Raw genomic sequence first — 55,060 nt, 5'->3', positions numbered from 1 at the left:
ATTTCGCCAGCTTCGGGAAATCATGCCGCGCCAACAGCTCAAGATTATCGAGCAGAATTTCATTGGCTTTATCCAGACGGTCTGTCTCGGCCAGTTGCATCGCCAAACACTCAGATAAAGACCGGGCGAAGACGCCGGTGGGTTCCATCGTTTGCAACTGCGTAATGACAGAACTGATCCGCGCGGCAGACACCCCCAAAGACAAGGCCAAAGCCTCGGTCTCGTCACGCAGGTAGCCCGCATCATCGAGCAAGCCGAGCAGATAATCTGCGACCGGACGATCCGCCGCCGAGAGATTAAGATGCGCAAATTGTTCGCGTAAGTGATCCTGTAACGTCAGTTCGGCGACCGCATTGGCGCCAATATCAAACCCTTCGGACATAGATCCGCCGGAGCTCGCGCCTTTGGAAAAATCAATCGTGCCCCCGACATCCGCCCCTTGGTTGGTCATGGCTTCACCCGGGCTGTGGTCGGTTGTGCAATGTGAGGGCGCGTCAAGGTCGGATTCCGCCGCACCAGGAACATCCATTTGCAGGCTGGCATCCGGTGTTGGTGCGTCGGACACATCTTCGCCGCGACGGTTTTCTTCCCCCGTGCCGCGTTCCAACAGCGGGTTCTTTTCCATTTGCTCTTCGACGAACGCGGCCAATTCAATATTGGACAATTGCAACAGCTTAATCGCTTGTTGCAATTGTGGCGTCATCGCCAGACTTTGCGTTTGCCTTGCGACAATTCTTGGGGCTAGCGCCATTGCTCCACCTTTATTCCACGCACCATGCCAATCTCATCATCGGACCAGCTTGGGACGGTGGAATAGGGGAAAAGCCTTAGGGTCGGCCTAAGGGATAGGGTTAGCAAAGGGTTAGAAGAGGTCCCCATCTCGCAGGGCCCGGTGTGTGCGCTCCAGATCTAGCAGTCGGGCCTTGCGCTCTATCCCGCCGGCGTAGCCGCCAAGACCGCCTCCCGTCGCGATGACACGGTGACAGGGGATAACAATGGCGAGACCGTTCGACCCATTCGCCGAGGCCACAGCCCGGACGGCTTTGTCATTACCGATGGCGGTGGCCAGTTCGGCGTAACTCCATGTTTCACCGTAAGGGATGGTTTGCAGCGCGTCCCAGACACCGTCCTGAAATTCAGTCCCAGTTGTTTCGATCGCAACCGAGAAACTCTGACATGTCCCCGCAAAATAATCGTCCATTTCTTGTCGGATTATCTCTGTGATCGCTGTCGTTCCCGGCACAATGGCACGGCCGTGAATCCGCCGAAGCCGTTCAAATTGGCGCGGGAGTTTCACTCGGTCGACAAATTCAATCAGGTAGAGCGCGCGATCATCGGTCACGACCACCATGCGGCCTTCCGCTGTGTCCAACCAGTCCACAAAGAGCGGGTCCGCTTGGCCTTTCGCGGGCGCCGCCCCAAACGTCTTGGCGTAAGCCGCGCGAAATCCGGATGCGCTTTCAAAGCCTGCGTCCAGCTGCGCATCAATCACGCTGGCTCCGCCTGCCATAGCTTTGGCCGCCAATCCGAGCCGTCTCAGGCGGGCATATTCCGCGACACTCATGCCGAGCCTCTGTTTGAATTTTCGTCGCGCCGTTGACGGATCAATCCCCGCCCGTTTCAGCGCCGCCTCATCGACTCGGCCATCTTCATTATCTTCGACCAGCGCGATCACGGCGAGCATCAAGGCGTGGTCTTCGCCCGACGGATGACAGCGTTTACACGCCCGATAGCCCGCCCGGAGGGCCGCCTCAGGGCTTTCGTAAAATTCGCAATTCTCAAATTTCGGCATGCGCGCCGGACATCCGGGACGACAGAATACTCCCGTGGTTCGGACCCCCATGATGACCCCGGGGAAATCAGTTCGGGTCAGGAAAGCCTGATATATTTCGTGGTCGTTTGGCATTAACATACCCCTCCCTACCATGTCGCCACACGGCCCGCCGCCGAAAATCGGGCATTGTTGTTTAGCATTGTTGTTTTAGCTCTAAGTCTTTAGGTCGCGCCAATGACAAATCATCTCCATAAAAACGACTTGCCCGATGGGCTGGATTTTGGGCGCGCGGTCGCCATTGATACAGAAACGCAAGGCCTGTCCCTCGTGCGCGATAAGCTCTGTCTTGTGCAGCTATCGTCCGGCGACGGCGACGCACATATCGTGCAGATGGACAGGAACGCTTACGATGCACCGAACCTAAAAGCCTTATTGCTCAATCAGGACGTCACCAAGATTTTCCATTTTGGCCGTTTTGACGTCGCCATCATGCAGCGGGATCTGGGCGTCGACACGCATAATATCTTCTGCACTAAAATCGCCTCTGGCCTGGTTCGGACTTATACGGATCGCCACGGCCTAAAAGATATTTGCAAGGAATTGCTCGGCGTTGATCTCTCCAAGCAACAACAGAGCAGCGATTGGGCCGCAGACGAACTTACCGACGCGCAATTGAGCTACGCGGCGTCTGATGTGCTTTATTTGCACCAGTTACGGACTATCCTGACGGCGCGCCTTGTGCGCGAAGGTCGCCTCGACGTGGCGCAAAGTTGCTTTGACTTCCTCAACACCCGCTGCCGCCTTGACCTGCTTGGGTGGAACGATGTTGATATCTTCAGCCACCGCATGCGCCGGCCTGATTAAACGCTATGTTGGCGACTGTGAGCTCTGCTGGCTAAGATCCCGTAGCATTAAGACCGTCCGGTAATTGCGTGCTGTCGCGGGAACGCCCAGTTTCGCCTCGGCCCGGGCCGCGAGTTTTGACCGCCCAATCCCATCCGGCGCGTACAGATAGAACGCTGTTCCGTTCAATTCGAACCGCTCTTTGCTGGTCTTTATAGTATCAAGCGCTGTGATGTCTGGCGCCGTTGGCGCGGCAGACATGAAATAGACATGGACAGTTTTCGGGTCTGCTTCGGCGGCCTCACCATAAGGGTTGGCGGCGATAACAGCGTCCAACCTAGCCTGTGTCAGCGTCAAAATGTGTGGCCGAAAGCCAAAACTTTCCTCTATCGCCCTTGCAATATTCTGCGATATCACATCCGGATCATCCTCTGCAGATCGGAACAGGCAATTTCCGCTTTGGATATAGGTTTGAACGTCCGCGTAGCCCATCCCGCTGAGCAAGTCCCGCAGGCTAGCCATGGGAAGCTTGTTTCGTCCCCCGACATTTATACCCCGGAGCAAACTGATAAAAAGCGTCATGACCCTATGCTAGCTGACGGCTGTCCAAAAGAGAATGCCGTTCCAGTTCACGCAATTCCCGCCTGAAAGGCATGGGTCTCAGCATTGCTACACAGCAGCAGGCGCATAGCGGTTCCGCAGCCGCCAGCGCGGCCTTTGAGTGCCGAACGGCGACATCGCGCGCGGCGTTCCAGCTCATCCAGATAAAGATGACCATGCGTGTCGATCAACGGATCGCCCGGATGGATCTTCGTCACATGGCCGCAGCCGCTACAGATCATTTCAATCCGTTCTGGCGGACTGAGGTCGGACAGTTGCAGGTGTGTCTTCCAGCTCATTGAGCATCCTCCCAAAAATCCTCGGCTTCGGGCACGCGCGTAAAGGCAATTTTACCGCCTGCATTTCCGCCCGGCGGCGGCGACCACGGCCCGACCGTAATCAAGGACCGGTTCGCCGCCAGATTGACCTGATCGATAGTGGCTGTGATCTGTTCCCAGCGTTTGCGGTCTGGGTCATCGCCGATCCAGAAGTCGAGCTGGCGCGAACCTTCCGGCACAAGACCTGAAAAACTGACCATAATATTGGCGATATTCACAGACGGCAGTCTCGCCAAATGCGCGGCCAGCGGCTGCCACATACGGTCCAACGCTTTGAGGCACGTCCGGTCGTCATTGGCGCTATGCAGCGCGATCTTGTCAGCCCAACGTTTCGGCTCTGCCCCCGGGCGGATACGGATTTTCGCACTGACATACAGCGTGTTGGCGTAGAACCCTTCGCGCCGCAGCCGGCGCGCGGCCTTTGTCAGCAACATGCGCGCGCACCCGTAAGGCGCGTCCGTGCCGCGCCATTTCGCGGGCAGCACGCGACTATGACCGATCATACTGCGCGTTGATTTCTGCGTAATAACCTCATGGCCTTGCATCGCGTACCAAAATCGTTCGCCCGCGACATTGCCCCAAATGTGTCGCAATTGCTTGGGTGAGGTCGCGAGCAAACCTGCCATGTCCGTGATTCCGGCCGCGTCCAAACGACGGGTCATGCCCGACCCAATCCCCGGCACCCCGCCGAGCGGAATATGCAGCATCGCGGCGGGTAAATCTTCGGGCCGCCAGATCGTCGCCCCATCCGGTTTATCCTGTTTACACGCGATTTTGGCGAGATGGCCATTCGGTGCAAACCCGATCGACGCGGTGATATGCGGACCAATCCCCGCTGCGAGGGCCCGTTTTATACGGTGCGCCGTGCCCAGTGGATCAGCAATCTGCGCCGGCGATAGCGGACACGACAGCTCATCAATCGACATAACCTTGCCAATCGGCAGCACCGACTTAATCGAGGCCTGCGCCCCGTGGTGCATTTCGCGATAGAAAGCCGGATCTTGGTCGACGAATATAATATCCGGACAGATTTCCCGCGCCTCTTTTTGGCTGGAGACATTGCGCACCCCCGCCCGTTTTGCCTCTCGCGAGGCCGCGATGACAGCGCCAAAACCTGAACTCGCATTCCCCGTCGTCGGCGTAATGCCGATGGGACGCCCGCGTAACGCCGGGTCACGCTGTTGTTCGCAGCTCGCAAAAAAGCTGTCGAAATCCAGATAGAGATGTTCAATCGTGTCAGGCTTGCGCACAGCGCTTCATCCCATTCATAAATCTGCCGCCCCGACACAGCGGCCCCATTTTGGCCCCGTCGAAGCGCCGCCCGTCTGGCCGCTCAAGCACTAGAACATAAAGTGAACATACAAAGAAAGGACTATTTTGGCTATTATATACTTAAGAAAGCAGAATAATGCAGTCGCTAAAGAAAGACGATAAAAACCAAGAGGTTGTTGTTACTCAGGCGATGATTGAGGCGGGAGTTGACGTTTTGACTTACCACTTGCCCGACGCTTTGGACGGGTGGCCAGCTTCCTCGCTGGAGCGCATCGTAAAACTGGTCTATGATGACATGGTCGCGAAGATTTAGCGATCACATCTAACCATAGACCGCCAGCATAGTTCTCAATAGCGATTAAGTCGCCGCGCAAGTCACGCCATATTGAGTCCATAGGGTTCTGGGTGGATCTCTTGACGGCCCTTGGTTGGGAGGTTGCGTCATTAGGGCGTAGACCGCCATTCATTGGGTATACTTGGACGTGGGTGGCAATGTTTCTTTGGACGGCGAGATCATCCATCATCGTGCAGGCCCATAGAATGGACCTTCGGACACTTTGTGTATGTGTCTTAGTGTCCTTAGCTAGGCTTTTAAGAAGGTTACGTTGGGTGGTATCGTTTTGAATTGAGTGCCACATACTTAATGCGGCCTCGTGTTCAACGTCCAGTAAGGCCCAAAAAACGAAAAAGAGTGAGCCTTGAGCGGCGTTCCAGTGGTAGATGACCTCCCCAATCTGGCGTTTATGTTTTTTGATTAATTTTAAGGCGGTCGGATGTATTTCTTGCGTGCGTTTCGTTTTAAACGGAGCGGTTTTTACCAACCCTTTTGCGATTTTACCCATGACCAAACCAACTCAGGAATTTCAAGAAACACTCCGGCGGATGCTCGAAAGCCCGCCTAAGGAAAATAAGACGCTCAAGGAGACCAAAAATGAGAAAAAAGGTTCTCGGAAAAATAGCAAGTCTTCTGCGGCTAACGATTTGGATTGACGAACGCCGTTATGGCGTCCGTCCTGTTTATGAAGCAGACTTGGAAAACTAGAAGCGCTTACTTATCCAGTCGTTCGTCCCCTTGAATGCCATATGATGTTTAGGGCTACTTTCAATTTTTACAACGCAGATTGCGTCGTCATCGTCTTTGAAACCTTTGAAGTGATCTCTGACCACTGAAGTTTCATCTGTAGTTAAGTCTAAGAACCAAAACGAGTTCATTGCCTTATGGGCGTTTAGACGTTTAAGTTCGTCCCATAGTTTCTGGTAGTCTTTTTCTTTGTTAAGCTGGTAGCTGATAGCGTAGTAAGCCATTGGTTTTCTCCTTGATGGCAAGAAGAGAGCGAATTGACTTTTCAGTTTTACAATGCATGTTGCGTTTCCATTCCGAAGTATCCGCGTCGCTCTCAACAAGTTAAGCGGAGACCTTCAAACCGAGGCACAAGACGCGCTAACGTCTTGTGCCTCATTGATTCGTAAGGTCGTCACGGGGACTCTGCACGATTCAAGGTTGTGCGCAATAGCGTCAGTGTGGATAGGATGTTCTACTTACGTTCCCAGCTCGGAACCCAACCCCAGTGATTAGAAAAGCGTCGTCCTTTACGCGGCTTTATTAGTCCGCCGATAAGTTAAACGCTTGCCCTCGATGCCGCGTAAACACGCATCACGGCGCTCATTATCGTTCAAAGCGCGACCATTGTAGCGGAAGTCAAACTCTGTGACGTAGCGCTGTAGGTGGCTTTCACCACAATGCTGATACGTGCCGACCATGCCGCGCTTAAAGATGCTGTAGTAGCCCTCTAGCGTGTTTGTGTAGGCGTCTCCGCGCACATATTCGCCACGTGAGTGATTGACCTTGCTGTGACGATTAAATTCCTCACCTACGATTGTGTAGAGGCGGCTTTCATCCGTCATAAGGTTAGACTTGCGCGAGACGTTGCGAACAAGAATTTCACGGATGTTAGCGCGATCTGCACGGTCCACATGGAAAGAACGGATTGAGCCGCCACGTTCGACAAGCGAAACGACGGTGTATTTGTTGCCGACGCCAGAGAAGCCGCCCTTAGTGCCTTTTGCCGTAGCAGAGCGCTTCATAGCGCGTTTCTTTTTATGGCTCACTTTGTTGCCATAATAGGTCTCATCAGCCTCTACGATCTTATCAGGACCGCCCATAGGGGGCGGCGTCGTGTCAGTCATAGCCTCGCGGATGCGGTGACACATGAACCATGCGGTTTTGTAGGTGACGCCAAGCATACGGTGAATTTGATGCGCGCTCATGCCTTTCTTAGAAGACGTGAGCAGGTGCGTCGCCAACAACCACTTGTTCAAAGGAACCTTAGAGCGCTCAAACACGGTCCCAACGGTGACGGTGAACTGCTTACGGCATTCAGTCTCGTTACACTGGCGAAGGCCAGCGCGGTGAGACTTACCCTTAAGCTCACGGGCGTTGAATGAGCCACAATGCGGGCAGACAGCGCCTTCAGGCCACCGCGTAGCTTCCAAATGAAGGCGAGCGGCTTCTTTGTCGAGAAAGATGGGATTGTAGATATCGGCGGTCATGCCAGTTTAATGACTGTATTTGCCTGCTTTGTCAAGTATATAATAGCCACTATTTTCCTAACACTCTGCATCCTTCTGTAGACGAACGGGGCGCTGCGCCCCTGTTACAAACCCCTCATCCACGAAAACCGGGTCTACCCAAGGCGGCCTCGCGTCTGTATAGCGACGCGCAAGATGGTTGATATGTCGCTAAATCCTGACTTGCCGATACGGTCCCACGCCGCGAGCGATGCGCTGGGCCTATGGGAGCCAAAACGCACGCTCACCTTGGCTGCGGCACGGAAACATACACAGAGGATCGCCTTTCTTCGGCGGATGTTGATTGGGGCCTCGGGGGCCTTGGTCGCCTTGCTGATTTATTACTTTGTCACCCAGAGCAATGAACAGGTGATCGAGGACGATCCGGATACATCCGTGCGTATGATCAACCCGCGCTATAGCGGCCGCACCTCGGATAATTTACCGTTTTACCTGACATCTGACTCTGCCACCCGGCAGTTGGAAAGCCGCACCGAAGTGGCCTTGGTCAAGCCGGTGTTGGAATTCATTCGCGCAGATGGGGCCGAGAGCAGCTTTGTTGAGGCGGATGGCGGCACCTATGATGACGTCAATAAAATCCTTAATCTGCGCACCGATTTAACCAAGCCGGAGAGCGAACGACAGAATGTCGTGCTCGAAACGGATGACGGCTACCGCTGCGTCACCTCCCACGCCCGGATCTTTGCACGCGAAAAACGTATTATTGGTGACGAGCCGATTACCTGCGTCGGGAATTTCGGCACGGTCAATGGTAATGCCTATGAGATCCTTGATAATTACCGCAACTTTATTTTTAAGGACGGTATGGATGGCATCATTAATCGCGACAGCGATAATGCGGCAGGCCTGCGCGGAACGCCTGAACGCGGTGCGGCAATCGCGCGTCCGATTTTTGGCTTTGACGGCGATGGCCCCATTAATGTGAGTGCCAATCAAGCCACCTATGTTGGCGGCACAACCGATCTGGCCGGGAATGTTATTGTCGTGCAGGACGGGTCAACGATTTATTCCAACGATATGACGATCCTTCGCGATCAAGCGGATAGCCCCGCCGCCGCCGCGGGGACAATTCGGCTTGGCGCTGTGCGCGAGATTATCGCAGTCGGTGACTTTCGCTACGTCTCGGAAGACAATGACGTACGCGGCGACAAGGGTGTTTATGAGCGTGACAAATCATTGATGACCGTCACAGGCAAAGTGACTGTCGTGCAGCCGGGCGGCAACACGGTCTCGACCGACCGCCTCGTCTATGACACAGTAACAGAGACAATCCGTTTTTCCGGTCAGTGCCAAGGCCGGGATTGCGGCACGGACGACCGAACCCGGATCGTCATCGAGAATTAGGGTAGATTATGAGAACCGTTCTTCGTCTTATAGCTGGCACCTGTGCCGCGCTCGCTTTTGCGGGCTCAGCCCACGCGCAATTTGCGGGGGCTGCGGGCGGTAATATTGAGCTTTATGCCGATGATGCTGTCTCGTCCAAGGGCGTGACAACGCTCACCGGGCAAGTCGATGCGCGGCAAGACGATGTCCGAATTTTAGCGGATAAGATGGTGATCTATAGCAAACCGAGCAGCACGGGTGGTACGCCCTCTGTCGGAACAGCGGCGGGTGATATTGAACGCATCGTCGCCACAGGCAATTTCTTTTACATCACGCCGACACAAGAAGTGCGCGGCGACAAAGGTGTCTATATGGCGGTGGAAGACACGTTCGAAGTCACCGGCAACGTCATCCTGACCCAAGAAGACAGTGTCGTGCGCGGCACCCGATTGATTTATGAGCTTGGCTCGCAAAAAGCGCGCGTGATTTCAGAGTGTAAAGGTCGCCAGTGTGGACGGCAGAGCCGAGTCGCAATTTTGATCAAAAATACCCCACAAGCCGCGGCGACAAGCAGCTAGTCATGACGGATACGCTCGCGAATCCTGATGGCTCGCCCCATCCGACCGATCAATCCGGCTTGACGTCCGAACCTATAGTCGTGACTCCGCCGGCCTCGGGTCTGGCCGCAAATAATATCGGCAAAGCTTACCGCGGCCGTGTCGTGGTCAAAGACATCACCCTGACCGTGCAACGCGGGGAAGTTGTGGCCCTGATGGGTCCGAACGGCGCGGGAAAAACCACCAGTTTCTACATGATTATGGGCCTGATTGAGGCCGATCGCGGCTCGATCACGCTCGATGGTCAAGATATTACCGGGCTGCCGATGTATCAGCGCGCGCGCCTCGGCGTCGGCTATCTACCGCAGGAACAATCGATCTTTCGCGGGCTATCGGTGGAAGAAAACATCAAAGCCGTCGTGCAGCTGACGGAAAAAGATCGCTCCAAGTGGAACGATAATGTCGATGCGCTGCTGGACGAGCTCAACATTGGGCACATTCGCAAATCGCCAGCGCTCGCCTTGTCAGGCGGGGAACGTCGCCGCGTCGAAATCGCGCGCGCCCTCGCTTCACGCCCGTCTTTCATCCTGCTGGATGAGCCGTTTACCGGAATCGACCCAATTGCGATTGCCGATATTTCTGAGTTGGTGCTTTATCTCAAGAAACGCGGTATAGGCATCCTCATCACCGATCACCGCGTCCGCGAAACTCTCGACATCGTCGACCGCGCGTCTATCCTGTTCCAGGGCGAAGCCTTGTTTGAAGGCACACCCGACGAAATCCGGGCGAATAAAGATGTGCGGCGGGTCTATTTGGGCGAAAAATACGCCTAATTAACGAAAACATCCGCTCCGACCGATAGGGAAAGGCTGTACGCGTGGTATCGTTACGTTCGGACCGAACGAGGGCCTTTAAGGCCCTTTTTCAACCCAGAATTATTGTGCCGAAGCCAACGCCACAGCCTCGCGTTGACGTTTATCCGACTGTAAACTGCGCACTTAATCGGCCATTCGCATCTGTGCTCACCACCACGCGGTCCAATGTCACCGTATACGCGCCGATCAAATCATTGAAAAAGCCATAAAGCGCTTGAGTCTCGGCCTCGTCAATCCAGACAGAAAACGCGCCGTCCCCGTCCGGCTGCACCCGCGTAAGCTTGACATTTTGCGCGCGGGCAACCGTGATGAGGACAGACCGATCAAACGGCGCCCGCGGTCCCGCAGTTCCCTGGTCCGGCGACAGGCGTGATACGAGCGCGAGGTTCGCCTTAGCCCGGAGGAGATCAGATTGCGCCTTAGACGTCGTCGCTTGGAGCGGCAAAACCACGGCAAAAAGGATCAGAAAGACCGCCACCAGAGCGGACAAAACCGCGAGCAAAAGCCGTTCGCGTGGCTCGCGACCGTCCCACCAGCTTGAAAACTGAGCGATCATGACCCGCCCCCTAAGCTCAACGAGGCATCCCCAATGAAACGGCCATTTTGTTCCCGCACGCCGCCAGTCACAAAACTTGCGCCAGATGCGGCAACAGTGCGTTCCAACGCCCCCGCAGCTTCGAACCCCGGATAAATCAGGCGTAACCGGAGGCTATTTTCTCGGAGCTCATAGGAGAGCCGCTCAACCGTTATATCGGGATGAGCGGCCATCGCGGTAAAAAGCGTATCCGACAGCGCGAGGAAAGCCGCCGGATCCGTGTCCGACGGACCCATCTGCCGCGCGGCACGGGCTAAATTATCTGGCGCGGCCTGTCCCGTCACTTGCGTGTAAAGCGTCCGCGCTTTGTCTTGTACGGCGTCAGCCTGCGCCTGTGTCGCCCGCGTATTCGCTACACTCAGACCGAGGCCAAGCAGACCGCAGACGAGCGCGGCCGCCGCGACCCGCGCCCAAGGTCCCGCCTGTATTTGCGTGCGGCGGCGATAGGCCCCGCTGCGCAAATTGAGCGCTACGCCACTGTCGATCCGATCAAACAGCGCCCGAGCCACCGTTTCATCATCATAGACCGCGCCAGATGTCTCAGCCCAGTCGGGGTCAACGGCATCGCCTTGCGGCCCCGGTGTCACGACACGGTCAAGAAGGCGGACCGGCCCCCCTGCCAAGCCCGACAAGGCATCAAAATCGGCATAAATAAAGTGCGGATCAAAACGCTCTAACAGCGCGGCCATGACCCTACGCGCAATCATCACGGTTGGCGCGGGATCGCCCGACCCAATAACAATATGCAAATCATCCAAATCAGTCGCCAGTCGATCTTCATGCGCGAAACGCGCGACGCTTACCCGTTCTGGACCGCGAATTTTCTCCGGTAAGTCCGTCAAAAACGCCCGCACATGTTGGCCCGGAAGAACAATCGCATAGGGCGCGCGCAGCATCGGGGACAGCGTCTCAATATCACCGCGCACAGTTTCAGTTCCGTCGCGTGTGCGCCGAGCGAGCAGTGTCTCACCGTTCGGGTCATCTGGCAGGATTAAAACCATGTCTGTCATGGGGTTTCCCCTCCCTGATCGGCTGTGGGCTCTTGCTGTGCCCAAGTGACAGACGGAAATTCGTCCCATCCCCACGCTCGGTATGAAAGCGCAGGTTGCCCGCTGTCTAGCCCTTCATAGGCCAATAACTGCATCTGTTCGACAGGGCCAAATCGAATGATCGTTTCCGCCACAATCCGGTGGGGAGCAAACACGATATCACTGAGTTGCGCGGCGGGATTATCATAGCCTTGTAATGCGGGGGCCGCGAGCAGTCTGTCCGACGACCCATACCCGTCATCAGGACGCGCCGTGATCAGATCAACCGCAATCTGTTCGGCCTGAGGCCCGCCGCCCAATATTGTAGCTAAAACGGGCGCGTGGCGCGCCTCCGCCGTGTCGATATTAAACCGGGTCTGCGTTCCGGGCGTCCCGATACAGACATGCGGCAACAAGCGACGAAACAAGGCCTCATCCATATCATTGATCGCGCGTAGCTCCGTCACCGATTGCATCGGGACATTCGCTGTTCGGTGCGGTCCGCCGCCCCTCCATGTCTGCGCCGCTTGGCGTGACAAATAAGTCCCGTCTTCCGCCCCGCCCGCCCGCGTCTGGCTATCCGTGTCGACCCAATCGACAGCCGCAGCGGCAATGCTAGACGCGCGACTTTGATCGACGCCAATCGCCCGCATAAGGGATGTAAAGCGTTGCTGCGCCGTGTCGGACCCCAGTCCAGCTCCACTGGATAAGGCGCTCAATCGGAAACAATGCGTCCCGTCGCTAACGGCCAGGGTGATCGACCCATTATCGAACGGCAGCACAATCGGATCTCCGCTGCGGAGCTGTGCATTGAGCGCTGCGCCCTCGACCCCCGCAACAAGATCGATCTGACTCTGGGCGAAATCACGCGCGCCTTGCGCATAGAGATCCGCTTGTGAGCGCGCGTTAAGCGCGGACGTGCGAACGACAGACGTGCGCACCGTCGCGAGCAAGGCCAGCGCAACCGCACTCATCAGGCTCAGCACGAGGAGCGTGCTCAGGAGCACCGTTCCGTCTTCATCGGATCGCGCGCGACTATGCATCCGGCGTCTCAAAAATATGCTGCGTTGTGGTGCCGTCAGCATGGGTCAATGTAATTGAGATCGCGTTCGCGCTAAGCGTTGACCCGGCCGTTTCTCCGCGCCTAACTTGAGATAGAAGCGTCTGAATGCTATCTATCCTCTCCGCAGGCTCCACCACCATCGCATCCACCCCATCGAGCACAATGCGGTCAATTGGCGGTTCGACATAGGCCGGGTTTTCATGCGGCAGGAACGCTCGGATCAACTGGCCATTTTCAACGCGCCACGACACACGGAGCAAGTCGCCGCGCGCAAAAATTCCGTCGGGATTGGGGCGAGCGCGACGGGTCAACGTAAAGCGGTCTGTTTGCACCGCCTCGCGCGAGAGGTCGATGAAACCGCCCAGCCCGTCGCGGTTATGGCGCAGTGTCATTGCCGCGAAATCATCCGCCATAATCTGGCGGGCGGCAGCCAGCTGTTCAATTTGTTCAATCTTCGCCTCGGACCGTTCGCGCGCATCCAAGGTTGCGGTCAGGGCGATCAACGTACCGAGGCTGATAAGCGAGAAAATAAACATAGAGACCAGCACTTCAACCAGCGTGAAACCAGCCTCGCGGTCAGGATTATGAGGCAGTTGCGCCGTCATTCGTCGCCCCCCTCGTCAGAGGTCGTGGAGACGATCTGCGTCTGGGACTCGTATCGAAAGGCGCGACGGTCCGACAGAATGCGGTCTTTGTCGCGTTCAAACACATGCACGGTGATTTCGTAAAATCCGGCTTGCTCGGTATCACTCGTTTCCGTGACGACGTCAAAATCCATTCCGCCGGATACCGCCTCTGTTCGTTCAATGCCCAATTCCAGTGACGCGATGCGCGTCAGAACAACCGTATTATCTGCCACAAACCCCGCATGGGTTCGGAATTGTAACGCCGACGTGCCCGACACAGCCAATGTTGCCGCCCGGTTCAACCCGACAATGGCGAGGCTGAAAATGGCGAGGCTGACCAGCACCTCAACAAGAGTAAAACCCGCATCATTGCCCGCGTCATTGCTCAAGCGTCTCATCGCTCGACCGTCCGGATAACCCGTCCGCGCTCATCCGCACGGAGGATATATTGTCCGTCCCGCGCAGCGAATGTCAGGGTGAAGTCCGGAACCGCGCCATAGGGTTCAAACAGCAACGTCGGCTCAGCAGTCTCTGGCAGCTCTATGCGGTCCCCGTTGCGGTTGAGCGTAACCCGCGCGTCTTCCGGCCACGGTAGGTCCACCGCGCGCGACCAGCTGCGTCCGTCATGTCGAAACAGCACCAGCGCGTCTGCATCCAGGCCCAGCGCGCGTATCTCACCGGCAACGACACCGTCGTCTAAAAACCGCGAGACTTGCGCCGTGATCGCGGCGCTCACGCGGTCCGTCTCGCTGCGGGGTTTCGGTAAGTTCAAGACTACGGCCCCTAGCATAAGCGACAGGATCGCGAGCACAGCGAGCAGTTCGACCAGAGAAAAACCCGCCTCACGATTATTATGCCTGTCAGCCTTATTGCGAATTGGTGATGTCGGCATCCGGGCCTTCCCCACCTTCTTGCCCATCTGCACCATAGCTCAGCAGATCAAACGGGCTCGTTTCACCCGGATTGCGATAGACATAAGGATTGCCCCACGGATCATCGCGGAGTTGTTGCACATAGCCTTCGTCCGGATATTTGGCGGCGTCCACGCTCGACGGGGCTTCGACTAACGCCTGCAATCCATCCTGTTCACTCGGATAGCGGAAATGATCGAGGCGATAGAATTCTAGCGCGGTTTCATAAGACGCGATATCGGCGCGGGCTTTGGTGATCGACGCATCGCCAAGGCGCGGGAGCACCGCCAGCACAACGCCCGTCGCCAGCAGGCCAATGATGGCCATGGTCACAAGGACTTCGGTCAGGGTGAAACCATCATCCATTGATCGACGGGCGGTTTCTATATCGGGTTTTTGCATGGCGGAACTCCTAAAAACTAAGCGTATTCAGTTGCAGGATCGGCAGGAATATCGCGGCCGCAATCAACAGCACAATCCCACCAATCACGATAATAATAAGCGGCTCTAATAAGCTGAGAAAGATTTGCGTGGCCGCTTCGAACTCGCCTTCAAGATAATCCGCAGATTTGGCGAACATCGGCCCGGTCTTGCCGGAGGCCTCGCCGCCGAGCACCATTTGCACAACCAGTGGCGGGAACACATGTGTTTGTTTGAGTGCTGCGCTGATCGCTGTGCCTTCACGAACCCGCAAGGCAGCGTCACCGACGGCCCTGCGCATCACGACGTTACGAAGCGTGTGCCGGGCCGTTTCCATCGCGGTCAAGGCCGGAGTCCCGGCCGAAATTAAGCCTGCAATGGTACGCGAAAATCGGGCCGCTTCGAGATTTCGGATAATCCGCCCGATGAGCGGCAGGCGCAGCTTCGTCCCATCCCATTGACGACGCCCCGCCTCGGATCGTTTCCAAACAGAAAACAGACCGTAAGCCCCGCCGATCACGATCAAGATCACCCACCAATTTGATTGTAAAAACTCAGACGCCGCAATCGTTCCGCGCGTGAGGGGCGGTAGCTCTTCCCCTAATATGGTGAACTGTTCCGCCACTTTAGGCACGACCAGCGTTAGCAAAATCACCGTGACGATCAGCGCAATTGCGAGCAGCAGGATCGGATAGACCGTCGCGCCGAGTATTTTACGCCGGATTGCATCGGCCGCTTCCATGTCGTCGGCCCGGCGTTCCAGCACAGGGCCGAGTTGCCCCGCCGTTTCGCCCGCCGCGACCATCGACGTGAACAACGAATCGAAAACATCCGCATGTCGCGCTAAGGCTTCTGACAGGCGCGCGCCCTCCATCACTTGGCTGCGCGCATCCAGCAGTACGCCCCGTAGGCGGGATTTCTCAAACTGGAGGGCGGTAATACGTAAGGCTTCTTCGACCGGCGTTGAGGCCGAAATCAGGATCGCCAGCTGCCGGGCCGCACGCGTGATATGGGCGCGTTTGATCCGACCGCCTTTTGCGGCCGTTTCGCGTTCGCCGCTATTCGATTTTTGTCGCGACGGCTTGATCTCAACTGGCGTGAGTTGGCGCGCGCGCAATTGATCGCGTGCGGCGCGCGCCGAACCCGCCATAAGCGTTCCCTTCCGGCGCGTGCCAGAGGCGTCAAGCGCGGCATAGTCAAACGCGTCCAAGCTTAGACCTCATCCGAGCGGCAAACGCGCAGCACTTCGTCAGAACTGGTCAGGCCCGCGGCCACCGTTTGCGCGCCGTCGCCCAATAAAGTCTGGCGTGTTTTAAACGCGTGGGCCGCCATCACAGATTCGGTTGCACCCGCATGAATCATACCACGCAGTGTCTCGTCCATCGGCACGATTTCGTAGATCCCAAGCCGCCCTTGGTAGCCGACATTGGCACATTTCGGACAGCCGACAGGCTTATAGAACGTCGGTTTCTTGAGTGTCAGACCCAATTCGGCCAGTTCCGCCGGGGTCGGCGTATAAGGCGTCTTACACTCACCGCAGAGGCGACGAACGAGCCGTTGGGCGACCAGTGCTGTGAGGGTTGAGGCCAGCAAAAACGGCTCCACCCCCATATCGCGGAGACGCGCGACAGAGGCAATGGCGCTATTGGTATGGACGGTCGAAAGAACGAGGTGGCCCGTCAGGGAGGCCTGCACGGCAATGTCCGCCGTTTCAGGATCGCGAATTTCACCGACCATGACCACATCCGGGTCTTGGCGCAGGATCGCGCGCAAACCGGCGGCAAAGCTCATCCCAACGGCATTATTTACTTGGGTTTGACCAATCCCATCCAGCGCATATTCAACCGGGTCTTCGACCGTCAAAATATTGCGCGATCCATCATTCAGGCGCGACAAGGCTGCATAAAGCGACGTTGTTTTGCCCGAACCCGTGGGTCCGGTGACAAGAATTATGCCATTTGGCCGCGCCAGTGAGGCAGCGAAGGTTGCCTGCACGTCCGGGTCCATACCCAGTTCTTCGAGCGCCATGCGTTGATTGTCTTTTTCCAAAATCCGCATCACGACCCGCTCGCCGTGACGCGATGGCAGGGTCGAGACCCGCAAATCAATCGCGCGTTCGCCGAGATTAAGCGAAAAGCGCCCATCCTGCGGGATGCGTTTTTGCGCAATATCCAGACGGCTCATGACCTTCACCCGGCTGGTCAGGGCGGGGGCGAGGCGCGCAGGCAGAGACAGAGCTTCTGAGAGCGTGCCGTCTATGCGAAGCCGCACGGCCAACCGTTCTTCATATGGTTCGATATGGATGTCGGAGGCCCGCGACCGGATGGCTTCTTGCAAGATACCATTGATAAGCCGGATAATCGGCGCGTCATCCGAACTATCGAGCAGGTCCGAGGTCCGTGGCAGGCCGTCGGCCAAAGCCGAGAGGTCTTGCGGTGCGCCGAGGGCGTCCTCGGACGCGCCCGCGAGGTCGGCTTGGGCATATAAGCCGGACAATTGTTGCTCAAACGCTTCGGGTGAGAGAGTTTCGCGCGACACAGAATGCCCCACAACGCGCCGCGCTTCGATCAGCGCATCGCGCGACGTTTGGGCTTTATGCGCCAAAACCACGCCGCCATCTGCGTCCGGCACAGCGATGACGCCGTGTTGCCGCGCAAAGGCATACGATAAAACGGGGCGGGACGTAGTGACGGACATGGGACGACTATAGCGCGCCCACGCGAGAGCGGACATTAAAGTTTTGTGGCGTTTGCAGCGAGGGGCTGATGCGGTTCCGCGTTACTGAAACTTCGTCCAAAATCCAGATAGGGCCTTGGCTTTCGGGCCGAAAATTGCCGCAGTGAAATGGCTCGACGCCGCCCGCTTTACGACTTCTGTCCGTGTCGGATAAGGTGAAATCATGGACGTAATTTGGCTGAGCTTTAATCCTCCGGCCATTGCGAGGCTAATCGTGTTGATGATTTCGCCGGCTTGGGAGCCGACGCAGGACGCGCCGATGATCTTGGATTTACTGTCCAAATAAAGCTTCACCCCGCCGACCAAATCGCGTTCCGCAATCGAGCGGTCATTCTCCGCAAAGTCGAAATGCACCGTCTTGGCGGCGGCTTCATGGCCGGCACCGATCGTGCCCAGTTCTGGCTGCGTATAGATCACGGCGGGCATCCGGTTGGTTGTCGCTTTGGCAAACATCGCACCCAATCCCGGCGGCATGAAGTAGAGGTTCTTAATCAGCGCCCCGGCATGATGACCTGCGGCGTGCGTGAGCCCGCCTTTGCCCGCAGCGATATCGCCCGCCGCATAAACGCGGGGGTTGGATGTGCGCAGCGCTTCGTCGGTATCAATCCCGGCGCGGTCATATTTTACCCCGCCCTTTTCAAGCGCGAGGCTGTCAACATTGGGCGAACGGCCGGCAGCGACAAGTAAATGTGACCCTGTGATCGTTTCGCCATCTTCGAATTCGATTTTAATCGTGCGCGCGGTTTTAGAAATGAGCTTGGTCTTGGCAGGGGCGCGGAAATTGACGCCCTCGGCTTTAAGCGCGTCAATCAACACTTTCGCATGATCCGGGTCGGAGTGTCCAAGCGGTTCCGCAATATCGATAATTGTCACTTTGGAGCCGAGCCGCCGGAAGCTCTGCCCCATTTCCAGCCCAATGGGACCGGAACCGATGATCATCAGATGTTTCGGTAAGGTCGGCACCTGAAAGATCGTCTCATTGGTCAAATAAGGCACATCTTTGAGCCCCGGGATCGGCGGCGCCGAGGCGCGTGATCCGGCGGCGACCACGATACGTTTCGCGCGCACAATATGGCTGTCTGATACAATCGTGTTTTTATCGTCAAACCGCGCGTCTTCGGTCAGCACCGTCACGCCGAAGCCTTCGTAGCGTTCAACACTATCGACGGGGGCGATTTGGTCGATCACCCCTTGGATGTGAGCTTTGACTGCGTTGAAATCGATCTCGGGCTCACTCGGCGCAACGCCAAATTCGGCGCCGTGACGACGCTCATGTGCCACTTTCGCCGCTTTGATCAGGGCTTTGGACGGGACGCAGCCCGTATTCAGGCAATCGCCGCCCATATTTTCGCGCTCAAATAGGACGACGCTGCGCCCCAGATGTGCCGCGCCGTATGCGACGGAGAGACCCGCAGATCCCGCCCCAATGACGCAGAGATCAACGTCGTGAACTGTTTTGCTCATGATTCCGTCACGCCTGCAGGCGCACCTTTGATTTTTTTGTAAACAATTGGGAGGAGCGACAGAGCGATGAGGCCCAAAATGGGACCGATCACTTTGGGCTGCAACATCAATCCGCCCAGATTAGCCTCGCCGCCTTGATCAAAAATCGCCCCAATCCCAGCGCCGACGCTGGCATATACCAGCGCGCCGGGAATGATGCCAAAGAAGGTCGACAGCATATAATTACGGATTTTCACATCAAACAAGGCTGGGACAATATTGACGATAAAGAAGGGAAACGCCGGGATCAGGCGTAGAATGAACAGGTAGGACAGTTCATTTTCTTTCAGACCTTTTTCAAATTTCTTCATATAAGGCCCCGCCTTTTTCGACAATGCGTCGCCAAAAGCGTAGCGCGCCGCGAGAAAAATGCCGGTTGCACCCAATGTGGCCCCGACAACAATCCCAAAGCCGCCAACAAGGGTTCCAAACAGAAACCCGCCAAAGAGGGAGAGAAAGCTCGCGCCAGGGAAACTAATCGCGACGAGGATCGCATAAGTGGCGATGAACCCGAGTAAGGCCAAGACCAAATTATCGGCAACGAGCCCAGTCAAGAACTCGCGATTTTCGCGCAAACTCTCCATCGAGACATAATCAGGTCCACCCACCGCGAAAAAGACCGCGAGAGCAACGCCGATTATACCGAGAGGAAGCAATCGCTTCCATAAAGGCTTGGGCGCCTCTGAGGGCACCGTGTCGATTGTTGAGTTCATGAGAGCAGTCTTCTTTTTGTAAGTCTTAATTAAACGGCGAGGACAATTTATTTTGGTTGGTTCAAATCCCAATTATAGTGGCTACCCTTGAATTTCGCGCCCGTACTGAGCGCTTTGAGACGCGCGCCCGTCGCGCGCTGCGCCAAATGGGCGCGAAGATCATCCTCACTGTCGCCAAAATCGGCAGCGAACCAGTTATAAATCTTGGACACGGCGATCCGGCCATCCTTGCGGATCATCACGCCTCGGTCTGAATTAATAAAGTCACTTGCCGCGACTTTCTGATCTTCGTCGAGACCGTCCGCCGTCCAAAGTTCATTGCGGAGGTTCGGACAGCCGAATGAGGCGCAATTGACCATGTAATGGATATAGGGCGTCGCGTAATCGACGCGCAAAATGTCATGTTCGATATTGTCGAGGCTCAATGTTTCGCCTTCGACCGTGACGACCTCCCGCTTCCACGGGCCGGATGAGAATGAGCCGAGTGAGCGGATGGATTTGATCGGGTAGTCATCCAGCACGACGTCCAGCGTGACGGCATTATAAAGGTTCGCCCAGTAGGCCGTCGCCTCAGGGTCAGTCATCGTGGACGGGGTTAGCGCGACTTGTTCCGCGATAAACGCCTTGATCGTTTCGTGATCGCCATTGGCCTTCGCTTGCGCATAATCGAACAGCGCCACACCCTCCGCGCCCGGGGTGAGACCCCTGCTCAGCACATCAGCATAGGCCGCCGTCGACGTTTTCATCATCGCGTTCGCTTTTTTTGTCATCGCAGGCGTCTCCGTAGAAGAAGGGGATGGATCAGAGGCCGGGTTAGCAAATGCGGGCGCAGCAACGGCAAAAACCGTGCATATCAACAGAGTACGAAACATGAGGGTCAGTCCTTTTTCAATGATTGTCGACTAACCCATTCCGATTAGAATAGCTTTACACGTCATTTCACATAGGCGAGAGCGAATTGTGAGATAAGAAACGACGTGTCCGCCTGAATGCGCGGCTTGACTTCATCTGCCTAGCCTCATAATGGCCGCGTCTGTAATTTCGACAGGTTTACGACCGCGTGAGCCTTCCTTTCTAGAGTAGTCAGATGAAACGTACTTTCCAGCCGTCCAACCTTGTTCGCGCCCGTCGCCACGGCTTTCGTGCCCGTATGGCCACGAAAAATGGCCGTAAGGTTTTGGCCCGTCGTCGTGCAAAGGGCCGTAAGGTTCTGTCCGCATAGACACTTAAGTCAGGGCCTTCGCCCGTGACCCAATCTCAGACATTAAAACTCGGGACGCTGCGAAAGCGTTCCGAGTTTTTATATGTGCGGGAGGGTGATTATGCGGCGCGCGGCGCGGTCGTTATTCAGACCCGCGAAAACCCATCGACGGCCGATACGCCTCATTCTGATGGACCCAACGCAAAAAATTTGGCCATTCGTTTCGGGGTGACGGCCACAAAACGCATCGGTAATGCGGTCATCCGTAATCGCGCCAAACGTCGCTTAAGGCGTGTCGCACACCAGCTTTTGCCCACTTTAGGCCGCCCTGGACAGGATTATGTCTTGATTGCGCGGGACCGCACCCCGACCCGCGACTGGGATCAATTGATTGATGACGCCACGCGAGCCTTGCATTCCCTACCCGGTCCGGGGCAAAGCCCGGCCAAACACTCTGCCGGGCGCCGGACATCGTCCGGTCCTTCATCCCCCTAACGGGGCCAATTGATTTCAGCTTCGAGCCTTTTCCTATGGACGACCAGCGCAGATTTATCCTTGCCATGGGCCTCTCGGTCTTTGTCTTCATGGCCTATTGGTTCTTCTTTGTCATGCCGACACAGCAAGCGGCCAAAGCCGACGCCGAAAGTGAAATGGCCCGCCTCTCCGCTGAACGGGCCACATCCAGCGCGCCGGCTACACCCGAAGTCCAAATCCAAGCGCGCGAAGTCCTTATCGCCACAGGGTCCCGGGTCGAGATTGATGCGCCCGGCATTCGCGGCACGCTACTCACGACCGGCTCACGCCTCGACGATGTGACGCTAAACGCCTATGATAAAACGCTCGATCCAGAAGATGGCCAAGTCGAACTGCTCTCGCCTGCAGGCGGAGAACGCGGCGCATTGGTTGCAGATAACTGGACCTTGCTGGGAATGGTGGGCGATCCGCTTGGCCTGAACACGGCGTGGGACGTTGTCTCTGGCGCGACGCTGACGCCCAGCAGCCCTGTTGTGATGCAGACACAGGTCGGAGGCGTCGATATTACGCGGACACTTACGATTGATGAGCACTTCCTGATCACAACGAGCGATCAGCTAACCAATAATGGCGCGCAACCTGTGACCCTGAACCGTCGCGGCGTCGCCCGTACGATCACCATGCCTGAAGGCCTGACCAACTTCTTCATTATCCAAGAAGGCCCGATTTCCGTCCTTGATGACAGCTACCACGATCAAACCTACAAAAAGACGGTCAAAAGTGACTGGTCCAATGTGGGCGACGCCGGTTGGACCGGGATGACCGATAAATATTGGCTTCACGCCGCGATCGCTCCGCAAGATGGTCGCACAACGGTCAATTTCAGTCACTCACTCATTGATGGGCAAGACGTCTGGGACGCGGTCTATACCGCCGACGCGATGACCCTCACGCCCGGCGCAACTGTTCAATCAACGGGCTATCTCTATGCCGGCGCCAAGGAACGCAATGTCTTGGAAGCTTATGAAGAGGACCTCGGCATTATCGGGATGAGTCGCGCCATTGATTGGGGCGCTATGGGCCTGTTGGTCCGTCCGATCATGTGGGCTCTGTCGAAATTGGGCCAGATGCTCGGCAATTACGGCCTCGGCATTCTCGCGCTGACATTCTTCATCAAGCTGCTCATGTTCCCGCTGTTCAACAAACAGTATCAGAGCCAGGCCAAGATGAAAAAGGTCATGCCGCAAACCAAGAAAATGCAGGAAAAGTACAAAGGCGACCGCGTTAAGCTGCAGCAAGAAATGATGAAGCTGTACAAAAAAGAGGGCGTCAATCCTGCGGCTGGGTGCCTTCCGGTGATCCCGACCATCTTCGTCTTCTTCGCGCTCTATAAGGCCGTGTTTATTGACATTGACCTCCGCCATGAGCCGTTTGTTGCATGGATCACCGATCTATCAGCAGCCGAACCGATCTCGATTTTGAACGGCTTTGGTTTCTTGCCGAACAACCCTCGCCCGGAGAGCTTCCTGTCCTTCATCGCGCTGGGTCCGCTCGCGATCCTCTACGGTATCACGATGAGCCTGATGTATATGCTGACCCCGCCAACGGGTGATCCGACACAAGCAAAAATCTTCAAACTGATGCCGTGGCTGTTCATGTTCATTTTGGCCAGTTTCCCGACCGGGTTGCTCCTCTACTGGTGTTGGAACAACGTCCTGTCCTTCTTGCAGCAATGGTACATTACCAAAAAGAACGACGTCGATACGCCAATTGACGCGTTCATCCGTAAAATAACGGGTAAACCAGACCCGGTCGAGACCGGCGAGTAGGACCCAACGTGGAGCCCATCAACACAGAGATCGAGTACACCCGCGCGCAGAAAGAGGCCGGACGGCTGCTATTTGCACGCGAAGTGACGTTCATGAAGTCTGCGGTTTCGCTCGATACGCTTCCGCCTATGGGCCCGCCGGAGATTTGCTTCGCTGGACGGTCCAACGTGGGCAAATCGACCTTGATCAATGCCTTGACCAATCATCACGGTTTGGCGCGCGCGTCGAATACGCCGGGCCGGACACAGGAATTGAACTATTTTGCCTGTAATACGGCGGATGGTCGTCCGCGCCTCTATGTCGTCGACTTACCCGGTTACGGCTTTGCGAAAGCCCCGAAATATAAAGTTGCGGCTTGGACAAAGCTGACGCGCGAGTTTCTGCGCGGTCGCGCCACCTTGCGGCGCATTTTCCTGCTGGTGGATAGCCGTCACGGCTTGAAAGACGTCGATCTGGAATTGATGGACATGTTGGATGAAACCGCTGTGATTTATCAAGTCGTGCTGACCAAATCCGACAAGATTAAAACAGGTCAGCTTGCGCGTGTGCAGGCGGCGACATTGGCTGCCATCGCCAAACGTCCGGCGGCCTTCCCGGTTGTCGCGGTGACAAGCTCGGAAAAAGGCCTCGGCATGCCGGAGCTTCGGGCTGAGATTGCGACCTTGGCCTTATCGGACCAAGGTCTATAACGCGGTTTATGGACGCCTCACCAGACACGATGAGCGACAGCTCGACGAACCGCCGCAAAAATGAAGGCGGATGGATGTCGGCTGAAACTTTATCGCGCGCGCTACCCTTCATTCAACGTCACGCGGGCGCGACGATTGTTGTCAAATTTGGCGGTCACGCCATGAGTACGCCAGAATTGATGGCGGAATTTGCCAAAGACATTGTCTTGCTCGCCCAAGTCGGGGTTCGTCCGATTGTCGTTCATGGCGGCGGGCCACAAATTGGCTCCATGTTGTCGCGTCTCGATATCAAAACTGAATTTAAAGACGGGCTACGTGTATCTGACATGGAAACGGTCGGCGTCGCGGAAATGGTTCTGTCAGGTGCCGTCAACAAAGCCATCGTTTCGGCGGTTAATTGCGCCGGTGGGCGCGCTGTCGGCATCTCAGGTCGGGATGCCCGTTTAATCACGGCGGCGCCTAAGGCGGAAGGACTCGGCTTTACAGGCGTTCCCGTAGCCACCGACACGCGCGTCCTCACCACCCTCACAGACGCTGGGTTTATTCCTGTCGTGTCGCCCATTTCAGCCGACACGTCGGGCGACGGATATAATATCAATGCCGACACGGTTGCCGGAACTCTAGCCGCAGCGCTCGGCGCGACACGGATGATCCTGATGACTGACGTCGAAGGGGTGATGGATAAGAGCAAACGCCTGTTAACCGATCTGTCCCGGACCGATGTCCAAGGCTTAATCGATGACGGCACCGCCCAAGGCGGGATGATTCCAAAGCTTACGACGGCGATGGACGCTGTGGCGGGCGGTGTTGAAGCCGTCGTTATTCTTGATGGTCGCCGGGCCCACGGTCTCATCGTCGAGCTGTTTACGGATGAAGGTGCGGGGACGCTCATTCATGCGTAGAGGATCCATTACAAAGAGCGCCCTTACGATCCTTGTATCGTTGGGCCTCGCCGGATCCGCCGCCGCGCAAGACGCCGCGACCGTTATTCCCGCAGATCCGACCCTCGTCGGACAGACCACGGAATGGCAAGTCTGTAACGAGACATCCTATGTTCTGCGCACAGCCAGTGCGTTTCTACGCGGCGGCGGGATGGCGGCTAAGGGCTGGAACGAGGTGCTACCCGGAGCCTGCATTATTATCACAACCCCCGTCAGCGGACCGCGCTTTCTATTCGCCGAAAGCATCGCCGCGCACCAAGGCGGGGTGCGTGAATGGAAAGGCACCACGCCGCTCTGCGTCGATGAAACCACCGATTTCACCTCCAGCGCGACGCAAGATTGCCGCCTTTCCAACCGGACGGAACGCAATTTCTTTGCCGTGCGTCCCGGCGAACCCGTGACAAGTTTGGTCGAACCGTCCGAATTTGGTCGCACCAAATCTGTCGTTGCCGCGCAGCAACGCTTATTGCGCGATGCGGGTTACGCGATTACGCGAATTGACGGACTTCCGGGTCGCAAAACATCGCGTCTACTCCGCGCGTTTCGCAAAGATCATGATCTGGACGCGACGGTCTCAGACGAACCGTTGATGCGGGCCCTCATCGCAGCCGCGCAAGACGCACAAGACAGCGTTGGCCTTGAAGTTTGCAACCAAAGTAGCGCGGCGATTTGGACGGCTGTGGCCACGCTCGAAAACGGTAAATGGCGATCGCGCGGATGGTGGCGGGCTGCACCGGAAGAATGCACGCGTCCTTTGGATATTCCCCTGCCGGGCACCGAAGCCCATGTTTTTGCCGTTCAAGAAGGTGAAGATGGTGCGGATAAGCGCTTGCGCACGGTCGCGACCACGCCCGCACAATTTTGTATTGCCGAGTCTAAATTCGACGCGCTCGGCAAGGATATGTGTATTGAACAAGGCTACGCCGTCGCGTCTTTCCGCCCCGTTCCAACCGAGGATAGGGGCGCCCGCATGCGCCTGTCAGATGCGGACTTCTCTGAGCAGACACCCGGCGGGTTGCGCCGCTGATCCGCGCCGAGCGGATCTGCGTAATCACTCTATGGACTTGTCTTCAATCCGCACCTGGATCTTTGATCTTGATAATACGCTCTATCAAGCGGACGTCAGCTTTTTCGCGGATATTGGCGAAAAAATGACGACCTTCATTTCGCGTCACCTTGCCTTACAGCCCGATCATGCACGCGAATTACAAGAAGAATATTTCCATGATTATGGCGCGACTTTATCAGGGTTGATGGATATTCACGGCATGGATCCGGCGGATTTCCTTGATTATGTTCATGATGTTGACCTGAGCGTTCTGACGCCGCAGCCCGCTTTACGCGCGGCGATTGCGCACCTCCCTGGACGCAAATTGATTTTTACCAATGGCTCTCGCGGACACATCCGCAATGTGACCCGACACTTAAACTTAGACGACTTATTTGACGGGGGTTTCGCCATTGAAGACGCGCATTACATCCCCAAACCCAAGCGCAACGCCTATGAGACCTTCAACCAAGTCTTTGACGTTGATCCGACCACCGCCATCTTTTTCGAAGATACGATCCGTAATCTCGAAGTTCCCAAAAAAATGGGCATGGCGACCGTGCTGGTGGGTGAAGAACCGGATTGGAGCCATAAACCCAAAGTCACGCGGGCATCTGGAACGACACGCGAAGCCGACTGGGTCGATGCGGTGACGAATGATTTGGCGGGATGGTTGGACGAATTTGGACCGGGTTAAAGCCCGAAGTCGGTCTTCATCTTTTATCGGGGGGCGGCGGACAATGCCCTTTTCCGGATGACAATTAGAGGCCTGATCTGGTGCGTTCCGCATCGCAAGCGCCTTTCTGGGCGCTCGTCCGTTCCAAACGTAACGAAAACACCTCTACAGCCCCTCCCTTCGGTCGGAGCGGGCGTTTTCGTTATTAAGTCCCAATCCAAACAATTCGTGCGATCCATGCCACCTTCGCGCGCGGAATAATCCGGTCGTCATAATCCGGATTGATCGAAATTAGCTCGATTTGGGTTTCGCTCATCCGGTGCAACTCTTTCGCCATCACTTCGCCTTCCGTCGTTTTGAGCACGACCCGGTCACCGCGGCGCACAGACTCGTTCGGGCTGACAACAACCCGATCGCCCGGTCGCATGACAGGCGACATGCTGTCGCCCGCAATTTGTAAACAATAAGCGCCCGCGTCTTTGACACCCGGAATGCGTACATCATCCCAGCCGCCCCCCACGGGGAACCCGCTATCGTCAAAAAAGCCACTATCGCCCGCTTGGGCATGGCCGATGAGAGGCACGCTTGGGCCGAACGCATGGGATTCGTCGGCGAACCGCGCAAAATCTTCAAACGTCATTTCAACAGTCGCGAGGACCTTTGAGAGGCTTTCAGTCGACGGCCAGCGGTCCTTTCCGGACGGGCTTTGGCGTTTGGACTTATTGAACGTGGTCGGATCAAGCCCAGCTTGTCGGGCCAGGCCTGACGGACTGCTCGACAATCGGTCGGCCAAACGGTCCAATGCGTTCCAAATATCATGGTGAGAGAACATACGGCTGATTGTTAGGAAGATATGCCTATTCGGTCAAGTCGCGCCTGTTCAAAGACTGTGGGGCGAAACCCTAGCCCGGTGAGGCCGCTGAGCCCGCGAGTAGGCCGCCGTCAATCGTCATTTCCGCGCCGGTAATATAGCGCGCTTCGTCCGAAGCGAGCAGAACGCAGAGCGCAGCCACTTCATCGACTGTGCCAAACCGTTGCATCGGCGTGTCCTTGACCAGCGCCGCCATGGTCGCGTCACGCGTCGCGCTGTCCCCTAACATTGGCTCCCACATGGGGGTCAGGATCGCGGCCGGGTGGACAGAGTTACAGCGAATATCGAGCCCTTGCTGCGCGCAGTAGAGCGCAACCGTCTTACTATGGTTGCGGATGGCCGCTTTGGAGGCCGCATAGGCCGCAGCCCCCGGAATGCCGACTAAGCCAGACCGCGATGAAATGTTAATGATAGCGCCGGATGCGGCTTTTCGCATCGCCCGGATCGCGTAGCGACAGCCCAAAAACGTGCCGTCCGTATTCACGGCATGAACCGCGCGCCAATCGGCCAATGAGGCGTGCTCTGGATCATGCGGACCGGGACCGTCTTCGAACCCCGTCACGCCCGCATTATTGACGAGAATATCAATCTGCGGATGGGACATTGCGAGCGCGTCCCAATCGGATTCCAATCGCACATCAAGTTTGACAAATGTCGCGCCGATGTCTTTTGCTAACGCCGCACCCAATTGGGTGTCGACATCGGTCACGATGACGTCTGCGCCTTCGTCAATAAAGACCCGGGCGATACCTTCGCCAATGCCGCGCGCCGCGCCCGTGATGACCGCGCGTTTGTGTTTTAATCTATCCATGCCGCTTATTCGCAAAAATAGCCGCTGTTTGCAAAGGACGCTAACGCGCGCTCACCCGTCGGGGCCAACAAATCTACCGGCGGCTTCTCATAATCAGTCAAAGCCGTAAATTTGTCGACTAATTATACGCACTCTCGCCATGAAGGCTGGTGTCGAGCCCCTCATATTCTTGCTCTTCCGTGACGCGCAGACCAATTGTGACTTTCAACAACAGGAGAATAGCGGTCGTCGCAATCACCGTCCAACCCACCACGATCAGCAAGCTCATCAATTGATCCGTAAAGACGCCTTCGCCCGTTCCGCCCAAAACCGTGGCCGACAGGACCGGCAACAACAAAATTCCCAGAATTCCCCCGACGCCGTGCACCGCGAAAACATCCAAACTATCATCGAATTTTAGCCGCACCCGGACCAAATTGACCGCACCGTAACAAATCAAACCGCCCGCAAATCCCATCAAGATCGCCCCGCCCGGGCCGAGTACGCCCGCTGCTGGTGTCACGGTTGCAAGCCCAGCTATCGTGCCTGTCGCAGCTCCGACCAGTGTGGGTTTGCGCGATTGCATCGCCTCAAGCCCGATCCAGACCAAGGTCGCAGTAGAGGCCGCAACATGAGTCACGAGGATTGCCATCCCGGCGCCGCCATCGGCAGCTAATTGAGAACCGCCATTAAAGCCAAACCAGCCGACCCAGAGCATCGACGCCCCGATCATCACCATACCCGGACGATGCGGAACGGAGAGCTCGTTCGGGAACCCCTTGCGTGGACCCAATAGCGCGACATAAATCAGCGCGGACACGCCCGCCGTTGCGTGAACAACCAGGCCCCCGGCAAAATCGACTGTATTGAATGTTTGTGCCAAATAGCCCCCGCCCCAGATCCAATGGGCCACGGGCGCGTAGACACATAAAATCCAGAGGGCCGTGAAAATCATGACGGGTAGGAATTTCACCCGTTCCACAAACGCGCCCACAATCAAGGCAGGCGTGATAATGGCAAACGTCATCTGAAACGCGAGAAAGACATTTTCTGGGATCGTGCCAGCGACAGAGTCTGTGCCGACATTGGAGAAGGCTTTGGACAAACCACCCCACCAGAGACCCTCGCCGCCAAACGCAATAGAGTAGCCAGCTATGATCCAAACGAGGCTGGCGAGCGCGGCGATCGCAATGATTTTCATCAATACCGACAGATAGTTTTTGGCCCGCACCAACCCGCCATAAAACAGGGCGAGCCCGGGCAAGGTCATAAACAAGACCAGCGCGGTCGCGGTCATCACCCACGCCGTATCCCCAGAACTAATCGTTGGGGCGGTATCTTGTGCCAAAGCGGACGAGGCCGCGAAACAGAGGCTCGCGCAAAGCGCTGCGGTCCGCCCAATACGGGTCGATTTGGATAACATGAGAACATCCCCAGATAGCTCAGGCCTCTTTTGGACCCGCTCGCTAGACGCCCTAACGCTGTGCGCCTAATCTGGGTCGCGCCCGGTCAGCCGACGAACGAATCAACCCTGGGTGCACAAATATTCAACGAAAAAACCCCGCCTCTGCTGAAACGCAGGGCGGGGGAAGGTGTGCGATACCAACGCGGTATCACGAGGGGATAGGGGTGAGCGCGCCTCGATGAAGATCAAGGCGCAGCGAAGTCGATTAGGTCGCGACGAACTCGGGGTAAGCAGAGACACCGACCTCGGCTTGATCAAGCCCGATGATTTCGTCTTCTTCCGATGGACGCAGGCCAATTGTTAGTTTCAGAATAAACCAGATGAGAGCTGAGACGGCGCTCACAAAGACACCTGTTGAAACCACACCGAGCGCTTGGACACCGTAAGTCGCACCGTCATTTGATAGCGGAACAATCAACGTCCCGAAGATGCCCGCGACAAGGTGGACCGGGATTGCCCCGACCACATCGTCGATCTTCAGCTTATCAAGCAATGGCACGGTCAAGCAGGCGAGAATTGAGCCGATGGCGCCTATGATAACCGACAGGCCAACAGATGGCGCGAGCGGTTCCGCCGTAATGGCGACCAATCCAGCCAGCGCGCCATTAATGGCGAGTGTCACATCGATCTTGCCGTAACGTAGCTGCGTGTAGACGATTGCCGCGATAACACCGCCGGCCGCCGCCATATTGGTGTTGACGAAGATGCGCGAGACATCCGCGACATCGCCAATCGTGCCCGCCGCGAGTTGTGAGGCGCCGTTAAAGCCAAACCAACCAAGCCACAGAATGAACATGCCAAGCGTGGCGAGTGGAATATTGGACGCCGGGATCGGAATGACCTTGCCGCCGACATATTTACCCAGACGCGGGCCGATGATGATGGCGCCCATCAGAGCCGCCCAGCCGCCCGTACTGTGAACCAATGTGGACCCCGCAAAATCGGAGAAGCCGCGATCATCGAGGAAGCCTGCGCCCCATTCCCAGCTGGCGACAACCGGATAGATAAAGGCGGTCAGAACTGCCACAAAGATGAAGAACGGCCAGAATTTAATCCGTTCCGCGACAGTGCCGGAGACGATCGAAGCCGTCGTGGCACAGAACACCATTTGGAAGAACCAATCGGAGGCCACGGAATAGCCTGTATCCAGTGATGCGCCTTGGAGCGCGGCGGTTGCCGCATCAGTGGCGCCCACCAAACCAACGGGTTCCATGGGGTAGCCCGGTTCCAACATGGAGGCAAAGTTGATGAAGTCCGACGCGCCAGCATAAAGCACATCATAGCCAAAGGCCCAGAACATCAGGCCCGCGAGTGCGTAGAGCATAATGTTCTTCAAACACTGCATCGAAACATTCTTGGTTCGCACGAACCCGGCTTCGAGCATCGCAAACCCGGCCGCCATCCACATGACGAGGAACCCGCCAATTAAGAAGAGCAGCGTATTAAAGATATAGGCCGTGGAATTGGCCGCATCGATCACGGCCGTGGCGTCTTGCGCCAAAGCGACCGCAGGCAATGCGGCCAACGCCCCGCCGGTTCCTAAGATGAGACCTATTCGGCCTGTAAGCTGTCCACGCATGAGTATCCCTCCAATTTCGTTATCGAATACGAGCGGATAATGGCGGCGGCGGCGAGGATACGACGCGGGACTCCCCGTGATTGCCTGTTCGTGAGTAAGATTTGTGCACGCCCTGTGCGGTCTTGCCCTGACCCTGTGCATCGGCGATGAGGCCCGTATGTCAGAGATCACCCCCACAGCGACGACCGTTTATAAAATTCTGACCCCGGATGAGTGGGACAAGGTCTGCGGAGAGGGCGAGACGCGGGGCAGTCCTCTCGACCGGGCGGACGGGTTTATCCATTTCTCAACGCCAGCGCAGCTCTCGGACACGCTGTCGAAACATTTTACCGGGGCGGGACCACTGGTTTTAGCCGAAATCCCTCTGTCACAACTCAGTGAGCAAGATGTCCGTTGGGAAGCCGCGCGCCAAGGCGATCTATTCCCGCACCTCTACGGTATTTTACGCCGTGACAGTATTTCTCAACATTGGCCGCTTCACGCTGATGACCGGGGCGTCTATGTTCTTCCCGAAACGATGAGCCAGACCTGACCGGGACATAAAATCATGAGCCTTTTTTACCGCGTAGGCACTGAGATGCTCCGCCGCTTACCGGCCGAGACGGCTCACTTGACAACCGTACGCTTGTTAAAAGCCGGACTAGGGCCAAAAACAGGGATTATTGATCGTCCTGAGCTCCACACCACGGTCGGTGGTTTGACCTTGCCCAACCCGGTCGGTCTCGCGGCAGGCTTTGATAAAAATGCCGAAGTGCCGGATGTAATGTTAGGCGCGGGCTTTGGCTTCGTTGAATGCGGGACAGTTACGCCCAAGCCGCAAGAGGGTAATCCCAAACCACGGCTATTTCGGCTGCCGGACTACGCCGCCGTCATTAACCGGATGGGATTTAACAATGAAGGGCTGGATGTTTTTGCTGGACGCCTTCGTGGACGGCACGGGCAAACCGGGCTCGTCGGCGCGAACCTTGGCGCTAATAAAGACAGCAAAGACCGGATCGCTGATTATCTTGAGGGACTGAGCCGCCTCTGGGGTCTCTCGGACTATTTCACGATCAATATCAGCTCGCCCAATACGCCCGGCCTACGTAAATTACAGGGTGCGGACGAGATGGATGAGTTGTTGGAACGGATCGCCATGACCCGCGCCAAGCTGGCCGCGGGCGGCACCAACTATCCTGTCTTTTTGAAAGTCGCACCTGATCTCAGTGAAGCGGACATTCCGCGCGTCGTCGAACAAGTTCGGATGTATGCACTGGACGCGATCATTGTCGCCAACACGACGATTGATCGGCCCGATACGATTGGCGAGCAATGGAAAGACGAAGCCGGCGGATTATCGGGGCAACCTTTGTTTGAAAAATCGACCCGTCTGCTTAGCCATTTTTATGACGCCACAAATGGCAAAATTGACTTGATTGGCGTGGGCGGCATTGGCTCTGGCGCACAGGCTTATGCGAAAATAAAAGCCGGCGCGAAAGCGGTCCAGCTTTACAGCGCGCTTGTGTTCAAAGGCCCGCAATTGGTCGAAGAGATTTGTGATGATCTGTCAGCGCGCCTCAAAGCGGACGGCTTTACCACCATCGCGGAGGCTGTCGGAACGGGTTAAGCGGTTTTGACCTTAAAGGTCGCATTGGCGCGCGCGACAGTGATTCCATTGCTGACCAACCGTGTTTCTAAGAACGCCAGCGAGCCGCCCAATTTGATGACTGTGCTCTGCGTTTCGAGCCAATCTCCGACCTGCGCCTGCCCGACATAGTCCACCGCCAGATTGACCGTCACCATCCCGAGGATTTTGCGTCCGGCTTCCGACAGCGCCAATCCGCAACAAAGACCCATACCATTATCGGCCAAGGTTGCGATGAACCCTCCATGCACCAGACCGCGCGAGTTACAGTGAACCGGGCGCAGCCGCGTGCCGAGACTATAGTGCCCCGCATCGATGCGGGCAAAGAGCGGCTCAAACGGATCGGTAAAAGGCGAGCGCCGCGAATGCGGTTTAAACCCGGCAGGAGGATTTGCGGGCGGGTTAGCGTCCTCGACAGGCTTCTGAACTGACATCCTTAGAACGGCAGCGAGCGTTTACGCGTGTAGCGCGTGTAGCCGACATTCGCGCCCAACCGCAGGCCAACACCCGTGCGAACCGGCGCCAGCGTAATGCCGTTCGTCCGCTGATAATTCACGGCCATCCCGCCGATGAGATAGGCTGATCCATCAACCCCGGGGAAACGACGATAAATATCATCAATATCGTCCAAACCATAGACGAGTGTGAAAACTTTGCCGGCTTCTGCGCCGACGTCGAATCCTATAGTCGGTCCCTGCCAATAGATATATTCGCTTTCCCCTGACTTCATCCAAAGCGTGCCATTACCAAAACGCGCCCCAATCGTCAGCGCGCCGCCGCCTTCTTCCCCTGTAATATAACCAACGGGCTGACCCCGATCTTTGAATAATCTTTCAATGGTTGTGGCGGCGGATTCGCTTGTGACCCCCAAATGGGTCGAAATCGCCGTGACCAATTCGTTTTCACTATAGGTGCCGCCTTGCGACTGTTGCTGCTGTTTCGCTGTGTCGGCGCTCGCGGCGCTGGTCGGGTTATTGCCAGACGTCGCGCACCCCATCAGGCTGAAGGCGGCCAAGACCATGACGCCACTGGCGATATGGCGGAAGAATGAGAATGAGGACATGCGGAAAGCTCCGTAAATTTGACAAGACCCTCGCTTTGTATGGTTAAGAAAGGACGAAATTATGGCCCTTTCAGCTGCATTCCCTGTCTTTGTGCGCATCTCCCGATTGAGCCCACGGCTGACAGACGTGCCCGTTCAAGTAGGTCAGGTTGGAGACTGAAAAAGGATGGACTCTTGCCCTCTATTGACTTGTCTTGCCGCCCGCATCGCCCGATATGCAGGTCATGAATTTGCGGGATCTGGAATATGTGTTGGCGGTGATGGAAACCGAACATTTCGGTCGCGCCGCGCTGGCCTGTCATGTCTCACAGCCGACCTTATCCGGGCAGATCAAGAAGCTTGAAGACGAGCTTGGCGTGACCCTATTTGAACGGGGTCGCGGCGGAGTGCGCGCTACGGATACCGGACGCGCTGTCGTGCATCAGGCGCAAATAGCCTTACGCGCCGCCGCTGAGATACGGGAAATCGCCCAAGCCGCACAGGACCCGTTTGCGGGCGAATTTCGGCTCGGCTTGATCCCCACCGTCGCGCCTTATCTCATCCCGCTGTTTGTCGCCCGCTTGCGCGAGGCCCTGCCCGATCTTTCCGTGATCTACCGCGAGGACATCACCGAACGATTGGTTCGCGATTTGGAGACAGGGGAAATTGACGCCGCAATTTTGGCGACCCCGCCGGAAACGGACGCCTTGCAAGCGATCCCACTCTACACCGAACCGTTCCGCCTGGTTTTTCCGGATGGGCACAAATTGTCGTCATTGGCGCATTTGCGGATGGCGGACGTCGACCGTAAAGATGTGCTCTTGCTCACTGAAGGGCACTGCTTTCGCGATCAGGCGCTAGCGATTTGTGAGACGCCCGCGACCAAAGGCACAAAGAACACGACATCTTTGCGCGCAACATCGCTCGAAACCCTGATCAATTTGGTCGCCCAAGGGCAAGGCGTGACCTTGGTCCCGTCTTTGGCCATGGCGGGCCTGTCCGATGATTTAGGTCTTGTGGACCGTAAGCTGGAAGACATCGGCGCGGCCAGGGACATCAGCTTCACGATCCGGCGCAGCACATCGAGACGCGCACTCGCAGGCCGGATCGCAGATATCATCCGGAGCGGTTTGCCGGACACAGTCAGCGTGTCTCAATAAGATTGACCTCATAACAAAGAGCCGAACCGCAGGACGGCTCGGCTCTTCATGTCATCGGGTTTTTGCTTACGTTGGGGTAGTTTTAAGACTTAACCCTCAATTTTAAACGTCAGCCCGGCATGGTCCTCTAGCCGGTTGATGAGCGCCGATCCCATGGCGAGGGCTGTTGTATAAACGCCGCCGCCTGTTGTGTTTCGGTCAACGTCGCGAGTCAGGCAAAGCGCCGCTTCCGAGATCATTTTAGACGTGGAGCCATAGCCCGGGTCTTTGTCGCCTGTGACGACACAAACCATCATGTCATCACCCTCTGAATTCTTAGTGCCGCCATAAAACGCCGCCTCATAAAAGCCGGCTTCGCGTTCCTCTTTAGTCGGGCCTTCGCCCGGCTTAGGGGGATTGTCGCCGAACGTATCTTGCTTAGCGACATAGGTCGCGGCTGCTTCGCCTTTGTCGCCCGGACCCGTCATGACCATCTCATCATAGGTGAAATCCTCACCATAAATATGGTTCATCAGGGCGTTGGAGCGGTGGACGTTTTTCGTATTGATCGCCGCCATTACGAAAGGGGCGGCCCAACTGTTTAGATCTTCATCAAAGATCGGCTTATGGCCCGTGGGCTGGTTCGGGCCTTTAAAGCCATCTGTCAGCGAAAACGGGTTTTTCAGCCAATCCAGAATTTGTGGCTCTTTTTGCGCCCGTTTCATCGTTTCCGCGAAAGACGCCGCAGTCCCGCCCGAGAATGTCCCTTGCATCTTGCGCACACGACCCCGCACGCGCGCAAAGGGTTTGCCATTTTTGGCTTGGGCTTCGCGCTGCAACATATAGACGCCCATATCGAACGGAATGGAATCAAAGCCGCAAGAATGAACGATGCGTGCACCGGTCTCTTTGGCCTTCGCATCGTACCGCGCGATCATATCCACCATCCACGCGGGCTCGCCTGACAGATCAACATAGTCTGTTCCGGCGTCAACGCAGGCTTTGACCAACGGCTCGCCGTAAAGCTGATACGGGCCTACTGTCGTGATCACAGCTTGGGTCCGTGCACACATGGCCGCAAGGCTATCTGGATCGGAAGAGTCCGCGACAATCAAATCAACACTGTCCGGCAAACCCATTTCAGCGCGGACAGATGTCAGCTTATCCATCGACCGGCCCGCCATCGCCCAGCGGAGGCTATCGCCATATTCACTCTGCAAATATTCTGCAACAAGCCGGCCTGTGTAGCCCGTGCTGCCAAAGACAATCAGTTCATATTCACGTTCGGACATAGGATTTCCTTAATTATGGATAGGGGCGGTAGCCGAGAGTCGGCGACAGCAATGAGGTAATATACAGACGATCGCCCACGACAACGGCACCTGTGGGCGTCAAATAATTGCCGTCCGGATCATGCCACGTCCGGAACACCTGCCCACTCGCGCCAATTTGCAGGATCAAGCCGTAGGATTGCGCTTGCGGACGCAAGGCGGCGGGCAAACGCATAGCAATTTTACGCGCCATGACATTGCCCGAATTTTTATCCAGCCATTCCGAGCGCGGTGAGACGATCCCAATAAAGAATGTACCGTCCGGACCGCGATTAATATTGTCGGGAAAGCCGGGAAGGTTATCGATCAGCACAGTCTGAGCGCCCGTCTCCGGATTGATTTTCAGAACTTGATAACGCCCGGTGACATTCATCAAAATATCGCCGTCCGGCGCAATCGCGATACCATTGGAAAAGACAAAGCCATCCGCCACAACGCGTGTGGCCTTGGTCGCAGGATCATAGGCCAGCAAGCGGCCCGTGCCCTTGGACTCCATCAGTTCCAGCAAGCTTCCCGCCATCGTCGAGCCGCTGGCCTTCGCGCCAAATTTGGTCGACGCGTCGGAGAAGTAAATGATGCCGTCATCGGCAATGTCGAGATCATCAGCATAGAGGATCGGCGTCCCATCCACCGTGTCGGTCAAAACCTCGACAGAGCCGTCCAGCCCGACAGAGACGAGCCCCTTATGCGCATCGGCGACGATCAATCGCCCGCTCGTTGGATCCATTTCCAACCCCAAGGGCACGCCGCCCGTATCGGCCAGCACATTAACCGCGCCCGTTTGCGGGTCCACCGTCAGAATAAAGCCTTCTTGCGTCGCCGTCAGCAGCCGTCCGTCAGGCAGGGCGACAATGTCTTCCGGTCCGTGATGCGTCCCGAGATCAATTTCTGTCAGGTCCGTTAAGTCCCGGTTTGGCGTATACGCCCCAACATAGCCGAAATCGTATGGCGCGTCCCACGCGGCGGGCGCAATCGGAACCGGCCAAAGCAATAAATAGGCCGCGAGCAGCGCGACCAACCCCAATAGGCCCAGTAAAAACGCCTTCATAACCTCTTCCCCGACTTATGTTTGGAATAGGCATAGAGGCTGTCACCCACATTGCAAAGGGAAGACAAGCTAGGGCAAAGGCAGGACAGGCGGGGACAAAGCGAACATCGACGGGGCAAAGCTGGACAAGGCGCAAAACGCCCGCCAAACGCGCTTTATGGTTCGCTCGACACTTTTCAATCTCTTCTTTTACGCGGTAACGGCGCTTTATGCTGTAATCGGCGTCGTCTTCAGCCTTGTTCCAGGCCGAAAATTGTTGATGAGTAGCCTCCGGCATTACACCAAGCTTATGCGCTGGGCGATGCGCGTGATTGCCGGAATCAAAGTCGAGGTCACAGGTCACGCGAACGTCCCGACGGACGGCCCTGTCATTCTTGCGGCCAAACATCAGTCCTATGGTGACGGCCTCATCATGTTTCATCAATTTGATGATCTGTCATTTGTGACAGGCGATCATTTAGAGAAATTCTGGCTGATCAAAGTCATTCTGGCGAAAATGAACGCCATTGTTGTGGAAAGCTGCGGTGGCCCCGCGACCCGCGCCCGCATGGCCGAGGTCAGTAAAACCGTGCGCGAACAAGGGCGGCGCATCTTAATCTATCCCGAAGGGCACCTCTCACAAGTCGGGACCCATCACCCCTATAAGAAGGGGGTCTGGCATATGCAGGAGGATTTCAACTGCCCGGTCGTGCCCGTTGCGACCAATCTGGGCCAACGCTGGAACATGACCGATTGGGTGAAACACCCCGGTCTTGCTAAGCTTGAATTTCTAGCGCCGATCCCGCCCGGACTGGGAAAGGATGAGTTTATGGTAATTTTGCAAGACCGGATCGAAACGCGCTCCATCGAACTGCTTGATCTGGACAACCTTGGCGCGCTGGATCCGGCCAAGATTGGCAAAATGGAACTCAATTCCGTTGCGCAAGATAGGATTAATCGGAAAGTATAATTATCCGCGTTATTCCAATATGTCGGGCAATTGGAATAGAGAATGAACGTCTGTATTCAGGGCGCGGGCCAGCTTAAGCGATAAAACCGTCGAAGGAATAAAAATTGAATTTTCAACAGTATTAATGGTTTTGCGGGTTACACCCACTTTTTCCGCAAGACCTTGTTGCGTTAATCCAGCGTCAACACGAAATTGTCGCAACTTGTTTTCTAAAGACGGCGGGCGTGGTGTGCTCATTTTACGCCGTCACTTGAGCCTTGCAATATCCCAAACGCAAGAAGGGTCGCCGTAACGCCAACAAGTATTAATCCTTGTAAAACCGCCATTACAGGCAGGTCCCAAAACATTGCCACCGCATACATGATTACGGTTGCGGCGATCATAAAGAAAAATCCGTATTGCACGGCTAAACCTTTCGACAGCCTATTCCAGTCGTCTTTGAGGGTCATGGCCGCCTTGGCTCTGTTTACACGTTTGTAAAATAGCAAGAGAAGCAAGGCGGAAAGTGCGTAGGCTATGGCTCCAAATATTTTCGCGAGACTGGCGTATAAAAAGAGGACGCTATCCATCGCAGCGACTTGCGTAACGATATCACTTCCTTGCCATAAGGCGAATGTGCTCGCCATTATGAAGACAATACGGGTGCGATCTTGAACCAGTTTTTCGATATCGGCCATGCAAATCTCCTTTATTGAAAAGTAACCTATACGTTACATATGTAACGTCAAGGTTACTTTTGTATGTTTGATGTAAAATTCCCATTTCACGATCGAACGTGACGATTGTCAGTTAAATTTCGACAATCTGACTTTTTACGGTAAAGATTCTTCAACGAACACAACAATGGATAGGTCTCTCGGGCATAATTTATGGCCGATTTTGACCCAAAAGACCCCCATCCTGAATCAAAGACATTGAAAGCCCCCTTATGAGCCGACATCCAGAGACCGGGCTGACGTTTTCTCGGCGATTTTTGCCACTCTTCACCCTGTTTCAGCTGGGGACCTTCAACGATAATGCGCTAAAAAATGCTCTGATTGCTCTGATTACATTTGGCGGGGTTATTTTCCTCTCCGATCTGCCCAGCGGAGTGCGAGTCCCTGTCGCGGCTCTCATCTTCACCGGACCGTTCACGATTCTTTGCGCCATTGCCGGACAGATTGCTGATAAGGTCGACCGGGGTGTGATCTTCCGCTGGGTCAAACGGGCCGAAGTCGTGATTATGTTGATTGCCGCTCTCGGGTTTTATTTCGAGAACATTCATATTCTCGCACTGGCATTGGGCTTAATGGGCGCACAATCGGCGTTCTTTTCCCCGACAAAAAATGCCGTCCTGCCGCAATGGCTAACCGAAAAAGAACTCATCCGCGGCAATGCGCTGATGAGTGGGTTTCAATTCGCGACTTTATTGATTGCAACCATCGTCGGTCTGTTCGTACTGTCGATGGGGAGCGCGACCTTAAGTCTTATCCTCGTCATTTTCGCCGTTTTTGGCTGGTTTGCCGCTGAATTCACGCCGGCCGCCCCGGCGCCAACGCCGGACCTCAAGATCAATTATGAGCCGATTACAGCCACAATCAGCGTGCTCAAAAAAGCCTTCTCCCATCCCGACGTGTTGCGCCCCTTATTGGGGGTGGCGTGGTTCTACGGCCTGTCGACCGTGTTCGTGACGACCTTGCCGGATTTAGTCGGAGGAACGATGGGCTATAATGAGCAAGCACTACAAATCTTGTTGGCGAGTTCCACCATTGGCATTCTCGTCGGGTCGCTGTTCGTGTTGGTCGTCGGGAATATGAGAATCTGGGGACCCGAAGCCGTGCGCCTGTCGGCCTTTGGAATTATTGGCGTGACACTATTCACGCTCGCCCTCGTCCTCGTGCCGATGCCGCTTTATCAGGGAGAGGCCGAATTTGGCCCGGTTGGTGATTTTATCGCCGACCCACATTCCCCCGTTTTTATCATGATGCTGGTTGGCGCATCCATTTGTAACGGAATCTTCGTCGTGCCGTTGCAAGCCATGGCTCAGCGTCGCAGTGATCCTGCAATCCGCGCCCGGTTGATGAGCGCGGGGTCTGTCTTACTCAACCTATTCGTCAACCTCACCACTTTTGGTCTAATCGGTTTGGGCGCGCTCGCGCTTGGACCGACCGTGCCGTTCTGGCTGATAATACTGGGAAGCCTCTGTGTCGCCAGTTACGCCGTCTACCGCTCCATCAAACCAGTCGAACGACAACAGCCGGGAGTGGCATAATCATGCGCGGTTATTTTGGTATTGGCAGCGAAGGCCTCAGCAAGGCGCATAATCTCGGCGTGATCCTACGTACAGGCCATGCGTTCGGAGCCAGCTTTGCGTTTACGGTGGGGTCTGAGCTCGACGATAAAAGCGTGCGACAGACGGATACCTCCGGGTCGTCTACGCATTTGCCTTATTATCAATGTCCGAGTTTTGACGCTATGGTATTGCCTGAGAACTGCGTTCTGGTCGGGGTAGAACTGACCGAGGATGCGATTGATCTGCCCAGTTTTCGTCATCCGCTCAATGCCGCTTATATTTTGGGGCCTGAAAAAGGCTCTCTTTCCCAACCCGTGCAGGCGGCTTGCGCCCATATTGTCAAAATCCCGACGGCGTTTTGCTTGAATGTCGGGTTGGCCGCCGCAATAACGCTTTATGATCGCTCAATCCTGTTTGGCAGCCACGCGCCGCGGCCCTTGGTTCAAAGGCGTCGAGGCCAACCGGGGATCAAGAAAAGAACGGGACTTGGCCAAAACGGATAACTGTCTCACTGCTGTCCACTGCAGAAATCATGCGGATGTTAAGCGACAATTAAGCCTGTTCGCGCTCTATATGGCCTTATGAAACGCCTCATCCTCTCCGCCCTCATCACTGCGAGCCTGTCTCCCGCGCTTATCCCTGTGTCCGCATTGGCCAATACGCCGAAGCTCGAAGGCCAACATAGTGACTGGACGGTTTATACGCGCGGGGATGGACGGGCCAAAACTTGCTACGCTGTCAGTCGCGCCACAACATTGGCGCCGACCAGTGTTAATCACGGCGATATTTTCTTTTTATTGTCCAACTGGGCCAACGGCGAAGCCACGGAACAACCCTCCCTCATGACCGGGTTTGAGCTGAAACCCGCCCGGTCCCCGAAGGCACGCGTCGGATCGACCGCTGTCACCATGTATGGTGCCGCGAATGAAGCCTTTATTTCCGAAACATCGGATGAACGCCGTTTAGTCAACCAAATGCGGTCCGGCGCCAATATGACGGTCGAAGCCGTCTCTGCGCGTGGGACTGAAGTGTCCTATAATTTCAGTCTTAAAGGTGTGACTGCCGCCTTGCGCCAGTCCAAATCTCTGTGCGGATAGTGAGCCGGCGTTAGTCTGTCTCAAGCGCCCATTTTCGGCGCAGCCCGAAATAGAGCAGCAATCCTGCCGGTCCGGCCATAAAGGTCAGGACGAGGCAGGGAATAAGCGCAAAATGGCTCATGCCGCGTCGCCGCGCATCGCGGGCTTCCCACATGCCCACAAACAAATCGAAAACCAGATAATGCACCCACGCGGTCAATAGACCAAACGGATGCGTGAAGATTGCCGCGATTCCTTCAACCGTGGTGAAATTAACGGGTTCGCTATTCGTCCCAAATTTTATCGCGCAGACCATAAACCCGATATAGGTGAGGCCCAATATCACGGGGTAAAGCCCACTATGTATGAGCCGATCAGTCCAGCGCCATCGCGGCGCGACAATCAACAAGGCCCACGCGGGCATGACCGCAAAGTTTATTGAACTCAAGAGAGTCTGGTGGATGGGGTCAACGATCATACTCGCCCTTTATGTTTATGACGCAAATTTTAGGATCGGCTCATTTTCTCGTCATATATATACGCGTAGGAACCGTTCACAGAATTAGACGTTACATACCTGAACGAGGCTTTGGGGCCTTCCCGCTTATGGGACAATGGAGATTATTATGACAACCCTTATCAAAACTGGTGTTCTTTCGCTTGCTGCTCTGTCAATTGCGGCATGTTCTACTACGGGTAATGTCGAGCGTAACGCGCTCGGTGGTGCGGCCGCAGGTGCCGCAGTTGGCGCTGGTGTAGGCGCTGTATCTGGCGACGTTAAAGTTGGTGAAGGCGCCGCAGCGGGTGCCGTTGTCGGCGGCATTATTGGTGCCATTCACGGCAACAACAAAGACAAAGCCGTTGTTGGTGCGACAGTCCAAGCGCCTATGCTAGACAAAACAACGCGTTATTACGACAATAACTCACAACGCTACTACTATTTTGAAAAAGGGACGAGCCGGACGTTTTATGAGAATGGCGAACGCCGCTCTTAAACCTATCCGACCCTGATTTCAGGCGTAACGCCCGGTCTTCGATCATCCCCGAAGGCCGGGGGTTTGCGTTTTGGACCGGAATAGCTATCATCCTCTGATGAGCCGCTACCCTTATGAACGCGCTACCCGCCTCTATCCGGCAGGCTCACTGCTCGCGATCCGTATTCGCGGCCTGTTTGACCATGTTGGAATTGCCACAGGATATGGCACCGTTATCCATAGTTCCGCCCGATATGGGCGGGTAATGGAAACTGATCTTGCCGATTTTTCCGGCGGGCGGGCTGTCCGCGCCGTCGCCTACGCCTCATCCCTCTCCGGCACAGAAGTCGTCGTTCGGGCGCGTGGCCGTATGGGCCAGCGGTACAATCCGATCGCCCGGAATTGCGAGCATTTTGTCAGTTGGTGCGTGTCAGGTGAGGCCCGGTCTTCGCAACTCGGCCCGTTTGATCTTGGCCGCCATCTTAGGTAAATCACGCGGCGATTTTGTAAAAATGAAAACTCGTCTGGCCGCTGTTGCGTATGAGCTTATGACGACGTCACGTTTGACGGCTAAAATCTGGATCTGACATTTGACCCCTGACCCTACCCCTCTGTTACTTGAGCTTGTCTACAGCAGCGAGACGCCCGTCCCGCTGACAGCGGAAGGCGTCAGGTCTCTGCTCGATCAGGCCCGCCAGAAAAACGCAAAATGGAACGTCACGGGCTTACTGTGTTACGATCATAAACAGTTTCTCCAAATTATTGAGGGAGAGACAGACGTCATTATGGATTTGTTTCACACCATTCAAAACGACCCACGTCACACGAATGTTCGTATTCTCCATGAAGGCGACATTGACGTTCGCGCCTTTAATGATTGGAAAATGGCTTATGAACCGATCCCATCGGGCCTTTTGCCAACCTTAACCCGAGCGATCCACCGGAGCTCTCTGGGGACAGAACTAGACCAAGATATGAGTGCAGGGCGTCGGATATTCACGCTGTTTATGGATGAGTTTTACACGGATGAACCCGAGGCCAAAGAGACCGTTAACGCTTAAGCCTCCGCCAGCATCAAAAAAAGCCCGCTCAATGGCGGGCTTTTTTATATCTGACGCCGGCTAGAACCGTGTTTGCACGGTGATCCGGGCATTTAACGGTTCACCCGTTGAAATATTGGTATTGCTGTGTGCGTCCGGGAAATAGTTTGCATCAAACAGGTTTTCGACATTGAGCTGTAACCGCAACGTGTCCGACACATCATAGTAAGCGGCCGCATCGAAGCGGACATAATCAGGGACTTCAACACTATTGTCTTCATTGACAAAAAAGCTGTCTTGATAGGTTGCGCCGAGACCGAGTTCCAGCTTGTCATTCACGGCGTAAGTGTTCCAAACTGAGAGCGTGTGCTCGGGTGTCTGACGGGGTTTGTTGCCGTTAAGCGACCCAACGCCGATGATACTCCCTGTTGCACTCAGGTCCTCAACTTCTCCATCCAAATAGGAATAACCCGCATTGAGAGCCCATTCATCCGTTAACTGACCGATCAATTGCAACTCAACACCCTTGACCTTGGACCCATCAATCGTGATCAGATTTTGCTGATTATTCGGATCAACCGTTGTGAAGCCTTCGCGATTTAGCGAGAAGATGGCCGCCGTGACACTTAGGTTCGGTTGGACATCCCATTTTATCCCGCCTTCAAGATTTTCTGTGAATTGCGGACGGGTCGATGCTGTATCAAGAGTGAGGCTGAGAAATTGATCTCCAGAGCGCGGCGTAAAGGTTTCGCTATAACTGGTGTAAATTGAAACATTTTCGGCGGGCTTATATATAGCGCCTAGACGCGGTGTAATTTCTTCATCCTTGCGGGTAAATTGCGTGTTTCCGGCAATGTCCGTCGCATCAATATCGAAACTGTCAAACCGGCCGCCAATCACCACTTTAAACTGCTCTGTCAGCGCGATCTGGTTCTGCGCATAGGCTGAGAACACATAGACGTTGGATTTGCGGTTGCGCGCGGGCGAGGTGAAACCAAAGGCCGGAATTGTGAGCGGATCGGTGAACGGGAAAAGGAGTTGGTCATCGTTATTCTGCGCGAACACATTGTCGAAACGGGCATTATCAGAATGCTGAGACGCATATTCAGCCCCCACTAAAATTGTGTGCTCGATAGATCCCGTCTCAAATTCTCCGACCAGGTTGGCTTGAGCGAGAAAGTTATCGCGTTGGGTCGTGTCGCTATAGCCGTCCAATTCGACCTGCGGGATGGTTCCGTTATTGAGGGTTACGCTCTCACTGGCATAGAGGTTCTGGTAGGCTTTATCATAATCTGCATATTGCACAGAGGCATTGCCGCGCAGCTTTTCACTAAAGCGATGATCGACCTTGGCCCGTAAGATATGCGCTTGAAGCGTCGTATTATTTTGGTCCGGTGAGCCAAAGAATGTCGTATCGAAGCCCTCAAGCGGAACATCGGGGCCGTTTGCAACAGCAACTGACGACACACCGCGGTCGACGACGCGGTCATCATCAAGATATTCATAGGATAGGTCGACGGAGGTTTGCGGCGTAATCGCGATGGACAATGTCGGGTTGATCCCGAAACGGGTGCCATCGACAAAATCACGATGGTTATTCAAGCCTTCATAGAACCCATTGATGCGCACACCGACTGTGTCGTTAACGGGCGCATTGATATCAAGCGCCCCATAATAGGCGCCAAACGTGTCAACACTGGCCGTCAAATCCGTAAATTGACCGGCCATATCCGGCGTCTTGGTCACGCGATTAATGATCCCGCCCACGCCCCCGCGCCCAAATAACAATGCATTGGCCCCGCGTAGAACTTCGACCTGCGCGAGGTTATAGAGCGGACGGAAATATTGCACATCATCGCGCAGACCATCTTGGAAGAAATCCGCTGTCGTTTGATTGCCCCGAATGATGATTGCGTCGCGGTGGCCTTCGCCCTGACTAATATTTACCCCGGGCGTATAGCGCGTAATATCAGCCAAGCTGAGAAAGGATTGCGCCGCAATGTCGTCTGCAGTGATGATCGTCAGCGACTGTGGCACGTCAATAATTGGCGTCGGCGTTTTGACCGCATTGACCTTATCGATCGAGAGATATTGTCCCGTGACGATAATTTCATCCCCAAAGGGGCTTTCAGCCTGGGCTGTCCCGATCACGGTGAGGGGAGACAGAATTGTCGTAAGAATGAGAGCCGTTTTACGCATCAGAGAAGTCCGTTGAATGAAGTTGAACGGGCCTTAATGCGAGTTATTTGCAATAACAATAGCGAATGCGAATACTATGCAAAAGCAATACAGTGGCCTTCTGTCACCGCAAGTTCCCTCCCGCGCATTTTCCGCAGACATAAAAAAACCCCGCAAAAGCGGGGTTTTTCAAGTCATATAACGCGGGCTGACTACGCCACAGCGCGGTCTTCCTTGGCGAGGTTCCGCAACACATAGTGCAGGATGCCGCCATTATTATAATATTCCAGTTCGTTTTCCGTATCGATCCGGATCTTGGCTTGGAATGTTTTCTTCGTGCCGTCGCCCATTGTGACGTGGACGTCGATATCATCAAGCGGACGGATTGTGTCGATATCGCCAATCGAGACTGTCTCATCCCCGGTTAAGCCCAGTGCGCCCCAGCTGTTGCCATCTTTAAACTCTAACGGCAGCACGCCCATCCCGATGAGGTTGGAGCGGTGGATACGTTCAAATGATTCCGCGATTACGGCCCGAACTCCGAGCAGGATCGTGCCTTTAGCCGCCCAATCCCGTGAGGAGCCATTGCCGTAAAGCGAGCCCGCGAACACGACGAGGTCGCGCCCTTCGGCCTTATAGTTCTGAGCCGCATCAAACATGCTCATCACTTCGCCGGTAGGGACATATTTGGTCACACCGCCCATTGTGCCGGGGGCCATCAGGTTTTTGATCCGGATATTGGCGAACGTGCCGCGCATCATCACTTCGTGATTGCCGCGACGCGAGCCATAGCTGTTAAACTCATTCCGAGGCACTTGGCGTTCTTGCAGATAACGACCGGCCGGGCCTTCATAGGCAATCGAACCCGCAGGGCTGATATGATCGGTCGTGATCGAATCGCCGAGCAACGCTAAGATATTCGCGTTTTTAACGTCGAGAATCGGCGCAGGCTCGATGCCCATGCCTTCGAAATAGGGCGGGTTACGGACATAGGTCGAGGCCGGGTTCCAGTTATAAACCTTGCCGCCTTCGACTTTAATATCGGCCCAACGCGCATCGCCTTCAAAGACATTGGCATATTCCGACACGAACAGATCCCGCGTGACAGACCCGCGGACGGCTTCGGCGATTTCATGGCTGGTCGGCCAAATATCGCGAAGATAGACGTCTTTGCCCTCTTTATCCTGACCCAGCGGATCATTGTCGAAATCATGATGCATCGTCCCGGCGAGCGCATAGGCGACGACGAGCGGCGGTGAGGCCAGGAAGTTCGCCTTGATATCCGGACCGATCCGGCCTTCGAAGTTGCGGTTACCCGACAGGACAGAGCAAGAGACCAGATCGCCATCGGCAATCGCTTTAACAAAGCTCGGTGCGAGCGGGCCAGAGTTCCCGATACAGGTTGTGCAACCATAGCCAACAACGTCAAAGCCGATCTTGTCGAGCTCATCTTGCAAGCCGGAGCGTTCGAGATATTGACCGACGACCTGTGAACCGGGTGCGGTTGAAGTCTTCACCCAAGGCTTGGACATTAGGCCTGCCGCGTTCGCTTTCTTGGCGACGAGGCCCGCCGCCATCATGACGGATGGGTTGGATGTATTGGTACATGACGTAATCGCCGCGATCATGACGTGGCCATGATCAATCGTGTAAGCTTGACCCTCGACAGCGGTCGGTTTGCTCGCATCACCGGCTTTATCGAAATCCTTGGTCATGATCTTTTTAAAGGTGTTCGCAGAGCCTTTGAGATCGAACCGATCTTGTGGGCGCTTTGGCCCGGACAAGGACGGATTAACGGATTTCATGTCGAGATGCATCGAATCTGTGAAGGACGGCACATCGTCTGTCAGGAACAGACCTTGTGCTTTCGTATAGGCTTCGACCAAGGCGACGCGGTCTTCATCGCGGCCTGTCGCCGTCAAGTAACGCAGCGTATCTTTGGCGACAGGGAAGAAGCCGCAGGTCGCGCCATATTCCGGCGCCATGTTGGCCAGCGTGGCGCAATCTTCGAGCGCCAAATTATTGAGGCCTTCGCCGAAAAATTCAACAAATTTGCCGACGACGCCTTTTTCGCGCAACATTTCAACGACGCGCAGCACGAGATCAGTCGCCGTCGCACCTTCGGGCAATTTGCCCGTCAGCTCAAACCCGACAACTTCGGGGATCAACATGGAGACTGGCTGTCCGAGCATCGCGGCTTCGGCTTCGATTCCGCCAACGCCCCAACCCAATACGCCAAGACCATTGATCATGGTTGTGTGGGAGTCTGTCCCAACCAGCGTATCCGGATAGGCGTAAGTCTTACCGTTTTCGTCTTTTGTCCAAACGGTCTGCGCCAGGTTTTCAAGGTTCACTTGGTGACAAATGCCCGTACCCGGAGGCACAACCGCAAAATTATCAAACGCCGTTTGACCCCATTTCAGAAAATCATACCGTTCGCCGTTACGCTCATATTCGCGTTCAACGTTTTTCTCATAGCTGTCTTCCGTGCCGAAGAAATCGACCATAACGGAGTGATCGATGACGAGGTCAACGGGCACAAGCGGGTTAATCTTTTCTGGATTGGCACCAAAGGCCTGCATCGCATCGCGCATCGCGGCGAGATCGACCACGGCGGGGACGCCGGTGAAATCCTGCATCAGCACACGCGCCGGACGATAGGCAATTTCATGTGACGAGCGACGTTCACTCAGCCAACCGGCCATCGCTTCGATATCGGCCTTTTTGACTGTTTTGCCATCTTCGTGACGCAGCAGGTTTTCTAACAGTACCTTGAGCGAGCGCGGTAATTTTGAAATCCCGGCCAAGCCATTCGCTTCCGCGACGGCCAGATCGAAATAGCTATAAGTTTTTGAGCCAACGGTAAGCTCGCGTTCGCAGCCGAAACTGTCCAAAGACGCCATGTGAAATCCTTAAAATAAAAGGTCAAAACTGTTGCGCCAGCTTATAGCAAGCACGGTCACGTTTTCAATGGCTTAAGCCGGACTTTATCTGGGACTTAACCGCGCTTTTTCACCGCGGCCGACTTTAACGGGGGACTAAGGGGCTGATGTTTCGGATCGCTGAGCATGAAAGCCCCCCATACTTCACGGCAAAGCAACCGCCCCGCCCGGACCGACGTCAGCCAGTCGTTCAATTCCTGCGCCTCATCGCTAAAGGGGGCAAATAGACCATATTGTTGCGCCGCGCCCAATTGATACAAATATGTCGCGTCCTCAGAGCTCGCCCGCGGGTAATCCTTGTCCGGGTCTAGGCGCGCAATTGCCCGCGCAACGCGCAGAAACTTGATCTGCATGACAATAGACTTTCCGCCCGCCCAGGCCTGTTGAAGGCTCCCCGAAGTGATTCGATCAGCTCTTTCGTTCCAGGGGCTGGTATCAAGCCAATGCTTCGGGTCCAGCCGTGCCCACTTACAGGGTTAACAAGCCATTAGTCTTAACTGTCCGACGGTTTTTCTAGCCCGGCCAAGCCGCCGTGACGGTTGATCAAGGGAATTTGCGATAAGGTGAAAAGGATCGTGAGCGGCAAGAAACCAAACACTTTAAAATTCACCCAAAAATCGTCTGTTTGCCCGTCACCCGTCGTCGTCCGCCAGACAACTTCGTTCACAATCGCCAAGGCAAAGAAAAACAAACCCCACCGAATGGCTAAGATATTCCACACTTTTTCCGGCAGCGTAAACGCGTCGCCAATCATCAATTTGATCACATTTCGTTTGACAATCACCCCGCCGATAACCGCGACACCAAACAACCCGTTCATGATGGTTGGCTTCATGTAAAATATGGTTTTGTTGCCAGAAAACAGCGCCAGCGCGGCAAACCCGACAATGACGACTGTCGAAAAAATTAACATGCCGGACAATCGTTTGTGTCGGAGCCAGCCGATCGCCAAAGCGATCACGGCGGCGACAGCAAAGATTCCGGCCGCCCATAACATCGCGTCATCAGGATTTTTGCGCTTCAACCATTGGAACGCCACAAAGAAGACCAGTAAGGGACCAAAATCGAGCCAAAAATTATTCGGCCTGACAGCGTTTGGGGGCGGCGCAGGGTTCGCGGCGTCCACGGCAGTGACAACCTTGTCTAAATCATCGCTCACGTTATTTTCCATCCTGTGTGAAAGGCCGTGACGCCCGCGCTGTAATCCGTCCAGCCGACCTTTGCGAAGCCCGCCTCTTCGATCAAGGCGACGAATTGGGCTTGTTTCGGAAATTTTCGAATGCTCTCGACGAGATATTGATAGCTATCTCGGTCGCCTGCAATCGCTTGGCCCAAGCGCGGAATAACGGCGAACGAATAGGCATCGTAGAATTTTCGGATCAACGGCTCTGGCGGCGTCGAAAACTCCAGCACACCCAGACGGCCACCCGGTTTCAGCACGCGGTGAAATTCGCGTAGCGCCGCAAGACGGTCGGTGACGTTACGTATGCCGTAAGCGATCGTCACCACATCGAATTGCGCGTCCTCAAACGGTAGAATCTGCGCATTGGCACACACGCGCGAGAGGGAGAGTCCGGCATCTTTTTTCGGATCGATTCCCGCCAATAGCATTTCATCATTAATGTCGAGGATGACCGCGCTGGCTGTCTCTCCACCGCGACGATCCCGGACCGTATCCGCCGCTTTTATAAAGCGCCGGGCAATGTCGCCCGTGCCGCCCGCCACATCGAGCAGGCGCTCGCCCGGTTGCGGGTTGAGAGTTGTGATCGCCATGTCTTTCCAAACACGGTGCAGACCGACGCTCATCGCGTCGTTCATCCGGTCATAGTCCCGCGCAACAGAGTCAAAGACCTGCTTTACGCGGCCTTGCTTATCCTCAGTCCGAACAGTTTCGAACCCGAAATCAATGGTCTCTTTTGGTGTTTTGGGTGATGCGCTCATATCGGGGCGGCTATAAGCGGCGCGCGCGAGCAAGCCAAGGCGGCATTACGGCACGCGGTCGGGTTGCGATCTAACGGACGCGACCTATTCTGCCGCGACCGTGAGGTGGCTATGTGCACGCTCTTCCCGACAGGCGGAGGGCGGCGCAATATCGAACCGACCGGGAGAAAAGACGCTTTCTCCGCCCCCATCGAAAAAGGCACTATCCTGACGAAAGGCTTCGACGAGATAGTCAAATACGGCGCGAATACGGGCTGAGCGTTTCAAATCTTGGTGGGCCACCAGGTAAAGGTCTTCCTTATGTTCCATTTCCGACATGATGCGGCTCAGATGGAGACCTCGACTATCGGCCCCACAGAGCGGCAACATGCCAATTCCGTAGCCTTGCTCTAGCCCTTCATAGAAAGCCCAAATAGAATTGGACTTAAATGTGATACGTCCCGGGAGATGAATAGGCTCATCCGTGTCCGGGTCTGTCAGCCAGAGAATTTTCCCATCCATGATCGCTGCGACAACGCCGTCATGCTTTGATAGATCCTCCAACGTGGTCGGAACGCCCGCCAACGCCAAATATTCCGGACTGGCGAACATGCCAAAGCCAACACTGGCGACCTTGCGACCAATGAGTGAGTTCTGCTCGCCCGGATTATTCCATCGCAGGGCAATATCTGCTTCGCGCTGGGCGAGATTATGGCTTTCAAACGAAATCCCAATATCGACGAGGACATCCGGATGTTCAGAGCGGAAACGTTGCATCACACCGGGCAGCCACGCCGTTCCGATCCCTTCCGTCGCCGAAAGGCGCACGACACCCGATAGCGAGTCTTCCAATGTCGCAGACGAACGGTCAATTGCGGCGGCTTCATCCTGCATCCGGCTGATATGATCGAGCATGCTTTGCCCAAATGTGGTTGGGATCAATTGCCCATCTTGGCGTTTAAGCAGATTAGTGTTGAAGTGATCTTCGAGCGCGCGAATGCGACGGCCCACCGTCGGCTGGCTCATGCCAAGTTTTTTGCCTGCGGCTGTGAGCGACCCGGCTTGCGCCACAGCCAGAAAAACAGGGTAATCAGACCAATTTGTGTTCATGCAAAACCTATAAACACGCATGAAAATTGGTCAAGTCATTCATGTATGGTGGGGTAAAAACCTGTAGGAAAGAATTGTCGACGATTGCCGCACAGATTAGGGCGCTCTTGTGAGTCTCCACATCTATATCGACGCTGACGCCTGCCCCGTACGGGATGAAACCTATAAAATTGCGCGCAGGCACAGGGTTCCCGTCACCGTTGTGGCCAATAGCTATATTCGGACCCCCAGAGAGACCGACATTGATTTTCAAATGGTGACAGACAGTTTCGATGCCGCCGACGATTGGATTGCAGAACGCGCCAATAGCGCCGCCATCGTCATTACGTCAGACATCTTACTAGCAGAGCGCTGTTTGAAAGCGGGCGCACGGGTGCTCGGATCAAACGGCAAGCCGATGGATAATGACACTATCGGCTCACAAATCGCGGTCCGCGCCATCATGGCCGATCTGCGCGACGGCGCAGACCAGCCCACGGTTGGCGGCCCCCCGCCTTTTAGCCCGCGTGACCGCTCTCGGTACTTGGAAGCGCTTCACCTGATGGTCGAGCAGATGAAGCGCGGCGCAAAATAACGCCTAAGCGCGGCTTGCGACGACCACTTGCAAACGCCGCAATTCACGCGACAGTGCTATACGGTTGATCTGCATATTGAACCAGAGTTTCAGCGCGATCTGCGCGCTATTGAGCATTACGGCCAGCACACCATAATTGATTTGCGCTCGGGTCGTGTCCGCCGTGAACATGAGATAGAGACACAGGATCGTCAGTCCCCCCCAGAGCAAGATGCCGCCCCACGCGAGGATTCGCATGCCTGCGCCGCGCCCGCGAAAACTGCTCCACGCATATTGGTAATAGCCCGTTTCATCGACGGCATCACCGATGAAGGCTTCGTCCTCTTCGCTGAGTAAGGCTTTGAGGTCAGTGTCAAAGTTCGTCATGGTCGTCTCCTTGCGTGTAAAATGTCTTGAGGGCTTGGCGCGCAGCAAAGAGCCGCGATTTGACCGTGCCGAGCGGAATGCCCAGCGCGGCGGCGATTTCATGGCCTCGAAACCCGTCGAGATAGACGAGGTTGAGCATCAAGCGCTCCGTTTCCGGTAAACGCGAGAGCGCCTGTTTTAATGACAGGGCGGATTCAGGACCGACATCCCCTGACGCTCCCGATGCGTCGTGCGCGTCTGGCCAACCCGTGAGGCCCGCCCGTCTGCGTACGGCTTTGTCGATATGGTCCGCTGTGCGGCGGCGCACGATGGTACACGCCCAAGCCGAGAACCGCGCCGGGTCTTTCAGCTTTCGTATATCGCGGGCCATCGTCAGTGCGGCGTCTTGCATCACGTCACGGGCTTCGTCTGGGTTCCGTGTCAGCCGCTGGGCCAGCCGCAGCAATTTAGGGTGCCACCGACGATAGAGCAGATCAAAGGCGCGGGCGTCGCCGTCTGCGGCCAGACTCGCCTGATAGGCATCGAGCGCGTCATTCAGCTGTATCTGTCGAATTCGGTCGGACATGATCCCCTTAAGCGCCCTCTCTTGAGCGATGTGTATAGGGTAGTCCGTCAAACCCACGAAAAGGTTCGTAAGAATCTAAAGTTTTTTAGCGAACACCACACACGATCCGTTGACCCGACCGAGCCTCCGCGCTTATTCGCTCGCCTTATGGATACCACTCAACTCAAAACCACCATCGAAGCCGCATGGGATGACCGCACCTCTCTCACGCCAGATACAACGGGGGAACGCCGCGACGCGATCGAAGCCGCTATAATGGGGCTCGACAATGGGTCATTCCGCGTCGCTGAACCCGTCGAGGGTCAGGGGAATGGCGGTTGGGTCGTCCATCAATGGCTCAAGAAAGCCGTGCTGCTTGGGTTTCGATTAGAAGCCAATCAAATCATGCCCGGTGGCCCGGCGAACGGCGCCTGGTTTGACAAAGTCCCAAGCAAGTTTTCTGGCTGGACAGAAGCTGATTTTGCCAGAGCCGGCATTCGCGTTGTTCCGCCTGCCGCCGTCAGGCGCGGCGCCTATATCGCCCCCGGCGCTGTCCTCATGCCCTCTTACGTTAATCTGGGCGCGCGAGTTGGCGAAGGTACGATGATCGACACATGGGCCTCCGTCGGGTCTTGCGCGCAAGTAGGCAAAGACTGCCACATCAGCGCCGGCGCCGGCATTGGCGGTGTATTGGAGCCGTTACAGGCGAACCCCACGATCATTGAAGATGGCTGTTTCATCGGCGCGCGGTCCGAAGTCGTCGAAGGCGTTATCGTCCGCACGGGCGCCGTTCTCGCGATGGGCGTGTTCATTTCCAAATCGACCAAGATTTATAACCGCATGTCTGGCGAGATTAGCTACGGCGAAGTCCCGGCCTATTCTGTTGTTGTGCCCGGCGCACTGCCCTCTAAAGATGGGAGTCACAGTCTGGCCTGTGCCGTGATTGTCAAAACGGTCGATGCGCAAACCCGTGCCAAAACCGGCGTGAATGAGTTGCTGCGAGACTAAACTTAAAGGGACACTATGGCCAAAGACATTCCAGAACTGATGGAAGCGGCCGCCGCACGCGGTTTCACCCTAAATTTTGAGATGATTGAAGACGACGTCATTTGTCGCAAATCGGGCCGAGTTTACACGTCCGAAACCTTCACGCTCATTGAGACCCTACAAAAAGACGCCGGAACAGACCCCGGCGATGAGGCCACATTATTCCTTCTGGAATCTGAAAACGGCGATCGCGGTGTGCTGCTGATCGGCAATCCCGCTCACCTGTCCCCGGCTGAACGCGCCGTTTTAGAGCGGCTCGATCGGACTTAGCGCGCCGCCCAGGCCCGCTCCTCAGCACTAATTCGGATCACCAGCACGGCAGCATTCAGTGCGCCAAAAACCGCCGCCACCTCCCACAGGCCGAGCACGAGCGGCGCGACCATAATCTCGGCTATTACCAACAGGTAGTTCGGATGCGGGACAAGGCCGAACGGGCCTTTGGTCACTTTTGTCTCATCCGGGAGGACAATGATACGTGTGGTCCACCGCGTCCCGAGTGTCCCCAAGATATAGACGCGCAGGATTTGTAACACGGCATAGACCCCGAGCCAGACG

General features: G+C 55.7%; 65 protein-coding genes (2 of these 65 cut by a window edge). 26 read left to right on the top strand and 39 right to left on the bottom strand.

The features are described from left to right. Together rpoN and IE105_RS04090 are read right to left on the bottom strand one after the other, a co-directional pair. Positions 1-751: the 5' portion of an RNA polymerase factor sigma-54 gene (gene rpoN, locus IE105_RS04095; RefSeq protein WP_189495693.1), read on the bottom strand. 749 nt of this gene lie to the left of the window's left edge; the window shows 751 of its 1,500 coding nt (coding positions 1-751); it begins with the start codon at positions 749-751; the stop codon falls past the left edge of the window. A gap of 111 nt (positions 752-862) precedes the next feature. Next, positions 863-1,906: a bifunctional transcriptional activator/DNA repair enzyme AdaA gene (locus IE105_RS04090; protein WP_233353977.1), complete on the bottom strand. Its 1,044-nt coding sequence runs from the start codon at positions 1,904-1,906 to the stop codon at positions 863-865. Positions 1,907-2,008: 102 nt separating this feature from the next. Between IE105_RS04090 and IE105_RS04085 the strand changes: the two genes are divergently transcribed. Then, the gene (locus IE105_RS04085) at positions 2,009-2,638 is read left to right on the top strand and encodes a ribonuclease D (RefSeq protein WP_189495689.1); all 630 of its coding nucleotides are present in this window, start codon (positions 2,009-2,011) and stop codon (positions 2,636-2,638) included. Positions 2,639-2,641: 3 nt separating this feature from the next. Here IE105_RS04085 and IE105_RS04080 read toward each other — a convergent pair whose 3' ends face one another. From IE105_RS04080 to IE105_RS04070, 3 genes are read right to left on the bottom strand one after another with little or no spacing between them, the layout of a single operon-like run. After that, the gene (locus tag IE105_RS04080) at positions 2,642-3,199 is read right to left on the bottom strand and encodes a DUF1697 domain-containing protein (RefSeq protein ID WP_189495687.1); all 558 of its coding nucleotides are present in this window, start codon (positions 3,197-3,199) and stop codon (positions 2,642-2,644) included. A gap of 47 nt (positions 3,200-3,246) precedes the next feature. Further along, positions 3,247-3,516 carry a single stranded DNA-binding domain-containing protein gene (locus IE105_RS04075; RefSeq protein ID WP_189495685.1) on the bottom strand — a complete coding sequence of 90 codons (270 nt, stop codon included), beginning with the start codon at positions 3,514-3,516 and terminating at the stop codon, positions 3,247-3,249. Then, positions 3,513-4,805 carry a Y-family DNA polymerase gene (locus tag IE105_RS04070; RefSeq protein WP_189495683.1) on the bottom strand — a complete coding sequence of 431 codons (1,293 nt, stop codon included), beginning with the start codon at positions 4,803-4,805 and terminating at the stop codon, positions 3,513-3,515. The genes IE105_RS04075 and IE105_RS04070 overlap by 4 nt, the downstream gene beginning before the upstream one ends. Before the next feature lie 158 nt (positions 4,806-4,963). Between IE105_RS04070 and IE105_RS04065 the strand changes: the two genes are divergently transcribed. Continuing rightward, positions 4,964-5,140, top strand: coding sequence for a hypothetical protein (locus tag IE105_RS04065; protein ID WP_189495681.1), 177 nt, complete (start codon positions 4,964-4,966; stop codon positions 5,138-5,140). 407 nt (positions 5,141-5,547) lie between these two features. After that, positions 5,548-5,817, top strand: a complete 270-nt coding sequence (locus IE105_RS04060; RefSeq protein ID WP_189495680.1) for a hypothetical protein — start codon at positions 5,548-5,550, stop codon at positions 5,815-5,817. A gap of 48 nt (positions 5,818-5,865) precedes the next feature. Here IE105_RS04060 and IE105_RS04055 read toward each other — a convergent pair whose 3' ends face one another. Next, the gene (locus IE105_RS04055; RefSeq protein WP_189495678.1) at positions 5,866-6,132 is read right to left on the bottom strand and encodes a CRISPR-associated protein Cas2; all 267 of its coding nucleotides are present in this window, start codon (positions 6,130-6,132) and stop codon (positions 5,866-5,868) included. Between the two features lie 285 nt (positions 6,133-6,417). After that, positions 6,418-7,377, bottom strand: a complete 960-nt coding sequence (locus IE105_RS04050; protein ID WP_189495676.1) for an IS1595 family transposase — start codon at positions 7,375-7,377, stop codon at positions 6,418-6,420. 183 nt (positions 7,378-7,560) lie between these two features. Between IE105_RS04050 and lptC the strand changes: the two genes are divergently transcribed. The 3 genes from lptC to lptB are packed head-to-tail and all read left to right on the top strand — an operon-like array spanning position 7,561 to position 10,129. Next, entirely contained in the window at positions 7,561-8,760 is a 1,200-nt protein-coding gene (lptC, locus tag IE105_RS04045) for an LPS export ABC transporter periplasmic protein LptC (RefSeq protein ID WP_189495674.1), read from the top strand. A gap of 8 nt (positions 8,761-8,768) precedes the next feature. Further along, positions 8,769-9,317 (top strand): LptA/OstA family protein, encoded by a 549-nt coding sequence (locus IE105_RS04040; RefSeq protein ID WP_189495672.1) that lies wholly within the window; start codon positions 8,769-8,771, stop codon positions 9,315-9,317. 2 nt (positions 9,318-9,319) lie between these two features. Next, positions 9,320-10,129 (top strand): LPS export ABC transporter ATP-binding protein, encoded by an 810-nt coding sequence (lptB, locus tag IE105_RS04035; protein WP_189495670.1) that lies wholly within the window; start codon positions 9,320-9,322, stop codon positions 10,127-10,129. A 142-nt stretch (positions 10,130-10,271) separates the two neighbouring features. Here the strand turns inward: lptB and gspM are convergent, their stop codons facing one another. The 12 genes from gspM to IE105_RS03975 all read right to left on the bottom strand — a co-directional run bounded on the left by gspM (position 10,272) and on the right by IE105_RS03975 (position 20,638). Beyond that, positions 10,272-10,727: a type II secretion system protein GspM gene (gene gspM, locus IE105_RS04030; protein ID WP_189495668.1), complete on the bottom strand. Its 456-nt coding sequence runs from the start codon at positions 10,725-10,727 to the stop codon at positions 10,272-10,274. Beyond that, positions 10,724-11,776, bottom strand: a complete 1,053-nt coding sequence (gspL, locus tag IE105_RS04025) for a type II secretion system protein GspL (protein ID WP_189495666.1) — start codon at positions 11,774-11,776, stop codon at positions 10,724-10,726. The genes gspM and gspL overlap by 4 nt, the downstream gene beginning before the upstream one ends. Further along, entirely contained in the window at positions 11,773-12,837 is a 1,065-nt protein-coding gene (gspK, locus tag IE105_RS04020) for a type II secretion system minor pseudopilin GspK (protein WP_189495664.1), read from the bottom strand. Before gspK ends, gspL begins: the two co-directional genes overlap by 4 nt. Next, on the bottom strand, positions 12,830-13,462 hold the full coding sequence (gene gspJ, locus IE105_RS04015; RefSeq protein WP_189495662.1) for a type II secretion system minor pseudopilin GspJ: 633 nt from the start codon (positions 13,460-13,462) through the stop codon (positions 12,830-12,832). The genes gspK and gspJ overlap by 8 nt, the downstream gene beginning before the upstream one ends. Beyond that, positions 13,459-13,881 (bottom strand): type II secretion system protein, encoded by a 423-nt coding sequence (locus IE105_RS04010; RefSeq protein ID WP_189495660.1) that lies wholly within the window; start codon positions 13,879-13,881, stop codon positions 13,459-13,461. The genes gspJ and IE105_RS04010 overlap by 4 nt, the downstream gene beginning before the upstream one ends. Continuing rightward, on the bottom strand, positions 13,878-14,375 hold the full coding sequence (locus tag IE105_RS04005; protein ID WP_189495658.1) for a prepilin-type N-terminal cleavage/methylation domain-containing protein: 498 nt from the start codon (positions 14,373-14,375) through the stop codon (positions 13,878-13,880). Before IE105_RS04005 ends, IE105_RS04010 begins: the two co-directional genes overlap by 4 nt. After that, the gene (gene gspG / locus IE105_RS04000) at positions 14,350-14,796 is read right to left on the bottom strand and encodes a type II secretion system major pseudopilin GspG (protein ID WP_189495656.1); all 447 of its coding nucleotides are present in this window, start codon (positions 14,794-14,796) and stop codon (positions 14,350-14,352) included. Before gspG ends, IE105_RS04005 begins: the two co-directional genes overlap by 26 nt. A 10-nt stretch (positions 14,797-14,806) precedes the next feature. After that, positions 14,807-16,024 (bottom strand): type II secretion system F family protein, encoded by a 1,218-nt coding sequence (locus IE105_RS03995; RefSeq protein WP_189495654.1) that lies wholly within the window; start codon positions 16,022-16,024, stop codon positions 14,807-14,809. Positions 16,025-16,026: 2 nt separating this feature from the next. Continuing rightward, on the bottom strand, positions 16,027-17,511 hold the full coding sequence (gspE, locus tag IE105_RS03990) for a type II secretion system ATPase GspE (protein WP_189495652.1): 1,485 nt from the start codon (positions 17,509-17,511) through the stop codon (positions 16,027-16,029). 81 nt (positions 17,512-17,592) lie between these two features. Then, a complete protein-coding gene (locus tag IE105_RS03985; protein ID WP_189495650.1) occupies positions 17,593-19,014 on the bottom strand; it encodes a dihydrolipoyl dehydrogenase family protein in 1,422 nt (473 codons plus the stop codon). After that, positions 19,011-19,766: a TVP38/TMEM64 family protein gene (locus tag IE105_RS03980; RefSeq protein WP_189495648.1), complete on the bottom strand. Its 756-nt coding sequence runs from the start codon at positions 19,764-19,766 to the stop codon at positions 19,011-19,013. Before IE105_RS03980 ends, IE105_RS03985 begins: the two co-directional genes overlap by 4 nt. 47 nt (positions 19,767-19,813) lie before the next feature. Then, positions 19,814-20,638, bottom strand: a complete 825-nt coding sequence (locus tag IE105_RS03975; RefSeq protein WP_189495647.1) for a DUF547 domain-containing protein — start codon at positions 20,636-20,638, stop codon at positions 19,814-19,816. 215 nt (positions 20,639-20,853) lie between these two features. Here IE105_RS03975 and rpmH point away from each other — a divergent pair, with 215 nt between their 5' ends. The 7 genes from rpmH to IE105_RS03940 are packed head-to-tail and all read left to right on the top strand — an operon-like array spanning position 20,854 to position 26,645. Beyond that, the gene (gene rpmH / locus IE105_RS03970; protein ID WP_189495645.1) at positions 20,854-20,988 is read left to right on the top strand and encodes a 50S ribosomal protein L34; all 135 of its coding nucleotides are present in this window, start codon (positions 20,854-20,856) and stop codon (positions 20,986-20,988) included. A 24-nt stretch (positions 20,989-21,012) separates the two neighbouring features. Next, positions 21,013-21,462, top strand: coding sequence for a ribonuclease P protein component (gene rnpA / locus IE105_RS03965; protein ID WP_189495643.1), 450 nt, complete (start codon positions 21,013-21,015; stop codon positions 21,460-21,462). A 35-nt stretch (positions 21,463-21,497) separates the two neighbouring features. After that, positions 21,498-23,270 (top strand): membrane protein insertase YidC, encoded by a 1,773-nt coding sequence (yidC, locus tag IE105_RS03960; protein WP_189495641.1) that lies wholly within the window; start codon positions 21,498-21,500, stop codon positions 23,268-23,270. Between the two features lie 17 nt (positions 23,271-23,287). Continuing rightward, positions 23,288-23,959, top strand: coding sequence for a ribosome biogenesis GTP-binding protein YihA/YsxC (gene yihA, locus IE105_RS03955; protein WP_189495763.1), 672 nt, complete (start codon positions 23,288-23,290; stop codon positions 23,957-23,959). A 29-nt stretch (positions 23,960-23,988) separates the two neighbouring features. Beyond that, positions 23,989-24,861: an acetylglutamate kinase gene (gene argB / locus IE105_RS03950; protein WP_373299043.1), complete on the top strand. Its 873-nt coding sequence runs from the start codon at positions 23,989-23,991 to the stop codon at positions 24,859-24,861. Beyond that, entirely contained in the window at positions 24,854-25,927 is a 1,074-nt protein-coding gene (locus tag IE105_RS03945; RefSeq protein WP_189495639.1) for a DUF1036 domain-containing protein, read from the top strand. The genes argB and IE105_RS03945 overlap by 8 nt, the downstream gene beginning before the upstream one ends. A gap of 31 nt (positions 25,928-25,958) precedes the next feature. Further along, positions 25,959-26,645 carry a pyrimidine 5'-nucleotidase gene (locus IE105_RS03940; protein WP_189495637.1) on the top strand — a complete coding sequence of 229 codons (687 nt, stop codon included), beginning with the start codon at positions 25,959-25,961 and terminating at the stop codon, positions 26,643-26,645. A 184-nt stretch (positions 26,646-26,829) separates the two neighbouring features. Here IE105_RS03940 and IE105_RS03935 read toward each other — a convergent pair whose 3' ends face one another. The 4 genes from IE105_RS03935 to amtB form a co-directional block, all read right to left on the bottom strand. Then, a complete protein-coding gene (locus tag IE105_RS03935) occupies positions 26,830-27,456 on the bottom strand; it encodes a S24 family peptidase (RefSeq protein ID WP_189495636.1) in 627 nt (208 codons plus the stop codon). A gap of 70 nt (positions 27,457-27,526) precedes the next feature. Beyond that, positions 27,527-28,306: an SDR family oxidoreductase gene (locus IE105_RS03930; protein WP_189495634.1), complete on the bottom strand. Its 780-nt coding sequence runs from the start codon at positions 28,304-28,306 to the stop codon at positions 27,527-27,529. 118 nt (positions 28,307-28,424) lie between these two features. Then, positions 28,425-29,708 carry an ammonium transporter gene (locus tag IE105_RS03925; protein ID WP_189495632.1) on the bottom strand — a complete coding sequence of 428 codons (1,284 nt, stop codon included), beginning with the start codon at positions 29,706-29,708 and terminating at the stop codon, positions 28,425-28,427. A 247-nt stretch (positions 29,709-29,955) separates the two neighbouring features. Further along, entirely contained in the window at positions 29,956-31,329 is a 1,374-nt protein-coding gene (gene amtB / locus IE105_RS03920) for an ammonium transporter AmtB (RefSeq protein ID WP_189495630.1), read from the bottom strand. Positions 31,330-31,486: 157 nt separating this feature from the next. Between amtB and IE105_RS03915 the strand changes: the two genes are divergently transcribed. Together IE105_RS03915 and IE105_RS03910 are read left to right on the top strand one after the other, a co-directional pair. Beyond that, positions 31,487-31,861 carry a DUF952 domain-containing protein gene (locus tag IE105_RS03915; RefSeq protein ID WP_189495629.1) on the top strand — a complete coding sequence of 125 codons (375 nt, stop codon included), beginning with the start codon at positions 31,487-31,489 and terminating at the stop codon, positions 31,859-31,861. Positions 31,862-31,876: 15 nt separating this feature from the next. After that, on the top strand, positions 31,877-32,935 hold the full coding sequence (locus tag IE105_RS03910; RefSeq protein WP_189495627.1) for a quinone-dependent dihydroorotate dehydrogenase: 1,059 nt from the start codon (positions 31,877-31,879) through the stop codon (positions 32,933-32,935). Here the strand turns inward: IE105_RS03910 and IE105_RS03905 are convergent. Beyond that, positions 32,932-33,387 (bottom strand): PaaI family thioesterase, encoded by a 456-nt coding sequence (locus IE105_RS03905; protein ID WP_189495625.1) that lies wholly within the window; start codon positions 33,385-33,387, stop codon positions 32,932-32,934. The genes IE105_RS03910 and IE105_RS03905 overlap by 4 nt on opposite strands. A 2-nt stretch (positions 33,388-33,389) precedes the next feature. Continuing rightward, positions 33,390-34,016 carry a DUF1134 domain-containing protein gene (locus tag IE105_RS03900; RefSeq protein WP_189495623.1) on the bottom strand — a complete coding sequence of 209 codons (627 nt, stop codon included), beginning with the start codon at positions 34,014-34,016 and terminating at the stop codon, positions 33,390-33,392. 194 nt (positions 34,017-34,210) lie between these two features. Between IE105_RS03900 and IE105_RS03895 the strand changes: the two genes are divergently transcribed. Beyond that, complete coding sequence (locus IE105_RS03895) at positions 34,211-35,155, top strand: LysR substrate-binding domain-containing protein (RefSeq protein WP_189495621.1); 945 nt, start codon at positions 34,211-34,213, stop codon at positions 35,153-35,155. Between the two features lie 89 nt (positions 35,156-35,244). Here the strand turns inward: IE105_RS03895 and IE105_RS03890 are convergent, their stop codons facing one another. Together IE105_RS03890 and IE105_RS03885 are read right to left on the bottom strand one after the other, a co-directional pair. After that, complete coding sequence (locus IE105_RS03890; RefSeq protein WP_189495618.1) at positions 35,245-36,426, bottom strand: saccharopine dehydrogenase family protein; 1,182 nt, start codon at positions 36,424-36,426, stop codon at positions 35,245-35,247. A 13-nt stretch (positions 36,427-36,439) separates the two neighbouring features. Continuing rightward, positions 36,440-37,513: an SMP-30/gluconolactonase/LRE family protein gene (locus IE105_RS03885; RefSeq protein WP_233353974.1), complete on the bottom strand. Its 1,074-nt coding sequence runs from the start codon at positions 37,511-37,513 to the stop codon at positions 36,440-36,442. A 157-nt stretch (positions 37,514-37,670) separates the two neighbouring features. Here IE105_RS03885 and IE105_RS03880 point away from each other — a divergent pair, with 157 nt between their 5' ends. Continuing rightward, the gene (locus IE105_RS03880) at positions 37,671-38,462 is read left to right on the top strand and encodes a lysophospholipid acyltransferase family protein (protein ID WP_189495616.1); all 792 of its coding nucleotides are present in this window, start codon (positions 37,671-37,673) and stop codon (positions 38,460-38,462) included. A gap of 9 nt (positions 38,463-38,471) precedes the next feature. Here the strand turns inward: IE105_RS03880 and IE105_RS03875 are convergent, their stop codons facing one another. Next, positions 38,472-38,699 (bottom strand): helix-turn-helix transcriptional regulator, encoded by a 228-nt coding sequence (locus tag IE105_RS03875; protein ID WP_189495614.1) that lies wholly within the window; start codon positions 38,697-38,699, stop codon positions 38,472-38,474. Further along, positions 38,696-39,139: a hypothetical protein gene (locus tag IE105_RS03870; RefSeq protein ID WP_189495612.1), complete on the bottom strand. Its 444-nt coding sequence runs from the start codon at positions 39,137-39,139 to the stop codon at positions 38,696-38,698. The genes IE105_RS03875 and IE105_RS03870 overlap by 4 nt, the downstream gene beginning before the upstream one ends. Positions 39,140-39,390: 251 nt before the next feature. Between IE105_RS03870 and IE105_RS03865 the strand changes: the two genes are divergently transcribed. From IE105_RS03865 to IE105_RS03855, 3 genes are all read left to right on the top strand, one after another. After that, complete coding sequence (locus tag IE105_RS03865; protein WP_189495610.1) at positions 39,391-40,713, top strand: MFS transporter; 1,323 nt, start codon at positions 39,391-39,393, stop codon at positions 40,711-40,713. 2 nt (positions 40,714-40,715) lie between these two features. Then, entirely contained in the window at positions 40,716-41,237 is a 522-nt protein-coding gene (locus IE105_RS03860) for an RNA methyltransferase (protein WP_189495608.1), read from the top strand. Positions 41,238-41,315: 78 nt separating this feature from the next. Then, positions 41,316-41,831 (top strand): invasion associated locus B family protein, encoded by a 516-nt coding sequence (locus IE105_RS03855; RefSeq protein ID WP_189495606.1) that lies wholly within the window; start codon positions 41,316-41,318, stop codon positions 41,829-41,831. Positions 41,832-41,841: 10 nt separating this feature from the next. Here the strand turns inward: IE105_RS03855 and IE105_RS03850 are convergent, their stop codons facing one another. Next, the gene (locus IE105_RS03850) at positions 41,842-42,288 is read right to left on the bottom strand and encodes an ABA4-like family protein (RefSeq protein ID WP_189495604.1); all 447 of its coding nucleotides are present in this window, start codon (positions 42,286-42,288) and stop codon (positions 41,842-41,844) included. Positions 42,289-42,436: 148 nt separating this feature from the next. On the opposite strand from IE105_RS03850, the gene IE105_RS03845 reads away from it, so the two are divergent. From IE105_RS03845 to IE105_RS03835, 3 genes are all read left to right on the top strand, one after another. Beyond that, on the top strand, positions 42,437-42,805 hold the full coding sequence (locus IE105_RS03845; protein ID WP_189495602.1) for a YMGG-like glycine zipper-containing protein: 369 nt from the start codon (positions 42,437-42,439) through the stop codon (positions 42,803-42,805). 97 nt (positions 42,806-42,902) lie between these two features. Next, positions 42,903-43,274 carry a lecithin retinol acyltransferase family protein gene (locus IE105_RS03840; protein WP_189495600.1) on the top strand — a complete coding sequence of 124 codons (372 nt, stop codon included), beginning with the start codon at positions 42,903-42,905 and terminating at the stop codon, positions 43,272-43,274. 100 nt (positions 43,275-43,374) lie between these two features. Further along, positions 43,375-43,845 carry a BLUF domain-containing protein gene (locus IE105_RS03835; RefSeq protein WP_189495598.1) on the top strand — a complete coding sequence of 157 codons (471 nt, stop codon included), beginning with the start codon at positions 43,375-43,377 and terminating at the stop codon, positions 43,843-43,845. Positions 43,846-43,905: 60 nt separating this feature from the next. Here IE105_RS03835 and IE105_RS03830 read toward each other — a convergent pair whose 3' ends face one another. The 6 genes from IE105_RS03830 to IE105_RS03805 all read right to left on the bottom strand — a co-directional run bounded on the left by IE105_RS03830 (position 43,906) and on the right by IE105_RS03805 (position 51,974). Beyond that, positions 43,906-46,023 (bottom strand): TonB-dependent receptor, encoded by a 2,118-nt coding sequence (locus IE105_RS03830; protein ID WP_189495596.1) that lies wholly within the window; start codon positions 46,021-46,023, stop codon positions 43,906-43,908. A gap of 191 nt (positions 46,024-46,214) precedes the next feature. Then, the gene (gene acnA, locus IE105_RS03825) at positions 46,215-48,905 is read right to left on the bottom strand and encodes an aconitate hydratase AcnA (RefSeq protein ID WP_189495594.1); all 2,691 of its coding nucleotides are present in this window, start codon (positions 48,903-48,905) and stop codon (positions 46,215-46,217) included. Positions 48,906-49,000: 95 nt separating this feature from the next. Continuing rightward, complete coding sequence (locus IE105_RS03820) at positions 49,001-49,297, bottom strand: hypothetical protein (RefSeq protein ID WP_189495592.1); 297 nt, start codon at positions 49,295-49,297, stop codon at positions 49,001-49,003. A gap of 140 nt (positions 49,298-49,437) precedes the next feature. Continuing rightward, positions 49,438-50,103 (bottom strand): inner membrane-spanning protein YciB, encoded by a 666-nt coding sequence (locus tag IE105_RS03815; RefSeq protein WP_189495590.1) that lies wholly within the window; start codon positions 50,101-50,103, stop codon positions 49,438-49,440. After that, positions 50,100-50,885: a bifunctional demethylmenaquinone methyltransferase/2-methoxy-6-polyprenyl-1,4-benzoquinol methylase UbiE gene (ubiE, locus tag IE105_RS03810; protein WP_189495588.1), complete on the bottom strand. Its 786-nt coding sequence runs from the start codon at positions 50,883-50,885 to the stop codon at positions 50,100-50,102. Before ubiE ends, IE105_RS03815 begins: the two co-directional genes overlap by 4 nt. Before the next feature lie 84 nt (positions 50,886-50,969). Next, positions 50,970-51,974, bottom strand: a complete 1,005-nt coding sequence (locus tag IE105_RS03805; RefSeq protein WP_189495585.1) for a LysR family transcriptional regulator — start codon at positions 51,972-51,974, stop codon at positions 50,970-50,972. Between the two features lie 109 nt (positions 51,975-52,083). Between IE105_RS03805 and IE105_RS03800 the strand changes: the two genes are divergently transcribed. Continuing rightward, positions 52,084-52,548 (top strand): YaiI/YqxD family protein, encoded by a 465-nt coding sequence (locus IE105_RS03800; RefSeq protein ID WP_189495583.1) that lies wholly within the window; start codon positions 52,084-52,086, stop codon positions 52,546-52,548. A 3-nt stretch (positions 52,549-52,551) separates the two neighbouring features. On the opposite strand, the gene IE105_RS03795 is transcribed toward IE105_RS03800, so the two are convergent. After that, complete coding sequence (locus IE105_RS03795; RefSeq protein WP_189495582.1) at positions 52,552-52,914, bottom strand: DUF6768 family protein; 363 nt, start codon at positions 52,912-52,914, stop codon at positions 52,552-52,554. Further along, complete coding sequence (locus IE105_RS03790; RefSeq protein ID WP_189495580.1) at positions 52,901-53,479, bottom strand: RNA polymerase sigma factor; 579 nt, start codon at positions 53,477-53,479, stop codon at positions 52,901-52,903. Before IE105_RS03790 ends, IE105_RS03795 begins: the two co-directional genes overlap by 14 nt. A 147-nt stretch (positions 53,480-53,626) precedes the next feature. On the opposite strand from IE105_RS03790, the gene dapD reads away from it, so the two are divergent. Both dapD and IE105_RS03780 read left to right on the top strand, forming a co-directional pair. Beyond that, positions 53,627-54,466, top strand: coding sequence for a 2,3,4,5-tetrahydropyridine-2,6-dicarboxylate N-succinyltransferase (gene dapD, locus IE105_RS03785; protein ID WP_189495578.1), 840 nt, complete (start codon positions 53,627-53,629; stop codon positions 54,464-54,466). A gap of 15 nt (positions 54,467-54,481) precedes the next feature. After that, a complete protein-coding gene (locus IE105_RS03780; RefSeq protein ID WP_189495576.1) occupies positions 54,482-54,775 on the top strand; it encodes a hypothetical protein in 294 nt (97 codons plus the stop codon). On the opposite strand, the gene IE105_RS03775 is transcribed toward IE105_RS03780, so the two are convergent. After that, a protein-coding gene (locus tag IE105_RS03775; protein WP_189495574.1) for an isoprenylcysteine carboxyl methyltransferase family protein crosses the window boundary here: on the bottom strand, positions 54,772-55,060 show its 3' portion. Its footprint extends 221 nt past the window's final position; the window shows 289 of its 510 coding nt (coding positions 222-510); its start codon lies off the right edge, out of view; its stop codon occupies positions 54,772-54,774. The genes IE105_RS03780 and IE105_RS03775 overlap by 4 nt on opposite strands.

Source organism: Algimonas arctica, from assembly GCF_014652695.1.
GTDB lineage: Bacteria > Pseudomonadota > Alphaproteobacteria > Caulobacterales > Maricaulaceae > Litorimonas > Litorimonas arctica.
This window is presented reverse-complemented; position numbering and strand designations above follow the sequence as displayed.

Bases quoted from the DNA above. Each gene is read 5' to 3' on its own strand.
- IE105_RS03935 (WP_189495636.1), bottom strand. From the start codon at position 27,456: ATGTTCTCTCACCATGATATTTGGAACGCATTGGACCGTTTGGCCGAC.
- gspM (WP_189495668.1), bottom strand. From the start codon at position 10,727: ATGATCGCTCAGTTTTCAAGCTGGTGGGACGGTCGCGAGCCACGCGAA.
- gspJ (WP_189495662.1), bottom strand. From the start codon at position 13,462: ATGACGGCGCAACTGCCTCATAATCCTGACCGCGAGGCTGGTTTCACG.
- IE105_RS04010 (WP_189495660.1), bottom strand. From the start codon at position 13,881: ATGAGACGCTTGAGCAATGACGCGGGCAATGATGCGGGTTTTACTCTT.
- IE105_RS03780 (WP_189495576.1), top strand. From the start codon at position 54,482: ATGGCCAAAGACATTCCAGAACTGATGGAAGCGGCCGCCGCACGCGGT.
- IE105_RS04055 (WP_189495678.1), bottom strand. From the start codon at position 6,132: ATGGCTTACTACGCTATCAGCTACCAGCTTAACAAAGAAAAAGACTAC.
- IE105_RS04080 (WP_189495687.1), bottom strand. From the start codon at position 3,199: ATGACGCTTTTTATCAGTTTGCTCCGGGGTATAAATGTCGGGGGACGA.
- IE105_RS03870 (WP_189495612.1), bottom strand. From the start codon at position 39,139: ATGGCCGATATCGAAAAACTGGTTCAAGATCGCACCCGTATTGTCTTC.
- IE105_RS03905 (WP_189495625.1), bottom strand. From the start codon at position 33,387: ATGTCAGTTCAGAAGCCTGTCGAGGACGCTAACCCGCCCGCAAATCCT.
- rpmH (WP_189495645.1), top strand. From the start codon at position 20,854: ATGAAACGTACTTTCCAGCCGTCCAACCTTGTTCGCGCCCGTCGCCAC.
- IE105_RS03865 (WP_189495610.1), top strand. From the start codon at position 39,391: ATGAGCCGACATCCAGAGACCGGGCTGACGTTTTCTCGGCGATTTTTG.
- IE105_RS03855 (WP_189495606.1), top strand. From the start codon at position 41,316: ATGAAACGCCTCATCCTCTCCGCCCTCATCACTGCGAGCCTGTCTCCC.
- IE105_RS03845 (WP_189495602.1), top strand. From the start codon at position 42,437: ATGACAACCCTTATCAAAACTGGTGTTCTTTCGCTTGCTGCTCTGTCA.
- IE105_RS04050 (WP_189495676.1), bottom strand. From the start codon at position 7,377: ATGACCGCCGATATCTACAATCCCATCTTTCTCGACAAAGAAGCCGCT.
- IE105_RS04060 (WP_189495680.1), top strand. From the start codon at position 5,548: ATGACCTCCCCAATCTGGCGTTTATGTTTTTTGATTAATTTTAAGGCG.
- IE105_RS03795 (WP_189495582.1), bottom strand. From the start codon at position 52,914: ATGACGAACTTTGACACTGACCTCAAAGCCTTACTCAGCGAAGAGGAC.
- acnA (WP_189495594.1), bottom strand. From the start codon at position 48,905: ATGGCGTCTTTGGACAGTTTCGGCTGCGAACGCGAGCTTACCGTTGGC.
- dapD (WP_189495578.1), top strand. From the start codon at position 53,627: ATGGATACCACTCAACTCAAAACCACCATCGAAGCCGCATGGGATGAC.
- IE105_RS03880 (WP_189495616.1), top strand. From the start codon at position 37,671: ATGGTTCGCTCGACACTTTTCAATCTCTTCTTTTACGCGGTAACGGCG.
- IE105_RS03850 (WP_189495604.1), bottom strand. From the start codon at position 42,288: ATGATCGTTGACCCCATCCACCAGACTCTCTTGAGTTCAATAAACTTT.
- IE105_RS03910 (WP_189495627.1), top strand. From the start codon at position 31,877: ATGAGCCTTTTTTACCGCGTAGGCACTGAGATGCTCCGCCGCTTACCG.
- IE105_RS04090 (WP_233353977.1), bottom strand. From the start codon at position 1,906: ATGCCAAACGACCACGAAATATATCAGGCTTTCCTGACCCGAACTGAT.
- IE105_RS03805 (WP_189495585.1), bottom strand. From the start codon at position 51,974: ATGAACACAAATTGGTCTGATTACCCTGTTTTTCTGGCTGTGGCGCAA.
- amtB (WP_189495630.1), bottom strand. From the start codon at position 31,329: ATGCGTGGACAGCTTACAGGCCGAATAGGTCTCATCTTAGGAACCGGC.
- gspK (WP_189495664.1), bottom strand. From the start codon at position 12,837: ATGCATAGTCGCGCGCGATCCGATGAAGACGGAACGGTGCTCCTGAGC.
- IE105_RS03790 (WP_189495580.1), bottom strand. From the start codon at position 53,479: ATGTCCGACCGAATTCGACAGATACAGCTGAATGACGCGCTCGATGCC.
- ubiE (WP_189495588.1), bottom strand. From the start codon at position 50,885: ATGAGCGCATCACCCAAAACACCAAAAGAGACCATTGATTTCGGGTTC.
- IE105_RS03925 (WP_189495632.1), bottom strand. From the start codon at position 29,708: ATGTTATCCAAATCGACCCGTATTGGGCGGACCGCAGCGCTTTGCGCG.
- IE105_RS03900 (WP_189495623.1), bottom strand. From the start codon at position 34,016: ATGTCCTCATTCTCATTCTTCCGCCATATCGCCAGTGGCGTCATGGTC.
- IE105_RS03840 (WP_189495600.1), top strand. From the start codon at position 42,903: ATGAGCCGCTACCCTTATGAACGCGCTACCCGCCTCTATCCGGCAGGC.
- IE105_RS03885 (WP_233353974.1), bottom strand. From the start codon at position 37,513: ATGAAGGCGTTTTTACTGGGCCTATTGGGGTTGGTCGCGCTGCTCGCG.
- IE105_RS03930 (WP_189495634.1), bottom strand. From the start codon at position 28,306: ATGGATAGATTAAAACACAAACGCGCGGTCATCACGGGCGCGGCGCGC.
- IE105_RS03945 (WP_189495639.1), top strand. From the start codon at position 24,854: ATGCGTAGAGGATCCATTACAAAGAGCGCCCTTACGATCCTTGTATCG.
- argB (WP_373299043.1), top strand. From the start codon at position 23,989: ATGAGCGACAGCTCGACGAACCGCCGCAAAAATGAAGGCGGATGGATG.
- IE105_RS04005 (WP_189495658.1), bottom strand. From the start codon at position 14,375: ATGCCGACATCACCAATTCGCAATAAGGCTGACAGGCATAATAATCGT.
- IE105_RS03820 (WP_189495592.1), bottom strand. From the start codon at position 49,297: ATGCAGATCAAGTTTCTGCGCGTTGCGCGGGCAATTGCGCGCCTAGAC.
- gspL (WP_189495666.1), bottom strand. From the start codon at position 11,776: ATGACAGACATGGTTTTAATCCTGCCAGATGACCCGAACGGTGAGACA.
- IE105_RS03830 (WP_189495596.1), bottom strand. From the start codon at position 46,023: ATGCGTAAAACGGCTCTCATTCTTACGACAATTCTGTCTCCCCTCACC.
- IE105_RS03890 (WP_189495618.1), bottom strand. From the start codon at position 36,426: ATGTCCGAACGTGAATATGAACTGATTGTCTTTGGCAGCACGGGCTAC.
- IE105_RS04075 (WP_189495685.1), bottom strand. From the start codon at position 3,516: ATGAGCTGGAAGACACACCTGCAACTGTCCGACCTCAGTCCGCCAGAA.
- IE105_RS03915 (WP_189495629.1), top strand. From the start codon at position 31,487: ATGTCAGAGATCACCCCCACAGCGACGACCGTTTATAAAATTCTGACC.
- IE105_RS03860 (WP_189495608.1), top strand. From the start codon at position 40,716: ATGCGCGGTTATTTTGGTATTGGCAGCGAAGGCCTCAGCAAGGCGCAT.
- IE105_RS04040 (WP_189495672.1), top strand. From the start codon at position 8,769: ATGAGAACCGTTCTTCGTCTTATAGCTGGCACCTGTGCCGCGCTCGCT.
- IE105_RS03985 (WP_189495650.1), bottom strand. From the start codon at position 19,014: ATGAGCAAAACAGTTCACGACGTTGATCTCTGCGTCATTGGGGCGGGA.
- lptB (WP_189495670.1), top strand. From the start codon at position 9,320: ATGACGGATACGCTCGCGAATCCTGATGGCTCGCCCCATCCGACCGAT.
- gspG (WP_189495656.1), bottom strand. From the start codon at position 14,796: ATGCAAAAACCCGATATAGAAACCGCCCGTCGATCAATGGATGATGGT.
- gspE (WP_189495652.1), bottom strand. From the start codon at position 17,511: ATGTCCGTCACTACGTCCCGCCCCGTTTTATCGTATGCCTTTGCGCGG.
- IE105_RS04065 (WP_189495681.1), top strand. From the start codon at position 4,964: ATGCAGTCGCTAAAGAAAGACGATAAAAACCAAGAGGTTGTTGTTACT.
- yidC (WP_189495641.1), top strand. From the start codon at position 21,498: ATGGACGACCAGCGCAGATTTATCCTTGCCATGGGCCTCTCGGTCTTT.
- lptC (WP_189495674.1), top strand. From the start codon at position 7,561: ATGTCGCTAAATCCTGACTTGCCGATACGGTCCCACGCCGCGAGCGAT.
- IE105_RS03975 (WP_189495647.1), bottom strand. From the start codon at position 20,638: ATGTTTCGTACTCTGTTGATATGCACGGTTTTTGCCGTTGCTGCGCCC.
- IE105_RS03980 (WP_189495648.1), bottom strand. From the start codon at position 19,766: ATGAACTCAACAATCGACACGGTGCCCTCAGAGGCGCCCAAGCCTTTA.
- IE105_RS03940 (WP_189495637.1), top strand. From the start codon at position 25,959: ATGGACTTGTCTTCAATCCGCACCTGGATCTTTGATCTTGATAATACG.
- IE105_RS03875 (WP_189495614.1), bottom strand. From the start codon at position 38,699: ATGAGCACACCACGCCCGCCGTCTTTAGAAAACAAGTTGCGACAATTT.
- IE105_RS04085 (WP_189495689.1), top strand. From the start codon at position 2,009: ATGACAAATCATCTCCATAAAAACGACTTGCCCGATGGGCTGGATTTT.